Below are 57,671 nucleotides of genomic sequence, written 5' to 3' on the forward strand. Positions count from 1 at the left end.
ACAGATTGCTACGCTGGGCAAACAAGGTATTGAGGTTATTACCGGAATATTCCAACACCCCCTTATCGACACTCACTGAAAAGCTCATCTCAGTCTGTTGGGTGTTGACCTGTAAATGTTTGAACATAGCCGTGAGATTTGGATAGTTGGGGGTATTGAACACAATGAAACCGGTGTCTACCGGCTGTTTTTTACCGTTCAAACTCAAGGTGATGGTATTGGTATGGCCGCCCAACTTTTCATTTTTCTCAAAAAGTGTGACGTCATGCTTCTGACTTAAAAACCAAGCCGCACTGATACCGCTGATGCCACTGCCGACAACCGCGACTTTTTTGCGCTGGATCGTATTGTCTAATTTTGTAGAACGTTTCATGACTCTCACACATTTAATTGTTTCGTTGACTATAATTTATACAATACTTATACATATTGCAACTATAAAGTTATACAATAATTCCAGAAAGGGGGATGAAAATCATGCAAACTGTGACAGAATTTTCAAAAAGTGATACAAAACGCTACTGGTTGGTCGGCGGTTCAGAAGGAATTGGCCTGGAGCTTGTCAAGCTATTGCTTGCTGAGAACCATCAGGTAGTGGTATCGGCACGCAATGCGGAGAGCAACCACAACCTGTTAAGCCTGCAACGGCAATATCCAAAAACATTGATGTTACTGGATTGTGATGTCCGTCAAACGGACTGTTTGGCTGATAAAACCCACCAGGCCTGGTCGTTTTTTAATGGTTTAGACGGTTGGATATACAATGCGGGGGTTTATCATCCAATGACATTGGATGAATGGGATATCGCCGCTTTTGAAAGCATGAATCAGGTCAATTATTTAGGTGCGGTACATTTAATGAACCTTTTGCTACCTTATTTTAAAACCAAACTTAAATCCAAAGATTTGATCGAGTCGCAATCCCCCCCTTTATGGTTATGGAATATCAGCTTAGCCTCCGACTTTGGTTTGCCTTACGGCGGGGGTTACTCCGCACCTAAAGCGGCTTTACAAAACTTAGCCGAATCTCTCAAGCCGGAGTTGGAACAAAGCGGAATCGAGTTGAAAGTGGTCAACCACGGATTTGTAAAAACCCGTTTAACCGCTCAAAACGACTTTGCCATGCTTGGCCTAATGACACCCAAAGACGCCGCACAAAAATTGCTCAAAGCCTTATATAGCCCAAATTTTGAAAGCCGTTTTCCCTTCAATTTGGCTTTTGTTTTAGGCTTAATCAAACGCCTGCCAAAATCTTGGGCATTAGCCATTACCAAAAGGATGCTGAAAAATGGTTAAAAACGCCAACTTAACCGCCTACATTGAAGCCTTTGAACAGCTTTCTCCGGAAACTTTGCCACAATTGGCGGAACGGTTCAGTGAAAGCGTACTGTTTAAAGACCCGTTTAATTGTGTAACCGGCAAGTCGGCCACCTTAGCGATTTTTGAACATATGTTTGCCACCACCCAATCACCCCAGTTTATTGTGATTGATGCCGCCATGGACGGCGACATAGCCTTACTTTACTGGAAGTTTTACTTTGTATTGCCCTCCAGTCAGAAGCAACAATGCATTGAAGGCATGAGTCGTGTGCAATTCAACGAGGAAGGACTGGTCACCGAACACATAGACCACTGGGATGCCGGTGAACAGGTCTATGGCAAAATCCCCTTGCTTAACTGGCTCATCAAGCTAGTCCGTAAACGTTTATCGGCCAGGCACTAATGGCAGAACAGCGGCTTTCTACCCCTCTGTTATTGCGTTATGGCTGGTTGGGCTTTGCCTTAGCGATGTTGGGGATTCCATTGTATGTCTATTTGCCCACCTATTACGCACAGCAAAGTGCATTGAGTTTTAGTGCCGTGGGTGCGGCGCTGTTATTTGCACGCACTTCAGATGTGATTACCGACCCTTTAATCGGTTGGTGGAGCGACCGCATGCTACATAAAATATCACGCAGCGTGCAGATTGCTTTAGCCAGCCTGGTGCTAGCCGTAGGTGTCTATCAACTTTGGCTTCCTGATTTGAATGGTTTAACTAGCCTTTATCTGTTTTTTTGGAGCTTCATCACCTATTTGGCTTGGACATGGATGACGATTCCCTACCTTGCCCTTGCCGCAGAAATCAGCACCCAAACGCACGCTAAAACCCAGCTATCGGCATCCCGAGAAGGCTTTGCCATAATGGGGGTAATCAGCGTTCTACTGTTACCCATTGCCAGTGGCTTGAGTGCGCACAGTCCCGATTTTTATGGCCTGCTATTCATCCTGTTCTTGATTGCGTTATTTAGCGCGAGCCTATGGCTAATCAAACTCCCTACTTTATCCAGCCCATTCGCCAAACCAATTGCTCCATGGGTTTTACTCAAAACCCTTAAAGACCAGCATCCCAATAGCTTTAGCATTATGCCCAGCTATTTTTTAAACAACCTGGCCAATGCGTTACCTGCCACCCTGTTTTTGCTGTTTGTCGCTGACTATTTGCAACTTGAAAGCCAAACCGGGTTATTCTTGATGAGCTACTTTTTAGCCGGTCTGATGGCTTTGCCATTTTGGATGAAACTGTCCAAAAAAATCGGCAAACAAACCACCTGGCAAATCTCAATGCTGTTAGCCAGTGTGAGTTTTATCGGGGTGTTTTTCTTACAAGCGGGTGACAGTAGCGGGTTTTTATTGGTGAGTATATTGACGGGCTTGAGTTTAGGCGTTGATGTGGCCATGCCCGCTTCCATACAAAGTGATTTAACACAACAAGTCACACAGCAAAATAACCAAGCCACCGGGCTACTTTTCGGAATTTGGGGCATGCTCACTAAGTTAGCCTTAGCGTTAGCGGTGGGATTGGCCTTTCCAATACTCGACTGGAGCGCCAGCATAAATGGTCAAGGCCAAGCATTACTGTGGATGTATGCCGGCCTGCCAATTGTATTGAAACTCATCGCTTGGCGGTTACTCGTCCAATCAAAAGCCAAGCTGTTTTGAGCCTTTTCAAAAAGTTACCAGGCCTGGTAAGTTCGTTTTTGTCATTTCGGTAGTTTAATGAAATCCATGCCTTTATCCAACAAAAACGATAAAAATTCATTGGCAATCACAGAGAGTTGTTTGTTTTTTGGGTAGACGATATTCCACTGTTTTTCAATTGGAAACCCTTCAACATCCAAGATGGCGAATGGGCTGTCATTTGAGTGGAGTTGCAGGGCGTGTTTGGATACACAAGCCACACCTAGCTCGGCATTCACACATTGTTTAATGGCTTCATTGGAGTCTAAGACTAGACGCTGATTGACTTTCAAATCCTGATTGGCAAAACGTTTTTCAACCGCCAAACGGATTCCCGAACCCTCTTCACGCATTAAAAACGGTTCTTTGGCTAAACGCTTTAAGCTCACTTTTTGTCCAACCAAAGGGTGTTCTTTATGGGCGATGATCACCAATGGGTTGGGCGAAAAAGGGATCACATTTAATTCCATGTCACTGGGTGGAATTTGCCCCAAAATATAGAGGTCATCCATATTACGCATAATGCGTTTGAAGATGTTTTCGCGGTTGATGATTTCAAGTCCCAACTCGGTTTTAGGGTATTGTTTACAAAACTCGCCCAAGACCAAAGGGGCAAAATATTTGGCGGTTGAAATCACCGATATTCTCAAACGCCCACGTTTTAACCCTTTAAATTCGTCCAAGGTGGTTTCCAAGTTGGACAGCTGACGCATAACATCTCGGCAACTGCACGCCACTTGTTCGCCCACTTCGGTTAAGTGGATTTGGCGACCTAACTGCTCATACAAAGGCATTTCAATGGCCTCGACCAAACTTTTAACCTGAGCAGAAACCGTAGGCTGGGTAAGAAACAATTCTTCTGCCGCACGGGTAAAGCTCAAATTACGTGCCACCGATTCAAAAATTTGAATTTGACGTAACGAGGCATGTCGAATCAGAAAGTTGGTGCTATTTGCGTTTTCAAAAGTTTCTTCTGTCATAAAATCACCTTAAGTTAGGGTGGTTCTATCTTAACTAAAAATACAATTATTGCCGTTTATAAATTGAAGAAATTTGGCCTAACAGTATTGAGATATCTCAAGATTGTTGCATGTAAACATGACCTAAGGTCTTTACCAGGCCTGGTAAAACGGATTCAGTGTTTTTCTAAACTAATATAGTCGTTGCCTTTTTCCATTAAAAACTTAAGGAACTCGGCCGCAATGACCGAAAGATGTTTGTTTTTGGGGTAGACAATATTCCATTGCTTTTCAATCGGAAACCCTTCTACATCCAAAATAGCCACCGGTCCATCGTAGCTGTGTAGCTGTAAGGCGTGTTTAGAAACACAAGCCACGCCCAGTTCGGCCACCACACATTGTTTAACCGCTTCATTGCTGTCTAAAGTAAGACGTTCATTGACCTTTAGGCCTTTATCCTCAAACGCTTTTTCAACGGTGAGACGAATCCCTGAACCCTTTTCTCGCATTAAAAAAGGTTCTTTGGCCAAACGTTTCAAACTGACTTTTTGCCCCACTAAAGGGTGGTTTTTGGGAGCAATAACCACTAAAGGGTTGGGCGCAAACGCGAGCGTGTTCAAGCTCAACTCTTCTGGCGCAATGTGACCTAAAATATATAGGTCATCCATATTTTGCTCAATACGTTTAAAGACGTTTTCGCGGTTGGTGATCTTTAAACCCAGCTCAATTTTGGGATAGGTTTTACAAAATTCACCCAAGACCAAAGGGGCAAAATATTTGGCGGTTGAAATTACCGATATCCTTAAGCGCCCACGTTTCATGCCTCTGAAATCATCCAACATGCTCTCTAGGTTTGACAATTCATTAATCACATCTCGGCAAGCGCAGGCCACCTGTTCGCCCACTTCGGTTAGATGCACTTGACGGCCAATTTGTTCATACAACGGCATATCAACGGCTTCAACCAAACTCTTTACTTGCGACGATACGGTGGGTTGGGTTAAATGCAACTCTTCGGCGGCACGGGTAAAACTTAAGTTACGCGCGACCGATTCAAAGATTTGTATTTGCCTCAATGAAGCGTGACGAATTAAAAAATTCGAGGTGTGGGTTAAATGAGAATCTGTCATTGGCTTGTTCCACCTAAACGCTATGAACCGTTACAACGCAAACGGCTTAATGCATCGTTGGCCGCTCTGGCTGCTTCGTTTACATTGGCTTCGGTACCGCACATGATCAAACGACCGTAAGCCCCCACGGCACGCGCTTCCACCAATGTCACATTGGCGGCTTTTTCGGCTTCATTAGCGGCGTACACCACATATCCGGCTGGCTGGGTTTCAATAATCAGCATGCTTTGCCCCGGCAAGATCATTGAGCCACGGCGGTTGTCTCGGTTAATCAATACCGCATGATCTGGGGTGACTCCACGAATGATTTCGCTCCACATCACCATACATTGCTGGCGTGAGTATTCATCGGTTTCAAGGTGTCTCAATACGTGTTCGCCAGAGGTCAATACATCACTTTGGTCGCGGTGGTGAATAACCATTGAGCCATAAGCTCGCTCGACCACCTGCTGACCCAAATGCACATTGGAGGCTTTAAGGGCCACATCGGACAAGCGGTGGACCGCCATCCCCGGAGCCACTTCTATCCATAAGCAGGAGTCACCTGGCACAGGTAAAAAGCCCATGGCGGCGGTTCCCATATAAGAGGCCAGTTGCGGTTGTAACGAGTCCAAAAAGACATAGGTTCTCAGTTCAATCATAAAGCGGCCTTTTCTAGTTGCGTAATCACTTGTTTTAAAGCTTGAGCACGGTGACTCAATTGGTTTTTTACCGCCATTGGCACCTCAGAGGCACTCTTAACCAGCTGCGGTAACCACATAATCGGGTCATAACCCACACCGTAAGCGGTTCGGGGTTGCATTAAAATTTCGCCGTGCCATTGCCCCATACCAATAATCGGCTTGGGGTCATTGGCACTGTGTACCAATACCATCACGCAAACATAGCTGGCTTTACGCTGTGAATAAGGCAAACCCTGCAAGGCATTCAACAGTTTTTGATTGTTCAGTTCATCAGAGGCCTTTTGCCCTTGATAACCTTGCGAGTAACGCGCCGAATAAATTCCCGGGCTATCGCCCAGTGCCGCTACCTCAAGACCTGAATCGTCAGCCAAGGCTGGCAAGCCACTTTTTTGGCTTGCATAGCGTGCTTTTTTTAGGGCGTTCTCTAAATAACTTAAACCGTCCTCTTCAACCTCTTCGGTAAAGAAATCGGTTTGTAAGGCAAATTCGATATCATAGCCCTGCAACATCGCACCGATTTCAACGACTTTATGAGGGTTGCCAGTAGCCAGTACAAGCGATTTCATAAACCATCCTCTATCTGTTTGTTTTGGACTTTGGTGTTTTTTTATTTCTACTGAAGTTATGGTATTGAATTCAAACTCAGAAGAAAAATTGATAATTTCAGTAGTATCCATAGAGCGCAGTGAATAGGTTAAGGTTCAGTATTCAAACTTTTCTTGGATACTTTTTATGGCAAAGATAAATTTAGGGTTAAACATAAAAAAAGAGGGTACTTAAAGCACCCTCAATGGCTAAGTTGGTGGTGCGTTTTGTATCAGTCCGGCCAAACTCTTCGGCGTGCAAATGCATTGATTTTATCTGCAATATGCTGCGATTCGTTGCTTGCTTCAGGCTGGCTTGCCGATGCGGTTTTTTTAGCGGCATTGGCTGGCGCATTTTTGGTTTGAGCCGCCCGATTTGCAGTGGCTTTAGCCGGAGCTTTTGTCTCTGCTTTGGTTTCCGCTTTTTTAGCGGCCGCCACTTTGCGAGCCGGTGTTTTTTTAACCGGTGCCGTTTTGGTAACAGGGGGTTTTGCGGTTGTTGTGGCCGATTTACCCTCTGTTTGCAATTCGGCCTTAACGTTAGGGTTGGCCGAATTGCTTGAGGCTTGTTCTTTGACGGTGTTATCGTCTGCCGCAATCACCCACGTTTCATGGACTTCTTCTTTTTCAATCATGCCCAGGCTCCTTGCTTCATATTGGTTACTCGGTGATAGCCTTCGTCAATGCCTTTTGCCAAGGTAAAGTCTATGGTTTCAATCTCTTGTGATTTGGGGTAAATCACCACCGAAACATGCCCTCTACCAAAACTGATATTGGGGTGGTGGTCTAATAAATCCGCCTGCTCGGCTAACTGATCCAAAAAGGCACGTAGTACGCCGAAATCGTCAAATTCAAAACGGGCATCTAGCGAGGCCGGTGTCTTTTTTATTTTCCAACGTTCGTTCATACAAAGCCTCCTTTTGGATAATGATGGGCATTCATAGACTGATAATATTCGGCTAACCAACCATTCACACGCATGAGTTGGGTTTGCTCTTCTTCAAAGAGTCGGCTAAACAGTGCCTGATCTTCTAGCGCCCCCACATTGGCACAAAATTGTGCCGCCTCGTCATACAGTTGAATTAGCGCAAGCTCTCTCGCTTCACAGCTTCTTAGAGCCTCAACAATTGAATTGGCTGGCGTTGCTGGGTTTAAAACACTGCCTGCCGGTAACGCCCCTTGAGCCACCATACGGTCGGTTAGTAGGTTGGCATGTTGAAACTCCTCATTAGCCAAAGTCACAAAACCTTGTGCAAAGCTGATTTCGTTTCTGAATTTAGCCAATGAGGCTTGTGCCAAATAGTGCTGACCGGCAGAGAATTCCAAACTTAAGGCACGACCAAGGTAGCCCAAAATGATGGCATTACTCTGTGAAGGTTCAGGCGTTTCAAAACGAGGATAACTACCCGCACCCGGCATAACACTGCCTTGCATACGTGGTTGATAACGCATAATCTACTCCTCTTTATATGGGGGTCGAAACCCCCACTCCTTTAACGAATCTTCGCCGGTGTCGCGCCTGCCATTTCCAGAACAGGCTCAACTTCTTTGTGAGGACGTGCGATGATGTGTGCCGCAACTAAACCGTCGCCAACTCGTTCGCAAGCATCGGCTCCGGCACGTACCGCCGCGTTTACCGCCCCGGTTTCACCACGGACCATTACCGTTACGTAACCACCGCCGACAAATTCACGACTCACTAATCGTACTTCTGCCGCTTTGGTCATGGCATCGGCCGCTTCAATCGCAGGCACTAATCCGCGGGTTTCGATCATTCCTAAAGCTATTCCATATTCTGTACTCATGGCTCTTCTCCTAAGGTTCTAAAGATGTGCTAATTACGCTTTTTCAATGGTTAATACAGGTTCCACTTCTTTGTGTGGACGTGCAATAATGTGTGCTGCAACTAAACCGTCGCCAACTCGTTCGCAAGCATCGGCTCCGGCACGTACCGCCGCGTTTACCGCCCCGGTTTCACCACGGACCATTACCGTTACGTAACCGCCGCCGACAAATTCACGACTCACTAATCGTACTTCTGCCGCTTTGGTCATGGCATCGGCCGCTTCAATCGCAGGCACTAATCCGCGGGTTTCAATCATTCCTAAAGCTATTCCATATTCTGTACTCATGGCTCTTCTCCTAAGGTTCTAAAGATGTGCTAATTACGCTTTTTCAATGGTTAATACAGGTTCCACTTCTTTGTGTGGACGTGCAATGATGTGCGCTGCAACTAAACCGTCGCCAACTCGTTCGCAAGCATCGGCTCCGGCACGCACTGCCGCGTTTACCGCCCCTGTTTCACCACGGACCATTACCGTTACGTAACCGCCGCCGACAAATTCACGACTCACTAATCGTACTTCTGCCGCTTTGGTCATGGCATCGGCCGCTTCAATCGCAGGCACTAATCCACGGGTTTCGATCATTCCTAAAGCTATTCCATATTCACTCATGATAGTTCTCCTAAGTTCTAAAAAAATTTCTCAGCTCACTGCGTAATTCATTAAGCTTTTTCAATGGTTAATACAGGTTCCACTTCTTTGTGTGGACGTGCAATGATGTGTGCTGCAACTAAACCGTCGCCAACTCGTTCGCAAGCATCGGCTCCGGCACGTACCGCCGCGTTTACCGCTCCGGTTTCACCACGGACCATTACCGTTACGTAACCGCCGCCGACAAATTCACGACTCACTAATCGTACTTCTGCCGCTTTGGTCATGGCATCGGCCGCTTCAATCGCAGGCACCAATCCGCGGGTTTCAATCATTCCTAAAGCTATTCCATATTCACTCATGATAGTTCTCCTATTACCTTAATTTTCAGTTTGTTATTGACTGTTAGTTTGCTATTAATTTGTTGTTATTCGGTTTGTGTTGGCCAGTTATCAATGATTCCAGCAACCGTTAAATCCGTTAATATCTCATCGTCACCGGCAGCGGTTCTTGCTGCTGAGTTGGCTATGGTAAAAACCCAGTCGCCGTTTTTAACACCAATCGGATCAAGCGCCACTAAAGTTGAACCTGATACGCTTTGCAGTACTTTGATGGGTAGGTGGCCTAAGCCATCAAGTCGACTGGTCATAATTAATCTTTGTTTAACTTGATGTATCTCCATTGGCATTTACCTCCCATTTATCAATGATTCCCACTATGGTCAAATCACTTGGGTAGCCCTTAATTCCGCTGGCATCTCGTGCCGCCGAACTCCCTACACATAACACCCAGTCTCCAGGCTTGCAGCCCACCGGATCTACCGCAACTTGGGGAGTTCCCCCTGGTTTTTCGGCTACCACCAGTAGGGGCTTATGCTCCATAGAGGCGATACGATTGGTGGAGACCAGTGTTTTTTCTACGGTATAAATTTTCATCCGATCCCTCCTCTTTGTTACGGCGCTACCAGGCCTGGTAATCTTTCTGCAGCTTGGTTGCCGGTGTTATCTCTTAAAGTACATAGCGTTTGTAATTGACCTTTGGCGGATAATTCGCTGTATCGGTCATGCAATGCTTGCTCTATACGGTTGGCTTTCTCTTGCGCTCGGTCTTTTGAACCGGGGACTCTTCCGTCATAATCACAGCGGATAATGATGGGAATTGGCCAACCTTTTTTTAGATTAAGACCGGTGAAGATCTTAATCCCAACATTGACATCATTCAGCCCCTCTTCAACCGTATCTAAATAGCTGTAATAGGTTAGGTTACGCAGTTGAACTTCTTCAAAACCGTTACCAATGCCAATAAATCTTTCTGCATGTCCAATGTCTGAATAACAACCGTTTTCATACGTTTTGACATACGCTATTTGAGAAAAATTGTTCTCAATAAACCAAGCAATCAGTTTGTTCATTGATTCAGCCGGTGCGGTGGAACCCACTTGTTGGTTACAACCGACTACCGCTTGCTGAATGAAGTCTCTGGCTTGCTCAGCGTTCATATTGTTTGTTTGGTGGTAAAGTGTGTCGGTTTCTACAAAACGTTTTAGACACACTTTGCCTTGTTGGTTTGGAACATGTACTTTCAGACTGTCGTCGTCGGTATTGATTCCAATCAGTAGCGTTTGTACGGTTGAACCGCACCCAAAACGGTTTTCAATGGCCTGTCTAAAATCTTTCAATCTTGATAGGGCCGCTTCTGCCGCTTTGTCATCATCACTGCCATGTGCCGCACATCCTTGATGATGTGGATCGGACTTGGAGTAGTGATAAACCGCCATTTTTAAATAACGTGTTGGCTCTTCAATTGAATTGGGTACCGCGTCACGAAAACGGCTGTGCTCAATGAAGACCCAATTACGTACACTTTCACTCACATCAAATAGAGCACCGGCGTGCGCCTTTCTTCTGGTTACCAAATAAGGTAGTCGCAAAACATAACTAATAAAGTGTGCTAAACGCCCGTCGGCACACGGTGCGACACCCACCGCATGAAACCCCGCTTCTCTGAAGATACGCTCAGCGTGTTGTTTGCTTTGACCACGCAATGGATCTTGTTCAAAAAACTCCTTAGACATCGCCATAAACTGTGCAAATACACACTGCCCGTATAAAACCTGGCTGTCGAACCCATGGCTAATAAATTCTTCAACCTGTTTTTGGCTGAATGTAATGCCTAGTTTTTGGCTGATTGTCTGTTGAGACCAGTAAACAAAATCACTACGTTTTTGTTGTACAGTTAATAACTCTACAACCGACTTGATCTCATCAAACCCCGCTTTAATACGCATTTCATAGTCGCGTAACTGAACATTTTGTTGCGTATTAACCAGCGCATGTTGGCCAGTTGCTGCGTTAGAAAATGTTCCGTTAAAATCAGGTGAAGCCACTTCTTTGGAGCGATTCACAATATGTGCTGGCGGAGGTATTTGACGCCAGAACATTGATTTTTCACGATAGTTTGCGTTTAACATCTTTATCACCTATTTCATTGACTACGCTCTGGCACCGCCAGATAAAGTCACTTTTGCACCTTGTCCGGTGTTACCAGATGACCCGGTAATTGGGCTTTGTGGTACTTCTTCCATTGCGGTTGGCCTAAAATTAGCCGCCCCCATTGGAGTCTGTCCCGCTACCCCTCTTACCGAAGGATTACGTTGTGTCGCAAAAGGCCCGTCAACGCCGGTCACTTTGCTGCCCCTATCCCAACCGTCGCCGGTGATTCTGCTGCTCTTAGGAGCAGGTTCAACACTGGCTAAAGGTTGTGACATATCCACCGCTGTGGCTTGCCCCATCATAATCGGAAAATCCGACTCTCCCGGAGTGGCCGCTTGAGCGGTTTGGCACAATGCACTCATCTGATCAGTACCCTGGTAATGGGTACCAGAAACCAGTTCACATGCCCCTTTTTGAGCGCCAGTCAACCCCATTGGTCCAGGCTGAATACCCGTTAATGGGTAGCCAAACTGTCGGTCACTAGGCTGAGTTTTTTTTTGAACCTGCGCTTGTTCTTCAACGGAACAACTGCTGGCAAAAGACTCTTTACCCATATAAGGTGTGCCGCTTACCGATTTACAACGTCCCGCTTCGCCGCCAGTAATATGACTACTGCCGCCACTGCGATCGCCGGTTACTCTTTGCCCGCCGAATGTGCCTGAAATATTGACCTTTTCCGGCACTTTGTTTGGCGCGCTTGTTTGGCAAAGGGTTTCAACTTCTTCCCTGCCCTGGTATCCGGTGCCGCTCACGTTTTTACACGAGCCTCTATCCGCACCCGTTACCGCTTTGGGTTGACCTACTTGGGTACCGGTAGTGGTGGTGCCTGCAAAAGTGGTCGACATCAACACTTTTTTAGGCGCTTCATTATTTGAACCACTTGGCTTGATTGAACCCGACATAGCCGGAAAATCATTGCCACCACTTACTTTACGCTGGCTGCCTTCAAGTGAGCCTTTGCTTGCTGTAGTCGTTTTTGGCGATGGCCCCGGTTGGATGGAAAACCCACCTTTTGAGGTTGCTGCTTTGTCTGACTGAGCGCCACAAATCAAATCACTTTGATCAGCCGGTAAGTAATCTGTACCGGTTACCGCTTTGCATTGACCGGCACGATCACCTGTCACGCTTTTGGCTTGACCCATTTTGTTTCCACTAATGGTTTGTCCTTTAGTGGTTTGCGTGGATGTTACTTTTGCTGGTGCGGCTTTAGGAGTGTTTGAGCAATGTGTTTTAAACTCTTCCATCCCTAAATATTCCGTACCACTCACTAATTTACAGGCGCCTTTTTCCGTTCCGGTTGTAGCACCTTGACCTACCGCTGTGCCAGAGACATCTTGCCCACTCAAGGTTTGTGATAACGCCACCTTTTCGGGTGCGTTATTAGCACGACTTTTTGAGTTTTGACGTTTTTTTGAAGTATCGGTGGCGACTGCGCAACCACTTTTACCTTTACTACAACGTTGTGCTCTTACTGAGCGAGCAATCTCTCGAACTGACGCATCTGGGTTTGTCATTTTGGCCATAGAACCGCTTTGTCCACTTTGCGATTTAAAAGCCATTTCACCTGACTTACCTTTAGCCAGTGCTTTACGCCATGCTTTAGACAACTTTCGTCCACTGTTGTCGGCAACTTGAGTTGCCACAACCGTGTTTCTACGACCAGAAGCATCGGCACGTTGTGTTTTTGCTTTGGTCTCTGTCTTAGCACGAGGTTCAACAATCGGCTCGGGCTTTTTCTTTTCCCTCGCCTTGGCTGCCGGTTGAGGCTGGTTACTCGCAGCTTGCCCACGTGTCATTTGCTTTCTTCTTTGTTTAGCGGCCTCTCGTCCTTCTGCAACCTTGATAGGTTGAGCGGGACGAACCGGTCTGCTAACAGAAGTCTCTACCACCTCTTGTCTTGGCGAGCTCGGCGTGCTGATAGCACTTGGAGAGGCTTCAACTTGAGCGGGAATGCTTGAAACAGCACTCTGCGCTCGAGTCGGTATCGCTGGTGCATTATTCTTACCAGAAGCTCTTGATTTGCGGTGTGCCATAGCTTGTGTGCGCCCACTCGGGGTATTTGTCATTTCACTCATGCTAAAGGCCTCCCTTTATTCATTGCTTACGTTCATTACAACCTTGGCTTACATGCCTCTTGGGCGGTAAACCACAAAGTTGTGACCCTGACACTGCGTGTAGTTGTCATAACCAATTACACGAATAAGATGATCAGGATAAGCCTGACGACAGGCGTCAATTTCGGCTAATACTTGGTTTGGATCACGCATTCCAAAGAACGGCAATTTCCACATCCCCCAGTAATGGCGAGAGGCTTTTTCTGGCACTTCGTGCTCTAGCGCAGGTGTCCAACCTTGGTTAATGATGTATACAATTTGGTCATAAATTTCGTCTGCATTCATATCAGGCAAAAATGAAAATGTCTCAAGCGTATACTTAGTACGATAGTCATCAGTCATTAAGTTACTCATTTGTAATCTCCTACAATTTCAATAATCTGCTTTGCGTTAACCCATCATTAACCGGCATCTAACTTATCAACCGTGTCATATTCAAACTTGATCTCTTTCCAAGTCTCTAAAGCCACAGCCAACTCTTTACTGCTACGGGCTGCGTCACGTAAGATGTCACCACCTTCTCGTTCAAGATCACGCCCTTCGTTTCGTGCTTTAACACACGCTTCTAAAGCCACACGGTTAGCGGCAGCACCGGCTGCGTTACCACCTGGGTGACCTTGCGTACCCCCACCAAACTGCAGTACAGAGTCATCACCGAAGATGTTTACCAGAGCTGGCATGTGCCAAACGTGGATACCACCTGAAGCGACCGCAAATACACCTGGCATTGACGCCCAATCTTGGTCAAAGAAGATACCGCGTGAACGGTCTTCTGGAACAAAGTCTTCGCGTAGTAAATCAACAAAACCTAGGGTAGAAGCTCTATCCCCTTCTAACTTACCGACTACCGTACCGGTATGTAGGTGGTCACCCCCTGACAAACGTAAACACTTAGCCAATACACGGAAGTGAATACCGTGTTTTGGGTTACGGTCAATTACGGCGTGCATCGCACGGTGAATGTGTAATAACATGCCGTTTTCACGACACCAGTTAGCCAAAGTGGTATTGGCGGTAAAACCAGCGGTTAAGAAGTCGTGCATGATGATCGGCTGGCCAAGTTCTTTGGCAAATTCAGCACGTTTCATCATCTCTTCAACCGAACCGGCAGTAACGTTCAAGTAGTGACCTTTACGCTCACCTGTCTCTTCAGTCGCTTTGTTAACCGCTTCAGCAACAAACTCAAAACGGTTGCGCCAGCGCTGGAAAGGCTGCGAGTTGATGTTTTCATCATCTTTGGTTAAATCTAGACCACCGCGTAAACATTCATAAACCGCTCGACCGTAGTTTTTAGCGGAAAGACCTAATTTAGGTTTGATGGTACAACCCAACATTGGACGACCATATTTGTTTAGCTTGTCACGCTCAACCTGAATACCCGCTGGCGGTCCACCACACGTTTTAACAAACGCAACCGGAAAACGGATATCTTCTAAACGTAAAGCACGTACCGCTTTAAATCCGAATACGTTACCTACCAATGAGGTTAAAACGTTGACCACTGAACCTTCTTCAAAAAGGTCTAGCGGATAGGCAATAAATGCGTAAAATGATTCTTTATCACCTGGAACATCTTCAATTCGGTAACAACGACCTTTGTAGTACTCCATATCAGACAGTAGATCTGTCCATACGGTGGTCCAAGTTCCGGTTGAACTTTCCGCGGCTACCGCAGCAGCCGCTTCTTCACGTGGAACACCCGCTTGTGGTGTTACCTTGAAGCACGCTAATAAATCTGTATCTAGTGGTGTATAGTCAGGTGTCCAATAGGTCAACTGATAATCCTGTACACCGGCATCAAAAGTTTGTGTAGACATAGAATTTCTCCTCTTAGGGTTTGGAGTTGCATTAAATTCGAGCTCAATGTTATAGAGCCACCAAACCATTGACTAATTGAAAGAAACGATAGGAAATATTGAGCAAACTCTATATATTTGAGAAAAACAACAAAATAAACCAATGCAACACGTTGTTTTTAAATGCTTTTTATTTTTTTAGAAATTAAGCGATTTTTTTAACAATTTTTTCAAAAAATGTTTTTTTAGCTACAAAAATTATTTTTCATTGAGCATTTTTAGTGTTTTTGAACACCTAAAAAATAAAAAACAGACAAATATTCCTTAATTCTTAATCCTTATTTTTTGATAAACCAAAAAGTCATAAGTCATAAGCCATAATTCAAAATCCACAACCAATCACTATCGACTAACGTCTATTTTCTTAACTGTCCACTGCAAACTAAAAACCAATCCAATCCCCCTTATAAACAGAGAGAGTTTGTTTGCCCATTTTTGTATAAATAGGTATCTCTCTATGATAGTTATTGGATTTATCAATTATTCATCCGCATCAGAGTTGTCTAAGATTTGTCTCAAAGATGCACTACTGCATTGGTTTTTAATTTAAGGATAGGAGCGGTTTTATGAATACTCCGATGATTTGGTCACTCTCTCTATATGCCATACCGCTGCTCTTTTTAATGGGCGCAGCGGCAAATTTAAGCCACGTAAATTGGCGTGCGACTTTATGGGCGTCGCAAGGAGCATTATGGATAGCGGCGGCTTCAGCACTTTTGACTTTATTTGGCAATGTGCCGCTAGCGGATCTCCAAGGTGCTGGCTGGATTAATCCCTCTGCCAGCAGTTTGGTGATGTTACTGTTAATTAGCTTTATCGCTTTTGTGAATGTGCGTTTTTCTCATAACTATATGGCGGGGAACCGCGAAGAAGAGACACGCTATCTTCGCTGGTTAATGCTGACTTTAGGTTCGGTTACCTTAGTGGTAATCAGTAATCATCTATTGGTGTTTATGGCGGCGTGGATTTCTATCAGCATGAGCCTGCACCAATTGCTGGTTTTCTACCCACAACGTCAAAGAGCGGTGTTAGCGGCCTATAAAAAATTCATTTTTGCCCGCTTAGCAGAGGTCACATTATTTACCGCCATTATGTTGCTTTACTACGATACCGGCTCTTGGTTGATTAGTGATGTTTATGTCGCCATGGCTAAAGCCAGCCAGCTTAATGGCGTGCAAGAAACCGCGGCAGTACTGTTGGCGCTAACCGCCTTAATTAAATGTGCGCAACTACCATTGCATGGTTGGCTAATTCAAGTGGTAGAGGCTCCGACACCGGTATCGGCACTGTTACATGCCGGCATTATTAACCTGGGTGGTTTTTTGATGATTTTATTTGCGCCACTGATTATCCAATCAGCCATCGCACAGTGGTTATTACTGATTGTGGGTGGATTGACTACAGTGGTGGCGGCGTTGATTATGATGACTAAAATCAGTGTCAAAGTGCGTTTGGCTTGGTCAACCATGTCGCAAATGGGCTTAATGCTGGTTGAATGCGGTTTAGGCTTGTATGAGTTGGCGCTATTACACCTGGTGGCGCACTCTTGTTACAAAGCTTATGCGTTCTTAAACAGTGGTTCAGAGGTGGAGTCCGACCTAAAACGTCGACTCGCCTTACCGAAAATGCCCCGTGCTCCGCAGTGGTTAAGCAGTTTTTTGATTGCCGCGGCATTTGTGGCAGGCATGATCTGGATTTTTGATATTTCTGGGCCATACAGTCCGTGGCTATTATTGGGTATTGCCATGATGATTTTAGTGGCCGAACGCGACAGCCGTTTACAACGCGGTGGTTTGTTTGGGGTACTGAGCATGGCCTTGATTTTAGTGGCGGCATACTCTTTACAAAAATATGGAGCAGGCCTGGTGGTTCAATCGTTACCTGATGCCGTTGGTGTTTGGGGCGACCTATGGATGAGCGTTCTATTCATTGGCTTTATTGCACTCTACTGGGTATTAAAGTACTGGCCCGAGCACCCAAAAGTGATGCACTTTAGAGTGGCGTTATATGCTGGATTTTATTTGGATGAGTGGGTCACTCGCCTGAGTTTAAACTTGTTTCCTAAACAGTTACCCGTGCGTTTTAACCCTAAACAATTGCAAATTGCACCGAGGGAGATGATTCAATGAAAACAACTCAACTCAAAACTCAAAACACCGCTGCTTTAAGCGAAACTCAAAAGACGGCGCTACAAACCGCCTGCGGTTTTATTGCCCCAACTTGGCCATTAGACCAATGGATTGCGGTTAACCCATGGTGGGAATTACGTGATCGCCCCATTAAAGAAGTGGCTGCCGATTTAGCCGCCTTGGCGCAAGTACAAGCTACGCCAAGTAAAAGCTATTTTGAGCCTTTATGGATGAGTCGCATTCAACCGATTCACATTGAAAAAGCGCTTAAGGAAGCCAATGTAACGGCCGATATCAGCGACTGCGAATCGCACCTATTGTCTAACGATGAAACCGCACACTGGCACAATGTGAGCGACTTAATGGACAGTGGTCGTGACCGCTTACATACCATGGCGTGGCGTGATGAAATCACCCATCAAGTGAGCCAGTTTTGCGCTTTTTACTTTCATGATTCTGAGGTCTGCAGTCAGTTCAGCAACGGTATTGAAGGTTTTTACCCAAGCTGGTTGCAAGCGACTCAAGCTGACCAGGGCATTGAAATCATTATGGGTGAACCCGGTCTAACGGAGCTGTTTTTTCGACTTCCCAAAGAACCCGAAACCCTCATTGCACAAGCCTTGGCAGAGCTTCAAGTGCCTGACCAATATGTGCAAGACTATGCTCACGCCCTATTATTAGATATGAATGGCTGGGCATCTTGGGTGGCGTATGAACGCTGGCAAGATCGATTAAATGGTCAAGAAAACCACTTGATGCTTGAACTTTTGGCCATACGTATGGCTTGGGATTTAGTGCTTTGGCAATACCAACAGCTCAAAAGTAAAAGTGTGTTTGGTGAACTCAAATTCCTGTGGCGTCATCAGTTATCCAGATTGCCTGACCTAAAAAACTCGCATGCCAAGGCACAAGAGTTGACCTGGGTATGGCAACGTGCGGCTGAAATCGCCTATCAAGAGTCGATTCAACAGCAACTCAACCAACCCGCGTCCACAAAGCAAACAAAACCCATTGTTCAAGCGGCATTTTGTATTGATGTACGCTCGGAGGTTATTCGTCGTGCTTTAGAGTCACAAGACAGTCGTATTCAAACCATCGGTTTTGCCGGTTTCTTTGGCTTACCCATTGAATATCAAGCACCTGGGAGCTCTTTGGTTCGTCCACAGTTACCAGGCCTGCTAAAACCGAGTGTGCGCTTAATGCCGATTTTAGCGCCCGAACAAGAACAAAAACAGAAAGCCATTTTTAACCGTAAAGCACGTTGGTTAGATTGGGGAAGTGCCGCACCCGCGACCTTTAGTATGGTTGAGGCTAGCGGTTTGTTGTATGCATTTAAGCTTTTAAGCAATACGCTGTTTCCAGATCCACACCAACATCCGGTTAACGACTTAGAAGTTGGCAAAACCTGGGAACTCACCCAAGACCAACAACCGTTAACTGTGCCACAGTTGGTCGATTTGGCCTCAGGTATCTTAAAAGCGATGGGGCTAAGCAAAAATTTGGCGCAATTTGTTCTGCTGGTCGGTCATGGTAGCCAAACCTGCAACAACCCACATGCAGCGGGCTTGGATTGCGGGGCTTGTGGCGGACAAACCGGTGAATTAAATGTGCGGGCTTTAGCTTATCTACTTAATCGACCGGATATTCGTAAAGGCCTAGTGGAGCACGGCATTGAAATACCCGAAACCACCGAGTTTATTGCCGCTTTGCACAATACAACTACGGATGACATCTTCTGCTACGACATTGAAATCATGGATGAGCAGTTGGAGTTTTGGTTGGATAATGCGGCGGATTTATGCCGTCAAGAGCGAGCCTTACGTTTGGGAATACCCGATGCCAGCACAGCTCATTTAAATCAAGCCATCAGAGCACGTTCAAAAGATTGGTCGCAAGTTCGTCCAGAATGGGGCTTGGCCAATAACGCGGCGTTTATTGTTGCACCGCGCCAGCGAACGCAACATCTAAACCTGCAAGGGCGAAGTTTCTTGCACGACTATCAAGCAAAAGAAGATACCGACTTTAGCTTGTTAGAACTGATTATGACCGCACCGATGGTGGTAACGAACTGGATTAACCTACAATATTATGCGTCGGTTTGCGACAACTACAAATACGGTAGTGGCAATAAGGTACTGCATAATGTGGTGGGCGGGAATATCGGTGTGTTTGAGGGTAACGGCGGCGACCTACGCATTGGTTTAGCCATGCAATCACTTCACAACGGTGAAGAGTGGATGCATGAACCTCTACGCTTAAGTGTTTATATTGACGCGCCGCAAACGGCTATTGAAGAGATTGCCCAACGCCATGAAACCGTGGGCAACCTGATTAAAAATGAATGGTTATTTCTATTCCATTGGGGTCAAGATGGTCAAATTCAACGCTTTACTGGGTCTGAATGGATTAAGACTGACTAAGCGCCCCTTAATAAAAGTAAATCAACTTTAAAACCCGCTCACTTAGGCTAGCGATGATAACCGCTAGCCTAAGTGAGGCTTAACATTAGTAAACTTAAACAATTGGTCTGGTGGTGTTTCAATATTGAGTTATCTGTCAACTAAGCAAATCATCTCAAAAAACAAACACCCACCAGAGCAATTACAGCGGGCCATATTTATTGGCCTTTTTATATATAAACAGTGGCGATAACACCGCCAATATTCTGTATAAATCGAGATAAGACAATCCGTCAAATTTAAGCCAAAAAAAACCCCGTAAAACGGGGTTTTGGAGTAAAAAATCGGAGTTATTCAACCAGGTAGTCCATAAGATTCATGTACAAACTTTCCAAGCGTTTAATGTTTTCTGCCGTCACGTGGTGATCGCAATCGGGGTGTTTCAATGCATCTTGGTTCAGTTGCCATAAACGCTTACAGGTTGCAATAGTCATACGCAATTCATAAGGAGAAGGGTTACCCGTTTCTTGCCAATCGCCCGGCATCATATCAATCTCTTTTTGAGCAAACTCAATTACCCTAGATGCACTTGTCGCGTCGGTTTTTTGGACGGGCCCATTTACAGTGTGAGCCGTTCTTTTAGTTTGTTGAACTAAAGGCGAAGATTGAATGGCCATAATGCGTTTCCTCTACTTAAAATCTAGTAACGATTTTGATTATAGAGAGCCATACCCATTGATAATAATTGGAGTTTTCTATAAGTAACTGCGAAGGTTCTCTATGGATTAAAAAAACGCCTCAACAACCAATTCAAATGAAATATCATCTATCTATGACGATAGCGTTCAAAAAGGCTAGTCTTACACTCCTATTTACAGACCGGTCTGACAAATATCTCTTAATTTTTCAAAATAACATTTGACAGTCGCAAAACCCATCTATACAATACGCCCATTCTATTTTGGCCACATAGCTCAGTCGGTAGAGCAAGGGATTGAAAATCCCTGTGTCCCTGGTTCGATTCCAGGTGTGGCCACCATATTTTATAGGTTGTTTCGGCAACTTATTCGCGGGAGTGGTGGAATTGGTAGACACGCCAGATTTAGGTTCTGGTGCCTTTGGTGTGAGAGTTCGAGTCTCTCCTTCCGCACCAATTCAAAAACCTCGATTGATTCGTCAATCGGGGTTTTTTTATGCCTAAAATTTATTAAACCGAACATCATTCTCTGTGCACAAACACACTCTTTACAGGTATTTGCTTTTTTCACCTGCCATTTCTAAAACCATACCCCCATCACTTTCTACTTGACCTCACGCTTACTATGCAATTAAGCTTGAAGGTACGATTTTCCAGGATTTTTGTCTCAATTTTATTGGGCTTGCCATTTTTACGGTTCTAAAAGCCATAGACTAACTGGAGAAATAGGTTGCGTGGAGATAAAAACACACCGTTATCTAGTCAATAACCCGTGGCAATATTTTGGTAACTATCAAGCTATACACTCGAGAGCAAAAACCGTGAATAACACTGACCTTAAAACAAATTCGGTAAGAATAAAACGAATCGAAATACACCATGCATAGATTGTTAAAAAGACAACTTACTCGTATATTCGGCAGAGATTTTGATATCAATACATTCTCTGATGAGCAAAAACAATTCATAGAAAAGGTCGATGAAACCTATGCTGAAAACGACTCCGAAAGGAAGTTTTTAGAAAACACCTTGGAAATCAACTCTACCGAACTAAATAGCGCCAATGCCGAAATTAAAAAACAAAATGACTCTTTGAACGAGTTGGTGGAGGAGCGCACCCAATCTTTAAGAGAAGCGCTCATAAAAGCTGAACAAGCGACCCTCGCCAAAAGCGATTTTTTAGCCAATATGAGCCATGAAATCCGTACCCCTCTAAACGGGATAACCGGAATGATTCATTTAACTTTGCAAACCCAGCTCAATGAGGTTCAAAAAGAGTATTTAGACAAGATTAATAGCTCTGCGGAACTCTTATTGGGCATTATTAACGACATCCTCGATTTTTCGAAAATTGAAGCGAATAAAGTCGAGCTTGAAGAGATCACTTTTGAAATCAAACAAGTGGTAGACAATGTCATTAACCTCACTCAATTGAAGGCTGAAGAAAAGGCCATTCTGTTCAAGATTGAAGTGGAGGATGCTGTTCCGGCACTGTTGAAAGGCGATCCTCTACGTATTGGACAGGTGCTGATCAATTTAACCAATAACGCAGTTAAATTCAGTCAATCGGGAGATAGTGTTGAGGTCAACATCTCCCTAAAAGAGCAAGAAGACAAGCAAATCACTTTACTTTGCTCAGTGAGAGATACCGGCATAGGAATGTCATCCGAGCAACAAGAAAAACTCTTCAAACCTTTCAGCCAAACCGATAGTTCAACCACACGCAAGTATGGCGGTACCGGACTTGGCCTGGCAATATCAAAACGTCTTATTGAGATGATGGAAGGTCAGATTTGGGTTGAGAGCCAAGAAGGCGTAGGAAGCACTTTTTACTTCAGCATTCCACTGCAAAAAGGCAAAAACGAGACACTTACACAACATCACGATTACAATGAATCTCAACTCGAAGAGGCGATTGCTCGCTTGAAAAACAAGAAAATACTGTTAGCGGAAGACAATCAAGTTAATCAACTGGTTGCGAAAAAACTACTCGCTCACTATGACATACAGGTAGTGATTGCCGAAAATGGTCAACAAGCACTTTTAGCTCTCGAAAAAGAAACGTTTGATGGCGTCCTTATGGACTGTATGATGCCCATTTTGGATGGCTATGAGACCACTCGACAAATACGTTTGCAAAAACAATATGCCTCCCTGCCGGTTATCGCCATGACGGCCAATGCCATGAAACATGATATAGAGAACGTCTTAGCATGCGGAATGAACGACCATATCGCTAAACCTGTCAATCCAAAAACCATGTTGATGACCATGGCAAAGTGGATCGGTTAACCTGTTGATAACGCCTTTTTGATAGACAGGGCTAACCCGCCGTTTTTGAAGCCAAAAACATCCTACTAACACGCCCCCTTTACATCCAGGTTTAGTCTCGAAATTTTTGCTGAAAATTGCATATTTTTTATTTGCTTTTTCGCAAAATCTCTATAAAGTTCGCTTTGCGGACCAGACAAAATGTAGCGTCCTTTTTTGTATCGATTTTGAGCAAATTCAAGATCTTTTTGTTCTTATCTGGAGAATAAAACCGATGAAAACCTGGCTTTCACCTATTAAAACATTAGTGGCTGTAGCCGCTCTTGGATGCGCATTAACGGCACAAGCGCAAGAAGAGCTACATATCTATAACTGGTCTGACTATATTGCAGAAGACACCATCAAAAACTTTGAGGCTAAAACCGGCATTAAAGTGGTTTACGATGTCTATGATTCCAACGAAGTGCTTGAGGCGAAATTACTTGCCGGTAAAAGTGGCTATGATTTGGTGTTCCCAACGGCACGCCCGTTTGTTGACCGCCATATCAAAGCCAATATCTATCAAAAACTGGATAAGACTAAGTTGACCAACTATGGCAATTTAGATGCGGAAATCCTCAGCTCACTTGCTGATATCGATAAAGGAAATGCCTATGCGGTGCCTTATATGTGGGGAACAACCGGGATTGGAATCAACGTTAAAAAAGTCAAAAAAATTCTAGGTGATGACTATCCGTTAGATACTTGGGCACTGCTTTTTGACCCTAAAGTTGTGGCTAAATTATCTAGTTGCGGAGTGTCGTTGATGGATGACGTTACCGAAGTGTTTGCCGCGGCACACGCTTATAAAGCGGAATCGACCAATGACTTCAGTAAAGCGTCCATTCAAAAAGCGGTGGATACGGTAATTGCCGTGCGTCCAAATATTCGTTACTTTCACTCATCGCAATACATTAACGATTTAGCCAATGGCGATACTTGTGTAGCACAAGGTTATTCAGGGGATATCTTGCAAGCTCGTGACCGTGCCGATGAAGCTAAAAATGGTGTAGAAATCGCCTATTTAGTACCCAAAGAAGGCGCGGTAGTATGGACCGATGTTATGGTGATTCCGGCTGACGCACCAAACCCTTCGGCTGCGCATAAATTCATCAACTACATTTTGGAGCCAGAAGTGATTGCGCCAATTTCCAACTATGTGGCTTATGCAAATGCGAACAGCAAGTCAACGGCGTTATTGGATGAAGAAATCCGTAATGATGCCGGTATCTATCCGCCAGCTGAAACCCGTGAAAAATTCATGGTATTGAAGAGCCCAACGGAAAAACAGTCACGTAATATGAACCGCGCTTGGACTCGTATCAAAACCGGTCAATAAGCCTTTTTATACAAACGGTAAGTGAGTTAAGTATTCACTTGCCGTTAATGAAAATGCACATCGCAATAACCTATTCATGGTGTTGTTCAATGAATAGGTTATTGCGATTTATTGTTTTAACACCCTGTGCTGCAAGGTAACCTTATGCTCGATTCGAATAAACCGTTTGCCCAAGTCAATAGTTCCGAAAGCGAACCGATTGTGCAAATTGAAAACCTGACGAAAACATATGGCGATGTCTACGCGGTGGACGATGTCAGTTTGAAGATTTATCAGGGTGAATTCTTCTCTTTATTAGGTTCTTCGGGCTGCGGAAAATCCACACTTTTAAGAATGTTGGCGGGGTTTGAGCAACCTACTGGCGGGCGAATCTTTCTGGATGGTCAAGATGTGACCGATCTGCCTCCCTACGAACGTCCGTTAAATATCATGTTGCAATCTTATGCGCTGTTTCCACACATGAGTGTAGAAGACAACATTGCTTTTGGCTTAAAGCAAGAAGGCATGCCTAAAGCGCAACGTGCTGAACGTGTCGCCGAGATGATGCATTTGGTGCAGATTGAAAAACTAGCCAAACGTAAACCGCATCAACTTTCTGGTGGGCAAAAACAGCGTGTGGCGCTCGCACGCTCCTTAGCCAAACACCCTAAAATCTTGTTACTGGATGAGCCGCTTGGTGCTTTGGATAAAAAACTGCGTGAACAAACCCAGTTTGAATTGGTCAATATTCAAGAGCGTTTAGGCATTACTTTCATCGTGGTCACCCATGACCAAGAAGAAGCCATGACCATGTCATCGCGTATTGCCTTGATGAATGAAGGCCGCGTCATGCAGGTGGACACCCCACGCCGCATGTACGAATATCCGTCTAGCCGTTATGCCGCCAGTTTTATTGGTCTTATCAATTTATTCACTGGCACTGTCATTTCGCAAGACGGCGACGATGTATTGATTGATTCCGAAGAAGCCGGTGGCCAGCTGCTGGTGCGCCATCCACAGCCTTTGGTGGCCGGCATGGATATCACCGTAGCCGTGCGGCCGGAAAAGGTCAGGATTGCACCTAAAATTGCATCGCAACCTAATCAACTGCAAGGCATCATCAAAGAGATCGCTTATTTGGGTGATGTGTCTATCTACCATGTGGACTTACCCAGCGGTAAACGAGTGCAATTCACCCAATCCAACATTCAAGCGTTGGCGGAACAACCGATTACCTGGGATGAGCAGGTTAACCTCACCTGGCAAGCCAACTCTTGCAGCATTTTAGTTGAATAGCGGTCTAAGCAAATGATTACCTGGATCAAACAAATCAACTGGGGAAAAACCGCCATTATCGGCACACCTTGGCTGTGGTTATCACTGTTTTTCTTGCTACCGTTTTTATTTATTCTAAAAATCAGCCTGTCCGAAGCGGCCTTGATGCAACCGCCTTACTTACCTTTTATTCGCGGTGTCGAAGACGGCTTGGTGACTATCGCCATCAATCTCAGCAACTACTCTCTGGTTTTTGAAGACCCTCTGTATGTTAATGCGCTCATCAACTCAATTGAGATTGCCGGAGTGTCGACCGTGCTTGCCTTGATTATCGGCTACCCCATGGCGTATGCCATCGCCAAAGCACCGCAACACTGGCGTTTACCGCTGTTGATGCTGATTATTTTGCCGTTTTGGACTTCGTTCCTGATTCGTGTCTATGCCTGGATTGGCATTCTCAAAAACAACGGCTTGATCAATAACTCCCTGATGTCTTTGGGTGTTATCGACCAACCTTTAGAGATTCTCTACACCCCAACCGCGGTTTATATCGGCATAGTTTATTCGTACTTACCGTTTGTGATATTACCGCTCTACGCCACCTTAATCCGCATGGATGACTCGCTTTTGGAAGCCGCTTCTGATTTAGGCTGTAAACCCTGGAAACAGTTTCTGACCATCACCCTACCGCTTTCCATGCCGGGAATTGTGGCTGGAGGTATGTTGGTGTTTATTCCGGTCATGGGCGAATTTGTCATACCCGACCTACTCGGAGGGCCTAACTCACTGATGCTCGGTAAACTGATGTGGACCGAATTCTTTAGCAACAAGGATTGGCCGGTGGCATCGGCTTTGGCCGCGGTATTATTATTGGTATTGATTGTACCGTTTGTACTTTGGCAACATTATGAACGCCGCCAGGAGGAAAACGCAGAATGAGAAAGAATCGCTTCCCTCTGCTGATGACCATACTGGTGTTTGGTTACGCGTTTTTATACGGGCCGATATTAAGCCTGATTATCTACTCATTCAACGAGAGTCGTTTAGTCACGGTTTGGGGTGGTTGGAGCACCAAATGGTATGGCGAACTGCTACAAAACCAAGCCATTTTAGACGCCGCCGCTTTAAGTTTGAAAATCGCCGCCATCAGCGCGACTTTTGCGGTCATCTTGGGCACTTTGGCGGCCTTGGCTTTGGTACGTTTCAAACGCTTTAAAGGTCGCTATCTGCTCGATATCATGGTCGCCGCCCCGCTAGTGATGCCGGAGGTCATTTTAGGACTCTCCCTGCTGCTGCTGTTTGTCGCCATGGAAGATGTATTGGGTTGGCCGGATGGTCGTGGACAAACCACAATTGTGATTGCCCACATGACCTTTGCCATGGCGTATGTCACGGTGGTGGTGCGCTCACGCATCGCCCATTTAGACCAAAGCTTGGAAGAGGCCGCCATGGATTTAGGCGCCAAACCCCTTAAAGTCTTTTTCAGCATCACCCTACCGATTATCGCCCCGGCCTTAATGGCAGGTTGGCTATTGGCCTTCACCTTATCTTTGGATGATTTAGTGGTCGCCAGTTTTGTCTCAGGCCCTGGCGCCACCACGCTGCCAATGGTGGTTTATTCAAGTGTACGTTTAGGCGTTAGCCCGCAAATCAATGCCTTAGCAACCTTAATCGTGGTATTGGTGACGATTGCAGTCGCCATTGCGGGTTATGTGATGTACCGACAAGAAAAGCTACGGCAATTAGAGATGAACAGCAAATAACTCAATGTTATTTGCTGTTTGAAAATTTTACCCTATTTATACAAAACATAGATGGCATAGGTTTTACCAGGCCTGGTAAAACCTATGGCAGAGCCTATATTTGTAAGCAAGGATAATTTGATTTTTGAGGGAAAATAGACAGCATCTTCTTTTAGACTTAAGCGTTTATATCTCACTCAGCCAGTAGAAACCAAAACCTGGAATAACTAATGAATTATTAAAAATTTCTGGTTTCTTGCGGCTTTGCAAGTCAAACAATTCGCCTTGATTGTAACTACCCCAGCTATTGACATCTTCTAAGTCTAACTTTTGTGGTTGATTGTTAAAGTTCGCAACCACCAACACCCGATCATTTGATTTTAGTGGGTTAAATCGACTAAAAACAAATAAATTTGGATTGCCAACATCCACCAATTCACGGTTATTGAAATCGGCAAATACATTGACCTCTTTACGAACCGAAATCATCTTCTTAATACCGTTAAATATTTCGTATTCGATAGTCCCTGTCGTATGACGTTGCTCTGTTTTTTCCCAATCGATACAAGGGCGATGCACCCAGCGGTTATCATCAACCTTATTGGGGTCATCCAGATAGGAGTCATCGTTCAAGGTACCGATTTCATCACCGTAATAGAGTAATGGAATACCACCAAAAGAGAGAATCATGCTGTTTAAAAGAAGTATTTGTTTAACCGCATTTTCTTGGGCTTCAATATCCCCTGAATCAACCGCATACTGTAAGCCAATCAATGAAGCGAGTGAGCCAGAAATGCGCGAATCGCCCGTTTTATTGTTCTCCGCAAATGGTAAGCCACGAGCGTGAGAACCTTGGTAACGCCCAGTTAAATAATCAATTAAAAAGCGGCGGTGTGAGAGTGGTTCATATCCGGCTTGAAGAATATCTTTATCATCAAACCCTAAACCAATATCATCATGACAGCGAATGTAGTTTAACCAGGTTGCACGCTCTAACTTACTTGGTAAGCTTTTAATACCTTGGGTTAATAGTTTGGCATTTTTAGTGGCCACGGCATCCCACAGTAAGGCCATATAAGTGGCGTTATAGGCAATCTCACACTCTTTGGCAATAACGGCGTCTTCACCAAAATATTTGGTTACTTCTGAGGGTGCCACTATGGCCTCGGCAATAAACAGAACCCCTGGAGCCACCACCTGGCAACAGTCTTTAAGCAATTGTAGGATTAAGTGAGCTTCATGTTCATTTTGACAAGTACTGCCAAGTTTTTTCCAAAGAAAGGCAACCGCATCTAAACGTAAGATATCGGCACCTTGGTTAGCCCAGTAAAGAATCACATCAAGCATTTCAATAAAAACAGATGGATTGCTGTAATTTAAATCCCACTGGTAGTTATTAAATACCGTCATAACCCAACGCTGCATTTTTTCATCCCAGGTAAAGTTACCTGGTGCGGTTACTGGAAACACCTCCAACATACTTTGCTCAAACATGTCTGGAATATTACGACTCTCAAAAGTGTAATAGTAATCGCGATAAACCGGATCACCGGCACGGGCTTTTTCTGCCCATTCGTGTTCATCTGATGTGTGGTTTAAAACCACATCTAACGCCAGTAACATATCGCGTTCACGCATATCTCCAGAGAGATTTTTTAAATCTTCTAAAGAACCAACGCGATCATCAATTTCCCTAAAATCACTTACCGCATAACCACCATCACTCTGACCTTCTGGGCATTTCATAATCGGCATAATATGCACAAGATTAACACCTAGCTCTTGCAGGTAACTTAAATGCCCTTGCATGTCATTTAAGTCTTTAGCAAAGCCATTAGCATACAGAGCCATGCCTACCCATTTTTGGTTTAAAAACCAGTTGTAATCTCTTTCTCGCTCAATGTCTTGCTGTTTTAACTCATCGGAACGTTTGATGTATTTGCGAGCCATGGTTTCAACTAGCTTTAAAGCCTGTTGGTCAAAGTCTGGACGATTACCGTACAACTTAGAAAATAAACCGTGAATCGCATAAAAATTTGCACCTAAGCGAGTATAAAAATGGCGTAAATCTTTTTGATAGATATCAGGTTTGATTTGATTAAGGATATCGTTCAACAATGAATGGGAGATTTCTTCGTACATAGGCTCTTAACTAGTTTGTATTGAATCAGCGAGTAGCGACTGATAAAAGGATTTATTATTGGGTGTGGCACCACGAATGCCAATGATTTTGCTAGCGAGCGACTGTGCTGTAGCGAGTGTTTGTTGAGTTGACCAGTTTTTTATTAAACCATGCATATACACTGCGGTAAAGGCATCACCCGCACCCACCGTATCAATAAATTGATTAATTTTGTCTGGAGTTTCTTTAAAAAAACCGTCTGCTGTCAAAACGGTAACGCCTTGAGCACCTTGAGTAACAATCACCTGCTCATTACCAAATTCCATTTGAAATGCTTTGATTGCGGTTTCAAGGTTGGATTGCACAAATCCTAATTCACGCAATTCATCAATATTCAGTTTGACCCATTTTGCCTGTTTGATCCATTGAATTAGGCTGTGTTTATCCCACCAAGGTGCTCTTAAATTCACATCCAGAAAAATATCCCAATCGCCAGAATCAACCAATTTTTGAAACTGTTTTTTTGCTGCATCCGTTCGTAACGCAAGCGACCCATGATAGAGAATACCTTTTGGATTTGGTAACGACGTTTCAGCTTGATTGATGAAATCGTAAGCACTGTTAATTTTAATATCGTAGTGCGGCTCATCCTCAATAAATGTCACTTGCACCTGGCCTGTTGGATGCTGTTCATCAACTTGTATATTGTCTGTAGAAATCCCCCAATCTATGGCTTGTTGAATAATCTTTTTACCAAGAACATCATCACCCACTCGTGAAATAAAAATAGGGTTATCACCCAAAGCCTGCAGATGCCAACAGATATTAAAAGGGGCTCCGCCCAGAACTTGCATCTCTTGACCTTGCTGACTAAAGCAGTCAAAGAGAACTTCACCAAATAAGGTAATTTGTGTTTCAGCCGATTGGCTAACATTATGAATTAGTTGGGTAAATTCTGGCAGGTAATGCATAACGCCTTGCAACACACCTGAGCTGTAGTTTCCGTTATTATGGCTAGTATTAATGGCTTGATAAAACTGTTGTTCAGTGCCACGTTGTTTTACCAATTCTAACGCTTGTTGTTTTAGCTCAGCCGTGGCATTGGCGACCAAAACCGATTGAATTGGGCTGATTAATACTTCAAGGTCATTGCCACTATCACCTGCAAACACCACTTTTTGGGCGGCATAGCCTAAATAATGCTGTAAAAATTCTATAGCGTGAAGTTTATTGGCTTTGGGTGGCAAAATATCAAGTAAACCGGTATGACTGGTTTCATCAATACTCCAAATTAAATTGGTTTGGATATTTAACGGGGCAAGTTGTTTTTTAACTTGAGTTAAACAGGCTTGTTCATCGAGTTTTTTAAGGTCAATATAAAAACTGATTTTATGTGAGTTCTGCTTTTCAAACTCTTGTAGTGACAGGCCTGGTATTGAACTAAGCAAATCATAAATTTGTTTTGGTTCAACCTTTAAGTCGCTGTTTTGCCAATCTTGATCAATCTCTTTTTCCCACGCAGTTATGGGGTGCCATTGATGGTTTTGGTAATGGTAAATTCGAGTACCGACATCGGTAATGGCATAGTCTGCTTGCGGCAATTGATATTCCCTAACCGCTTGTTGCATTAATGCCAAATGACGGCCTGTCACATAAACTAAATTTACCGTTGGCAAATCACAAAAGTGGGTAAACGTCTTACGGGCATCAACGGCTTCTGTTTGCATGCCATTGGGAATAACCGTACGGTCCATATCCGTACAAAGTAGCAATTTCACCACTAAACCTCCTCGTTTTCTGGGGAGTCATTTTCTAGAGAGTGATTTTTTTCGGTTTCAGCATTTGATTTGGCTGCTGTTTGTAAATCTGGAGGGCAACATTTACCAAAAAAATCAAAGTGTTCAATAGCTTCTAAAATACCCTCTTCATAACTTTTCTTGGCGTAGTAAATTTTCTCGAGTTCTGGAAGATGCGAAAGCTCTTCTTTGTGACGGTTGGCGACCACCACAGCAAGAGTGTTACCGCGCATCATATTCTCATCTGCACCAGAACCTCCTATCACCAAGATATTTTCTAATGGTATTTGCCAACGGTCTGCCACATAGCGTAAGGCCATGCCTTTAGAGGCTCGCATAGGCAATATATCTAGGTATTTATCAAATGAGAGCTGAGTATTTGCGGACTCATCTTCTTGGTGAAGAATACCGTTAATATGATCAAGATCGGTTACATCCTCATTAAGGTAATAACTGATTTTAAACGGCGATTGTTCTGATTTTGGCTGCAAAGATAAACCCGGGTGGCCGTCTAAAAGGTCTTTAATTTTATGCCTCACCCAATGAAAATCGATGTGTTTTGTCCAATACTTATCTTTATTGAGTTTAGGGGCATAGTAAATTTCGGTTCCCGAGCTGGTAATTAAGGTATCGGGTTCTGGAAGCTTGTAATGTTTGAGTAAACGCAGAGCCGAATCCATTCTTCTGTTGGTTGCTACAATAAATAAGGTGGATTTACGATGCTCTTTCAACAACGCAATGAGCTTACTTAAGGCCTCTGGATTACCTATCAAGTTATGGTCAAGACTGGTTACTAAAGCACGGTCTCGATACATGGCCGAACGTCTTGAAATTGGCGTTCTAGGTAATCGCTCTGATTTTTCAACAATTGGGGTGATTAACTTTAAATAGGTTTCTGCATGGGCTTTCCATGCGTAGTGTTGTTTTACCCCTCTCAAGCCGTGTTCAATCATTTTATTTTTCATTTCAGGCTGATTAAACATATCAAGTAATGCCTGGGTAATCGTTTGCGGCTCTAATGGATCGATGAGAATGCCGTTTTGACAGTTTTCAATAATATCTCTTGGTCCACCATCTTCAGTTGCCACAATGGGTAATCCTGATGCTGATGCCTCAATTAAGGTTAATCCAAACGGTTCAGTTAAAGCCGGGTTAACAAAAACGCCGCCTGATGCGGCCGCAATGCGATAAATAAATGCCACGTCATTACGACAATGATGTTTGGGCAAAGAGACCTTGCCATACAAATCATAACGGTCAATCATTGCCCAGATTTCATGAAACACTTCTTGTGCTCCAGATTCTAAATCATCCACATCATCTCGATTACCCGCAATAATCAATAAATTGGCTTTTTCTTGAAGCTCGGGTGATTGACCGTAAGCCTCGATTAACGCAGAAATATTTTTACGCGGGTCAGGTCTAGAAAGGGCAAGAATAATTGGTTTATTTGTATCTGTTAGAGAATAAGTTAACTGTTGATAAAGCTCTGAACTAAGCTCGTCGCCACGTGGTGGCTGAAATTGATTTAGATTGGTTCCTGGAGGAATAACTCGCATTTGCTCAGGCTGATAAAAATCATATATTTCATACTGCTCTTCAATTTCTTGATGGGTACTGGTAATGACTCTTTCTGCTGTCGCCAAAACATGCTCTTCGGCGTTAATACGCCTAGACATGTTGTACTGACTTTCAATCTCTTCGCTAGACACACCGTTGGCAAACAGCCTTGCTCGTTTTACACGACCTAACGAATGACCAGTATGAATAAGGGGAATGGATAATTGATTGGCTAACTGACTACCCACATAACCGGCATCGGCATAATGGCTGTGGATAATGTCTGGGTAATGTTCCTGATTGCGAAAATATTCCATCATATCATCGGCAAAGATATCAAGATAATCCCACAACTGCTCTTTAAAAACATACCCTTCTGGGCCCGCTTCCATTCTAACAATAGACAGTTTATCGTTTATCTTTTCTATTGGTTGCGCATATTCAGGGTCAATCGAGTCATCTTTAACTAATCGGGTAAAAAGCTCGACTTTAGCAACTTCTGGTCTTTCTGATAAGGCCTGTGCGAGTTCAAGAACATAGAGGGTTTGGCCACCTGTATCCGCATCCCTTCCTAACTCCAGGTTATTTCCACGGATAAGACCGTGAACACTAATCAGGACGATATACACATCAGTTTGTTCTTCGTTCATACTCTTTCACTTTATTGACTATTCTTGTTGGCTTAGAAATCAATTTTGTTAAAAGGCTAATTGAGTTTTTCACTCTCTCATTTATAACATACTCTAAAAGAGGAATCTTAGATTTAATAAATACTTAAGTTGTGGTTAAGGTACCAAATTGAAAATTTAAAACCAAAATTAAATCGCTGAATTTCTATTATCTAGAACTTAGATTGGCAAAGCCTCTTGGCTAATATATACCTTGGTTTGTTTACCTTTAACTTTTTGAATTGGGAGTTCAGCCCCTTCTGTTAACCATAGCTGTACGGCTTCACGTTTACCATCCCCTGTAATTAACTTAATGACTAAATCACATTTATTAAAAGCAAAGTAACTTAAACTCACTCTTTGAGAAGGCGGCTTAGGGGAGTTATTTTCGATAATAATGAGAGATGGTTGATTATGAACCTGTTCCGTAAACACCTCTTGAACACTTTCACAGTCCTTGTGCCCTGGAAACAAACTTGCGGTATGCCCATCTTCACCCATGCCCAATAAACAGACATCAAAATGATCAACAGATGCAATTAATTTTGCATAGGCTTTAGCAGATTTTTGAGCGCCTGCCTCGGTATTAATAAAGTGAATATTTTTGACGGGTATAAGATTGTTCTTCAACCAGTGGTTGAGTAGCGCTTGAGAGTTACGTTCGGGATGATTAAATGGCAATACCCGTTCATCTCCCATATAGATATGCCAATATTGCCAGTCGGCTTGCGCCTGACTGAGCAGTTGATAACACCGATTTGGGGTTGAGCCGCCAGCGGTCACAAAATGAAACGCTCCTTTTTGTTGAATCGCTTGCTGGGCGATTTGCAAAATTTCCGACGTTAGCTTTTGAGCGAGTTGCTCGGCCTCATCAAACACAAGCCAATTCTCAGGTAAAGTATTCGCCATCGGCCTCACCTCAACTTACTCTTTACAGTGCTGGTTGATATAGGTTCGCCAGTATTGATCACTATGATCAAACAGTTTTTGCGAACCTTCCGGCCCCCAACTGCCTGATGGATAGGTATCAATAAAGTCGGTTTGACTGGCCCATTCGGTCAATACAGGATCCACCACATCCCAGGCCGCTTTGACTTCGTCAAAACGCAAGAACAGTGAACGGTCGCCTTTGATGACATCCAGTAACAGTTCTTCATAGGCATCGATTTTAGAGTTTTCATCGTATTTCATCGCCGCATCCAAACTGATTTGCTCGGTGTTAATCTCCAGGCCTGGTTGTTTGGCAATCATCTCGATTTTAATCGACTCATTTGGCTGAATCCCAAAGATAATCCAATTAGGTTCCATCTTTTTAACCTGGGAATCTCTAAAGAACTGCTTGGGAGGGTGTTTAAAACAGATGGACACCAAGGTCTTGGACTGCTTCATATTCTTACCAGTTTGAATATAAAACGGCACACCTTCCCAACGCCAGTTGTCGATATACAACTTTAAAGCCGCATAGGTTTCGGTTACCGAGTCTTTGGCCACCCCCGGTTCATCCAAATAACTATGCATGGCATTACCATGAATAAAGCCATCGGTATATTGCGCTCGATATGCTTGACCCTTGACCTGTTTCTTTTGAATAGGACGTATCGACTTAAGTAGCTTGACCTTTTCATCACGCAGCGATTCGGCATCCATTGAAGCCGGAGGTTCCATGGCCACCAGAGCCAATAACTGCAATAGGTGGCTTTGAATCATATCGCGCAAGGCACCGCTGTGGTCATAATAACCCGCTCGCGTACCGACACACTTATCTTCGGCATGGGTGATTTGAATATGGTCGATGGTATTGCGGTTCCACAACGGCTCCATCAAGGCATTGGCAAAACGGAACACCATTACGTTCTGCACCATGCCTTTTCCAAGGTAGTGGTCAATACGGTAAGTTTGCTCTTCCGATAACGCCTTACTGATTTTATTTTGCAACGCCTTGGCACTTTCCACATCGTAACCGAATGGTTTCTCTAAAACGACTCTACGCCAGCCTTTGATCTCATCCAGTAAACCATGCTCTTTTAATTGGCTGGTGACCCCCCCGAACAGGTCGGGGCCTAATGACAGATAAAAGGCGATATTTGGCGAGTATTTTGGGTTGGTCAAGGTTTCGGCCAGCATGGTGTAGGCTTCCGGCTCGGAAATATCCATTTGCACATAGTCCATGCGTTCCGCAAAGGCGTCAAACACCTTATGGTCAATCCCGCCACGCGCGATGGGCTCAATATATTTTTGCACCTCTTTTTGCCAATCGGCCTGTTGCCATTCGCGGCGACCGATTGCGACTATTCGCATGCCTTTCGGTAAACGACCTACCGCTTCCAAATGGTAAAACGCGGGCATTAATTTGGTCAGAGATAAGTTCCCCGTCGCCCCAAAAACCACGTATGTATTGGCTTCAACCATCATTAAACCTCGTAAGTCGTTGAGCTGACATTCCCACCCGACTGAATCCAATCGGTGTGGAAAAACTCTCCACGTGGAGCATCAACACGTTCATAGGTGTGCGCGCCAAAGTAATCACGCTGCGCTTGCAATAAGTTTGCCGGCACTACCGCACTGCGATAGCCGTCAAAGAACGCCAATGCCGAACTTAAGGTAGGCGTAGGAATCTGCTGTTCAATACCAAACACCACCGCTTTACGCCAATGGTGCTCAGCACCTTTAATGGCTTTTTCAAAGAATGGAGCTTGTAATAAATTCGCCAGGTTGGGTTCCGTTTGATAGGCCTGTTTAATCTCTTCTAGGAAACGGCTGCGGATAATACAACCGCCGCGCCACATCAATGCGATTCCGCCATAATTCAAGTCCCAGCTGTAGGCTTTGGCCGCTTCGGCCATCAACATATAACCTTGCGCGTAAGAGATGATTTTTGAGGCATAAAGAGCATCGTGAATCGAAGCGATAATCGCTTGTTTCTCGTCATCCGAATAGGTCTTTGCTTGCGCAGTACGAGGATAGATTTTTGAAGCCTGCACACGCTCAGATTTTAACGCCGACAAACAACGGGCATACACCGATTCGGTAATCAAGGTCACAGGAATCCCCAGCTCTAATGAACTGATTCCAGTCCACTTGCCAGTGCCTTTCTGGCCAGCCGCATCTAAAATCTTATCGACCAGCGGTTCACCGTCACTGTCTTTGAAGGTTAGGATTTCTGCAGTGATTTCAATCAAATAAGAGTCCAACACACCTTTATTCCATTCGGCAAACACCGCTTGGCATTCATCGGCACTCATGCCCAAGCCTTCACGCATCAGCTGATAGGCTTCTGAAATCAACTGCATATCGCCGTATTCGATACCGTTGTGTACCATTTTCACATAGTGGCCCGCACCGTCATCACCTACCCAGTCACAACACGCCTCTTCACCGGATTTAGCGGCAATCGATTGAAAAATCGGTTTGACACTTTCCCAGGCCTGCTTGTTGCCGCCCGGCATAATCGAAGGACCAAAACGCGCCCCCTCTTCTCCCCCGGAAACCCCGGTACCAATAAAGAGGATGCCTTTCTCGGCAAGCGCCTTGGTTCTACGGTTTGAATCGGTGTATAAAGAATTACCGCCATCAATAATAATATCGCCCTCATCCAGCAATGGTACAAGCTGCTCAATAAAGCTGTCGACCACCTCACCCGCTTTGACCATCAACATGACTTTACGCGGCGCGGCTAAGGAATCGACCAACTCTTGTAATGAATAAGCGGCACTGATTGGAAAACCAGCTGCTCGATTTTCGATGAATTCATTGGTTTTTTGTTCTGAGCGGTTATACACACATACATGAAAACCATGCTCCGCCATATTCAAAACCAAGTTTTGACCCATAACAGCAAGTCCGATTAAACCAATATCTGCAGCTGACATATGCGATTCCTTATTTCATTCTTTATCAATGAAGTTGATTGTTATTTAAAATTCTTAAAAAGAGGTGGATGGTTTTTGCTTTACCAGCGGTTAGTAATCCATACCGTTTGATATGGCGCCAACTCAATCTCTCCATAGAGATCGGTAATCATTTCATCGGTAATAATCTCTTTCCACTCGTCCATATCAATCAAGTTTAGCTGAGCCAAATTTAATATTTGTGATTGATTCGTGACATTATTCACCACAAAGATACTCTGATGACGCATCAAACTCTGACGCCAAAACCCGAACAAAGCATCATCCAAATGCAAGGTAAATTGTGTGGCATTAGGGTGAAATGCGGCATGTTGTTTACGCAACGCGATTAAGCGGTTTAAACCGTTTAACACAGCGTAATGCTTGGAACGGCTATCTTCTAATAAGGCAGTTAATTCACTCTCTTGCCATTGGTGACGGTTGATATCACGATTATGCTCTGTTTTTGCCAAACTGTCATAATCATTTTCAGTTGCAAAGAAAGAATGTATATAAATCGCCGGCACGCCCTCTAATGCAATGGCAATCGCATGGGCGCATAACATGCGGGCCACCTGATACTCATCCTCACCCTCACACGTTCCTTTAAAAGCATCAATCAAGGCGATATTAATCTCATAAGGATGCTTTTCACCGTTTAAACCGGTTCGCCAAGAGACTTTTGCTCCAAAGGATTGTAAGGCATAAATCATGTTTTGAAGTTCTTCTGGATCAAGAATCCCCTCTGCCGGACGCACACCAATGCCATCATGGCTGGCAATGAAGTTCAAAAAGGTGGTTCCCATCTGCGCCGGCGGCATCGACATCAACCAGGTCTTTAAGTGTTTGGCTGATCCGGTCAACAGCGAATTAATCAACAACGGCGGTAAAGAGAAGTTGTAAACCATATGCGCTTCGTTAGCGTTACCAAAATAGGTGAGGTTCTCACGTTTGGGTACATTGGTTTCGGTGATGATAATGGCATCGGCCAAACGATATTCAATCAAGGCTCGCATCAACTGAATCGCTTGATGGGTTTCTGGCAAATGCATACAACTGGTGCCGATAATTTTCCACAAGAAGCCAATCGCATCCAATCGGAAAATACTCGCGCCTTTATCGATATACATCGAAATCAGACGCATCACTTCTAGAAACACCTCTGGATTGGAAAAATTTAAATCGATTTGATCGTGGCTGAAGGTACACCAAACGTATTTCTCGCCCCCTGGAGTCATGGTCGGTCTTAACAATGGCGTAGTTCTTGGCCGAACGACTTGCGATAAATCGTCTTCTAAACTGGCCTGCACAAAATAGTTTTGGTATTTAGGGTCACCCGCCATAAAGCCCTTAAACCAGGCATGCTCACTTGAACAGTGGTTAATCACCAAATCCGCCATAATTCGATATGAGTGGCTGATTTCAGTAACTTCATCCCAGGTGCCTAAACTTGGATTGATGATTTCATAATCGGAAACCGCAAAACCACCATCCGAGGTGTAAGGGTAATAAGGCAGAATATGCACCATCGAGAGACTCTCTTTTAAAAACCGATCCAACGTTTTCTTGAGTGTTGTTAACGGCTTTTCGCCGTCAGTGACGATGGAATCACCATAAGTAATGACCATCACATCCTGCTCATTCCAATGCGATTGATGGGATAACGGCATCTCACAATGACTTTTATCAATGCCGGTCTTTTCTATGAATTGCTGTGCCAGTTCAAGCGTGTCCTCATCAGGATACAGAGATTGAATTAACGGCGATATGCGCTCAATTAACGCATCGTAAGCTTGCTGGCTGGCTTGCACTGTTTTCATAATGAAGACCTCTGATATCTATTTTTTCTATTTGGCTTTGTACTCTTCCATATCGGCAGCGACGGCATCGGTAATTTCTTGCATGATTTCTGGAAATGCCGAAGACACTCGGTTCCAAGAAGGAATGAAAGGCGTTTCCATCGGCGCGTCTAAAAAGTGATTACCCGCTTTAATGATGTTTTCAGCAAACATTTCTACCGCAATTTCCTCTTTATGCACATCCAGTTTTAAGCCATTCATAATGGCATCATTACGGTAAGACTCGATCAAGTCTAAGGCAATACGGTAATAAGTTGCCTTCAGGGTTCTAAAGCCCTCTTGAGTGAAGGTTACTCCCTCGGCGGCCAACTTACGGAAAAACGCCTTGCTGATATCAATCGACATTTTAGAAAGCCCTTTTTGTGCATCATCGGCCGATAAATCCTGGTGTTTATGGTCGTAAATATCGGCAATATCCACCTGACAAATTCGATTAGAACTGATGTTTCTTTTCATCTCCGACAACACACCAATCTCCAATCCCCAGTCAGAAGGAATTCGTAAATCGGAAATCACCCCGGTTCTAAACGCAAACTCGCCTGCCAACGGATAACGATAAGAGTCGATATGACTGAGATACTCATCGGCACGTTCATTTTGTTCACCTGCGGTTTTCTGCAATGCTCTGATCAATGGCGTGACCAATAAACGGGTCACACGGCCGTTCATGGTCTGGTTGGCAATTCGGGTATAAAACCCTTTGGCAAACGCATAGTTAAACTGCGGATTGGCCACAGGATAAATCAACCTCGCCAATAACGAGCGGTCATAGGTGACGATATCGCAATCGTGTAATGCAACCGACTCGACCTTATCCGAACCCAATACATAACCGATCATATACCAGACATTCCGTCCCTTACCCGGCGCTTCTGGAGCGATCCCTTCTTCTACCAGTTTTTTGTGAATCGCTTTCATTCTAGGGCCATCATTCCAGATGACTTTAACGTTTTGCGGCAATACAGAAAAGAACTCTAAAGCATGTCGATATTCCGCCTCATTGGCTCTATCCAACCCAACAACGATCTCCTCCAAATAAGGAACCGATTTTAACTCTTCAACGATTCTGCTTAATGCGGGGGTTTGCAGTTCGGAGTATAAACTTGGCAATATCAAACCTAATGGCCTGGTTTTACTGTATTTAAGTAAATCAGATTCCATATCCTCGATGGATCTGTCTACAAGATTATGTAAAGTTGTGATAATGCCGTTTTGATAAAAGTCCATAGTTACTCCTTCCCTGCTTTGGGAAATTTAAATTCTTGATTCCTTAATCTAACTCAAGCCAATCTAACACTGCTTGATTCCACCCTTTTGGGCCGTTCTCTTGCGTGACAAAAACCTTGTTATGTTTTACCAGTGGCGCAGGATTAACAGGAGAGGAAATGATGACCGGGTTATCACTCGCTTCCAGTAAGCTGATATCGTTATCACCATCTCCTAAAGCCATGGTTTCAATCTTGGATTGCCAGGCCTGCTGGTAATAGTCCTCCAAGACCTTGAGAGCTAAACCTTTATTGCTTAACCCCATCAAATGCACAAACCGTCCACCTTTAAGCACCTGTAAACCTTGCCGACTCATGGCACGTTTAAATTCGATTGACGCCTGTTCACTGTCTTTCCAAAGTAGCGGTTCTGAAAAGTTACGCTGTTTGGCTTTAAGTGCATTTTCAAAAGACAATCCGGTACACCCCATCACTTGTTGAGCGTCCATTTCAGAAAAACCAAGATAATCGATTCCATGCTGAGTTTTATAATCTCTAGCCAGTTGTAAAATTTGTGGCAATGAAACCAGGTTTAAACTCAAATACTGAAAACCATCCCCCCAATTTTCAATGTTTGCATGAGCCGACATTGAAGCGTTGTTTGATACCAGGCTTTTCAGCAACAAATCACAATCTAGCGACTCTTTTGACCAAAAAATACCCGCACCATTCTCAACAATAAAAGGATAGGGATTATTCAGCTCCGCTTTTAGCTCAACTACCTCTGCCGCCGTTTTACTGGTGGTTAAAATCCACGGTATTTGCTCAGAGTTCAACCTCTGCATCGCAGGCATGGCGGATGAATAATCGTAATCATGATGATTCAACAATGAGCCGTCTAGATCGGTAAACAGCAATTTCTTTAAACTCAACATTGACTCCTTGAAACCTGCATAGCGGCCATTAAAAAACATTGCACCGAAAACAAGCAAAAATCGGCTATTCCCATTAAGCGATGCAACTAATGTGCCAAGAAAAACAACAAGGCTATAAAACCTTTCGTAATATAAAGCATATTTTCATTTAATATCAATTAGTTAACAATATGTTAAAGAGGAGAAACCCACTGTTTGTGGCAGAATTATTTTGCGACCACAATACTCCAAAAACAACATAAAAGCCTTGTATTGGTGCAAAAACTAGGAAAGCAATACAAACAACCATCAACACCTCAAAACCATTACCTTTTCCTGATCAGGCCAACTTATTGGCCTCCCTGAAACGATAGAATCCAAAACACCAGGCCAGGCGGTTTGTGGTATGCTTTATCTTTTAAAAATGAGTCGGTAATCACTCAATTCATTGTCAGGACTTATCGTTAGGAAACCTTATGTTAAAAGCCAAATCCCTGTTCTCTCAATCGCGTTTTATCGCTCTCATTTTTGCATTAACTCTATCTTTAAGCGGCTGCCTGGGCATCACTCAACCTTCCGAGAGTGACATAAAGTCTATGGCCGCTGAACGCTTCGATTCCGAACTTAAAGGCCTTTTTGTCGCCAGCAATGTAGTGAAGAAAAACGGTTATAAACAGAACGACACTCACTATGTCGCCGAACTCACCATAACCGGAACCGCTCAACAAAGCCTAGAAGAGTATGCTAAAAGCATGATGAATGATTCCTCATTATCGAGCCTCGAAAAAATCACCAATAGCATGGCAATCGGCCTGCTGAAAATGACCCTTCCTGAATTTCAGGCAGGCGACCAACTTGAATTTGAAAAGAACTATCTATTTATTAAAACCGACAATGGCTGGCAGCTTAAAGATGAGCTCAAGCCTGATGACCAATTATAAAAAGGACGTAAACCATGCCATTACTAGACAGCTTTACCGTTGATCACACGATCATGAACGCCCCTGCGGTACGTGTTGCCAAAACGATGACATCACCTTCTGGCGACACCATCACTGTGTTTGACTTGCGCTTCAATAAGCCAAACGAATCGATGATGGGTGAAAAAGGTATCCATACCTTAGAACATCTTTTTGCCGGCTTCATGCGTAACCATCTAAATGGTAACGGAGTTGAAATCATCGATATCTCACCTATGGGTTGCCGTACAGGATTCTACATGAGCTTACTGGGTTCACCAGCTGAAGATAGAGTCGCGGAAGCCTGGCTGGCCTCGATGAAAGACGTGCTGAACGTGCAACGTATGGAAGATATTCCAGAGCTTAACGAATATCAGTGCGGCACTTACGTGATGCACTCTTTAGAAGAAGCCAAAGAGATTGCTCAAGACATTATCGACCACGGAATTGGTGTCAACAAGAATGCCGATATCGCCTTAAGCGAAGACACTCTTAAGTCACTGGGTAACGAAGTTTAAGGTTGGAATTTTCATGAAAATAGCCATTATTGGAGCGATGGAAGAAGAAGTCTCTCTTCTTCGTAGCAAACTCGATAACCAAACCACGGAAACACACGCTGGGTTTGAATACTATCTAGGACAAATCGACGGTACCGAAATTGTTTTGTTGCGTTCGGGGATTGGTAAGGTCAATGCCGCCATCAGTACCACGATTCTGCTCAACCTTTATAATCCGGACTACGTTATCAATACTGGTTCAGCCGGTGGATTTCATACCGATTTGAATGTCGGCGATATTGTGATCAGCAGTTCGGTATGTCATCATGATGTGGACGTGACTCCATTTGGCTACGACCTGGGACAAGTACCAGGCTTGCCGGCATGTTTTCTGCCAGATGAAAATTTGGTAAAAGCCGCACAACAGAGCATTGAAGCCCTGCAAGAAGTGGTGCATATGCATGGCCTGATCGCCACCGGTGATCGTTTTATGCATCAACCGGCCGATGTGACCAATACCCGTAAGAACTTCCCGGAAATGATTGCCTGTGAAATGGAAGCCGCGGCGGTAGCGCAAGCGTGCCATACCTTTGAAAAACCGTTTGTGATTATCCGATCATTATCGGATATTGCCGGAAAAGAGAACGCAGTGACCTTTGAAAAATACCTGGAACAAGCCGCGACCCATTCGGCTAAAGTGATTTTAGGCATGCTGGATCGTATTTGATTACAGCAAATCAGTTCTATTAACCACCAATCCACAACCCAAAACGCCCGCTAATCAACAGAATCAGCGGGCGTTTTTTATTCCACTCAAGAAAACGGGTTTACATTGGGCGAATTGGTAAATCTGAAAACTTCATTCAGTAATGGACTTCATTAAGTAATAAATCTTATTAAGCAATAAAATTTATTAGCTAAGTAAACCTCACACATATAATGAAAAGCTGATACACTTCGATTCAAAGCTTATTACTCTGATCAATTCAATAAGCTTGGATCTTTCCTCCATGGCGCTTTTAATCGAGTGCCTATCTTGCCTAGGAATCACTCATTCCTTTCCTAGGTTTTTTTACCTCCCCTCAACAAAACACTTATTTAGAAAACCTTGCCAGCTGCCTATTATGCATTTTTGTCAAAAGGACAATGGCTGAAATCGCGCCAAACAAAGCATATCCCATATCTGATTGGGTATCCCAAACATAACCTTGAGTGCCTAAAAAAGCTTCGGCCGCCTCTTCTGATGTTAAAGCCACCCACCACTCAATCAGTTCATAAAAGGCACTGAAAGCTAAGGCAATAGAAACACTGAGGAAATTTGTCCAGGCCTGGCCGTTGACCACCTGCTTACGAATAAGCACTTCTCTGGCAATTAAAACAGGGATAAAACCTTGGGCTAAGTGGCCAACCTTATCGTAGTTGTTTCGTGACCAATCAAAGGTGTGTTTCAAAGTGTCAAAAAATGGCACTTCGGCATAGGTGTAATGCCCGCCAATCATAAGAATAATACAGTGAATCAAAATGAGAACATATAACAGTGGCGTTAAAGGAAATGTTCGAAACGTATATGCCAATACCGCAAAACCGATTAAAGCCGGCAACACTTCCAAAAACCAGGTCAAGTTGTCTTTAGGGTGAATCGCCGACCAAATAAGCGCAATAAAAAAAATGGCAATCCATAAAAAATGGTTCAGCTTGAGCTCTTTTAACATGCTATCTATTCTCCATTGACCCGGCATACTTCAATCGTAACCATTGAACCAGACGGGGTCAATCAAAACCCCAAGAAAGCAAACAGCCAGGCTATAAACAAAAAAAGCCCCGTTTATGGAGCTTAATGTAACAATGTTCGGTAATTTAGTTGGCTTACGGCCTGTTTATGCAATCACAGGCAGTTGCTGCTGGATTTGCTGCTGAAACGTTTCAGCCGCAATCGGTGCCGACCAATTGTCACCTTGAGCCATTGAGCAGCCCATTGCTTTATACTCTGTCGCCTGCTCATTCGATTCAACACCGGTCACAATCACACACACATCCAAAGTTTTGGCCATTTGCACTAAAGCCTGCACCCATTTTTGACCTTTTTGGTTACTCATATTGTCTTGCAACCAATCGCGATTCAATTTCAGTTCCTGGAGGTTTAATTGTGTTAATAACGCCAAATCCAAAGGCGATTTACCAATTTCGCTTAAAGTGATTTGATAACCAGCGGCGGTCAACGCATTTAAAATCGCATGTAATTGGGTATTTTCGTTTAATGAGGTGAGGGAGAACTCTAACTGAACTTGAGAAGCCGACACACCATAATGCGCAAAACGTTCATTTAACACGCTGACCAAATCCTGCTGTTGCCATAGAGCGTCAACCACGGGGATAGAAACCATCATCTCATCATTAAATTGCTGCCACTGCTGTAGGTAATATAAACCTGAATCCATCAACCAAGCACCTACGCTATAAGCTGATTTACTGTCGTTTAACAGCTCAATCCAGTTGGTTAGATATGGGTTTTCAATTTCTGTTTCAGCCCACTTTGCGGTAATGCTTGCGCCAACGATACAACCTGACTTTAAATCGATTTGTGGTTCAAACACACTTTCAATTTCGCCATTATCTACCGCTGCTTCTAAACGATTCACCAATTGGTGTTTTTGCGAGATAACCCGCTCACCAATATCAGAGAAAAAACGGTAAGTGCTACGTCCAGCGTGTTTTGATGCATATAGCGCTTGGTCGGCACGCTCTACCAATTCGGTAGAGGTTTTTCCATCTTCTGGAAAACAGGCGATACCAATGCTGGTCGAAATATCCACTTCATTGCCGTTGATCCAGTAGGCACGACTGACTTCTGTGATAATGCGCTGGCTAATGCCTTCAATCAACTCTTTGTCGTTAACATCGGCAATCAACACCACAAATTCGTCACCCCCTAAACGGCTTACGATATCACCTTCACGAACAGCAGACATTAAACGGGCGCTGACATTTCGCAATAATTCATCGCCGGCTTGATGTCCTAAATTATCATTGACCGCTTTGAAACCATCCAAATCTAAAAACAACAGTCCAAATTGAGTATTCGCATCTTCAGCCTTAATAACCAAGGTCTCTAAAGTGCTATTGAAATATGAACGATTTGGTAGATGCGTTAAGTCGTCATAGTTTGCTTGACGAAACAGTTCACGAGTACGCTGCTGAACCTGTGCCTCGACCATTTTTGCAATTTCGCTAGAGATATCACCCGTATGAGAAAAACGAGTTTGCAACGCACGCATCATTTTTTTAACACTAAAGCCGTCATCTTTTTCCTGACGATCAGCAGATAGTTGCGAGCGGTTACGTTCAGACTGTAAAAAACGAGCCACTTCATCAGAAGTTTTGGTGTCTTTTTCTACTTGGCTGCTTAACTCTAACATGGTGTAAACCTCGTATTCCGTTTGGCGATTTTGCAATTCAAATGCCGTATAATATGGGCTGTTATTTAATTGCCGGTCGTTTAGCGGTTTTATAAAAACTTTTCTAAAGTTTTGTCTAAAGTTGCCGATAAATTGGCTCTTTGTTTTTCTTAACTACCTCTTAGCAAAGGAGATGCCATGTCTAGCATTGGTACACCATTTTCACCCACTGCAGTTAAAGTACTATTATGTGGCGCAGGCGAATTAGGCAAAGAAGTTGCCATTGAATTACAACGTTTTGGGGTAGAAGTGATTGCCGCTGATCGTTACCCAAATGCCCCAGCCATGCAGGTTGCAGACCGTAGTCATGTCATTGACATGCTAGATGGAGAGGCTCTGAGAAAAATCATTGAACTGGAAAAACCGCACATGGTCGTGCCGGAAATTGAAGCCATTGCCACTGACACCTTAGCGGCCATGGAAAAAGAGGGTGTCAAAATAATACCAACCGCACGTGCCACCCAATTGACAATGAACCGTGAAGGAATTCGTCGCTTAGCCGCTGAAGAATTGAATATCCCGACATCACCTTATGAGTTTGCCGACACCTTGGAAGACTTTACCGCTGCCGTTGAGCGTATTGGTATGCCGTGTGTAGTAAAACCCATTATGAGTTCATCAGGTAAAGGCCAAAGCGTCATTAAAACCGCTGCTGATATCCAGTCTGCTTGGGATTATGCTCAGGAAGGTGGTCGTGCCGGCAAAGGCCGCGTGATTGTTGAAGGGTTTGTGGATTTTGATTATGAAATCACCTTATTAACCGTGCGCCATGAAAATGGCATCAGCTTCTGTGAACCAATCGGCCACCACCAGGAAGATGGCGATTACCGCCAATCTTGGCAACCTGCCGCCATGAGCCAACAAGCGATTGCCACCTCAAAAGAGATTGCCGAAAAAGTCGCCGACAACCTTTGCGGTGAAACCGGACGCGGTTTATTTGGGGTTGAATTATTCATCAAAGGTGACCAGGTTTACTTCAGTGAAGTGTCCCCTCGCCCGCACGATACAGGCCTGGTTACTTTAATGTCACAAGACTTATCCGAATTTGCCCTACATGCACGCGCAATCCTTGGCTTGCCGATTCCCAACATCACCCAACATGGCTATTGTGCTTCCAGCGTGATATTACCAACCGGGAAATCCACCCAAACCAATTTTTCCAACTTAGAAGAAGCCTTAGCGGATACAGATACCCAAATTCGCCTATTTGGAAAACCCGATATTGATGGACGTCGCCGAATGGGAGTCGCCATTGCCAGAGCGGAAAGCATTGAAAAAGCGATTGCTAAAGCCAATAAAGCGGCCGCGAGTGTAAAGGTCAGCTTTTAGTCCATCCCTCTTACACCTCTTGCCATAAAACAACTCGCCCCGTTTATCCCTTTATCTTTAAGAGCTGTGATAGACGGGGCTTTTATTTATCTAAAACGCCTGGAATGACAAATTATTAACCCGCTGGCAACACGCCAGGAATCCATCAAATTATTAACCGCTATTTTTTGACACTTCAATAAGTTACCAGGCCTGGTGATTTATTCGGTCCATTTCTAAAAATCAGTTTAAATCCATTTAACACCTTATATATCAATAAGTTAACAAATAAAAACCCCACCCAAAACGCTTTATTTACCACCCTCCACCGTTCGCTGTTTTATTTTTTGGCACAGCTTATGCTGAACGACAGGCAAAGCAAAAACTTGAGTCTGAATTTAAGTTTTGCAAAAAAACAAAAAGCCATTGCCAGCTAAACACACATTACTTAAAGGGGAAACCTGATGACTTTGAATAACACGACAGCACATGACGTTAAAGCACCAATCTTAGAAGAGTACCGCCGCAATCAAGAAGCGGAGCAACAATTAGCAGAGAACCCACGAAAAACCGTTTTATTACTGCTACAAGGCGCAGTTGATAAAGGCAACTTAGCGAAAGTTTGCCACCAGAGCCAAGCATTAGTGGAAAAAGGCTTTCACCTAGGGCGCATGACCACCATCTTGGATGCTTTACGCGACCGCTTGAATCTAACGCAAGACACTCCGCTTGCTTATGATTTGGAGGAGTTATATCGTTACGCGGATCAAAGCATCCAAGAAGCCGTTTTTGAAAAAGATACCTTCTACCTTGATAGCTCGATTGAAATCTTGACCGAACTACGCGATGCGTGGATGGAGATGATGCAACAAACAGGGCAACTACCACAAAATTAATTGCCTATGAATACAAAAAAACCGAGTTTATCTCGGTTTTTTTGTTTGCACGTTTTTTGAGGCGAACCCTCTCTATCCATCAACTTTCAAACTTATCTTCCACTGCCTTATAATTATTATTATCAATATTCTCTATTGGTTCAGCAGTTCAAAACCTCAATCAGATTGACAAATAAATAAGTCAGCCACAGCGGTCATTTACTCCCTAAAACACGCAAGAAAACAGGCTCTTTGTGGCGACACAAGCTAGCCCAATCAACTCGCCAAGTCATAGCCTTAAGTTAAGCCATAGAATAAAGTTCAGGCACAAAAAAACCATCATCATGATGGTTAGATGGATACGCTCGTAAATTTATCGATACTTTATCTATATTGAACATACCCCATAAAAAACGCCGCAACTAGGTACGGCGCATTAAATTAATGGATAACCTTAAAACTCTGACCACTCTTGGCTATCATCACCTGAGGTGATTTTAGGTTTGGCAGGCTTGACAGGTTCAACAGCTTTTATAACCGGTTTTTTAGGTGAAGCTACCGGTGTTTGCTTTGCAGCTTCCGGCTTAACCGTTTTAACAGGGCTAGCCACTTGAGCTGGCTTATTGACCCCTAGGTTCTTCTTAGCTTGGTCGATAAATTGACGTGAAATATTAAATTGCTGCATTCTTTCGACAAGCTGCTGAGCTTCGCGAGCAATCGCTAAAGTACTGTTGGCGGAAAGCTCGACCAAGCTCGCGTTTTCTTGGGTATTCTTATCCATGGAAACGATTGCCTGATTCAACTGCTCGATACCTTGAGATTGTTCAAGAGAAGAGGATGCGATTTCACCCACCATTTCGGTAACATGGGTGATTGCCTGGTTTATCTGATTTAAGGAGTCACCAGACTGCTCCGCTAATTGTGTACCGTGTTCAACTTGTGAAACCGAACGATCAATCAATACTTTGATCTCTTTAGCCGCATCTGCCGACTTACCGGCTAAGTTACGAACCTCTGAAGCCACCACGGCAAATCCACGACCATGCTCACCCGCACGCGCCGCTTCAACCGCAGCGTTCAGCGCCAATAGATTCGTTTGGAAAGCAATGGAATCAATCAAGCCGATAATCTGCTCAATCTGATTGCTCGACTCTCTAATCTGTTGCATGGCCTCGATGGTTTGTGTCATTACCTCCGCACCCTCGGTGGTCTTCTCACTGGCTTGCAGAGTCAACTCATTGGCTTGTTGCGCATTGGCCGCGTTATTACGCACAGCCGCCGTCATCTCTTCCATGGTGGATGCCGTGTCTTCAATCGATGCCGCTTGCTGATGAATACGCTGCGATACATTTGAATTACGTTCGGAAGTTGCTTGAATATCACCTGCTATATGCTCGATTGAGACAATTACCTGGGCATTGATTTGTGACAAATTATCCAATGAATGATTTATGGCATTTTTAATATCACCCAGCATCCCCTCATATTCACCATCCACACGCTGTGTCAAATCACCATTGGCAAGACCTTGAATGACGTTTGAAATCTTAGTATTAGCTTCATAAATAGCAAGGGACATGGTGTTGATCTGCTCTCCCAAATCGTGCACGAAACCTTCCAGGGTAGAAACATCGATTTGCTCACCAATATGGCCACGAGAGGCCTTCTCCACCATCACTTTTAGGTTTTGCTCAACGGCCGTTTGCATTTTTTCTAAACGGGCCGTTTGCGTCACATCACGCCATTCGGTAACAAACCCGACACGCTCACCTTCTCTACCCCAAATCGGATTGACGATGATTTCTAGATGCAGCTCACCCAATGTCAATTTGGCGGTATAGGTTGATTTCAAACTACCCAACAGATGACGCTGATGCGCTGGGTTAACATGGAAAATATCGATGTTCTGACCAACTAATTTAGCCGTTGAGAAGTGAGGTAGTAATTTTTGAATATCTTTTTCCACCGTTTTCAAAGTCTTGACAATCGCGTCATTCATATAGGTGATATTCAAATCATTATCAGCCAACATCACATTTGACGAACTCTGATCAACAACCGTTTTAATATTGTTAATCTCATCCAGGTGATCACCGACCGAATCCAATAACCAATGTAAATCCTTGCCTAATAGCTGCACTTCACGCGCACCTTTTACCGGGTTTTCGCTGGTCCTTTTTATATCACCCGTCGATTCATCAATCGAGTTTTTGATGACCCGATGCAATTTCGTCATGGGTTTTATCAATGCACGGCGAATGAAAACCTCAAAGGCGATAAGATTTAAAAGGATCAATAACAGTAATACCGTACCCAAATTAATCGTTTGAGCCCTTTGATCCTGTTTTTGCAGTGCCAGCAATTGCCTTCTAGAGTCAGCCTCTAGATATTGATACCCTGCTTCCATCGCATCCATAGCGGGTCTGTCGTCAACGATAACTTGCTTATCAATCTCTTCGACACTCATGCCTTGCTGATGCATTTGTTGGATTTTTTTCGCTTGGATTAGGTAATTCCCAATGACTTTTCCCACCTCATCTAACGCTTTAACCTCTAGAGGATGCAAATCACCTAAGCCACGATAGGTTTCAATATCTTGCTGGATGGAGTCATGATTTTCCTGAATCTTCTGTAGATAACTTTGAGTACGGTAATCGGACTCTCCGCGGATAACAAAGTTTTTAAAATCATGAATAAAATGCCCATACCCCATCTTTCTTTGTAAATCATGAGTAATGCCACTTTTTTGATCTATCTTTAACTTTAATACTTGAAGTTGTGTGACACTACGCTCTTGTAGAGTTAAAAAGGAAGCAAAGCCAACAGCGTTGATAACTAAAAACAACACAAAATAAATCGCAACACTTTGTGAAGTACTTAGCCCTTTGACGGCTATTTGTTTAGTAGGATGATGACTCATTGGCAATGACCTCTCAAATTAATAATCCCAGTCCCTAAAAGAAACGATTTATAGCTATGATTTATAGCTATGATTTATAGCTATATTATATTCAAATAAGTAATCAATATAGCCACACTTGCTTAATTACTTAGTATATGCTGTTAAAATAAGCAACATTAAGGCCATAAAGCCGAGCTGCATATCAAGATAGTCAAGACAAAATCACGACCGATTTACAACGGCTCGCTTATACGAGCCAACTATTGATTTGTCACTCTTTAATCACTTTACCCTTTACAATAATTTACTGATTTTGCTGTTTTTTCTTAAAGCCCAAGAGTATTGATTAATCATGAACATATCTAGCACTCTCTTGCAAAGAGTGCTAAAAATAATGTATATTAAATTACATAAAGAACAAGTTAATGGAGTGTGTTTATGTCTATTACAACTTACCCACAAGGAACACAGGCTCAAGGCCTACCTTCAGTGCATGCGTTGTCTAGTCAGCTAGTTCCAGGCCAAAACCTGGAGTCTTACTTGCACACAATTCAAAGTGTGCAAAAACTGACCGCAGAAGAAGAGTTTGCTCTGGCTGAAAAACTATATTATCAAGACGATGTTGAAGCAGCACGTCAGTTGATTTTATCTTCGCTACGTTATGTTGTGCCAGTTGCCCGTTCATATAGCGGCTATGGTTTGCCACTAGGTGACATTATCCAAGAAGGTAATATCGGTTTGATGAAAGCGGTAAAACGTTTTGATCCTAAAGAAAACGTACGTTTAATGACGTTTGCGGTTCATTGGATTCGTGCTGAAATCAACGAGTATGTCATCAAAAACTGGCGTATCGTGAAAACGGCCACAACCAAAGCGCAACGTAAATTATTCTTCAAACTTCGCAGTACCAAGCAGTCTTTAGAGTGGTTTAGTGATAAAGATGCCGATAGCGTTGCCGCAGAGTTAGGTGTCACTCGTAAAGATGTTTTGGAGATGGAAACTCGTCTATACGGTAAAGATTTACCCGTGGATATGTCTGCCGATGACGATGAAAACGTGACATTTCCGGTTTTAATCAGCCAGGAAGCCGATCCGGAAACCGCGCTGGTACAGCAAAACCAAGCCGATTATGAAATGGCACGTATGCAACAAGCATTAGCGACCCTTGATGACCGTAGCCGTGATATCTTGCAACAACGCTGGTTATCAGAAGATAAAGCTGGCTTAAAAGCCTTATCAGAACAATATGGCGTGTCGATGGAGCGTATCCGTCAGATTGAAACCCAGGCTTTAAACAAGCTTAAAAATCAGCTGGTCGCTTAAAATCAATCAAAATATTATTTAATTGTTGAAGAACATTTAAATATCCATCAAATAACTCAAAAGGCCTGTTTACTCACAGGCCTTTTTGTTTTTTAATGATGGTATGCCATATCCCATCAAAGAAACGGAATTCCGTAAACTGCCTGTATTCATTATCGCCGCATTGATGGCGAGCATTGCCGGCTATGTTAACAGCGCCATGCTCATCGAATTTGCCATGCCGGTTAGCCAAATGACCGGGATTGCTTCTCGCCTCAGTGATGCCATGTTTCACTCCAATCTAGATTACCTATTGAACGCCTGCCTTGTGCTCTTCGGCTTTTTATTCGGAGCGATTATTTCCGGCTTAATGATTGGCCAACGCCAATATCGCCAAGATAATGCTTATGGATATGCACTGCTTTGCATCGGTACATTGTTGTCGGCTTCCGCTTTATTCTCTTACATTGAGTCCACCACTTCGGTACTTCTGGCCGCGATCGCTTGTGGTTTACAAAACGCACTGATTGCCAGTTACCGAGGTCTGCAAATTCGCACTACTCACATGACCGGAATCGTGACCGATATAGGGGTTTATATCGCCGGCTTCATCAAAAAACGTACTCCATGGAACTGGCAAGCATACTTATTGGTTGTGCTATTTCTGAGTTTTATTATTGGCGGCATTATCGGTATTTTGGCCTATCAACACTTTCCAAATCGAGCGATGATCCTCCCTGCGGTCATTATGTTCATTCTCGGTTTTGCTTACTTGAAAACCAACGAACATAAACCAGACATACCTATCTCACCGTAGCGCACAACAGAGATCACTCATGAAACCATTTTCAGCAAACACTGCCGCTCTTGTTAAATTGGAAGATACTCTAAAACCTGAGTCTTATAGTGAACTTGCTAAAGATTGGTACATTATCGTGACCGATGTTCAAAACTCAACCCAGGCGATTGAAGCGGGTCTATATCGGGAAATCAATGCCATTGGCGGCAGTACCATCGCTGCGGTGTTGAATGCGCTAAAACCGAATCAAGTGCCCTATGTTTTTGGTGGCGATGGCGCATCATTTTGTGTACCGGCTAACTCCCTTGAGAAGGTCAAACAGGCTTTAAAAGGCTGTCAGGAAATCGCTCAACAGATCCACAACTTGAACTTGCGTGTGGGTTTGATCGCTTATCAAGAACTGACATCCCCCATTCATTTATGCAAATATCAAGCCTCAGAAAACCTCCATCAATACTTTTTCATGGGTGGCGGGATGGAAGAAGCGGATTCTAAAATCAAAGCTTCAAGCCATTACCATCTTGATCCAAGCACGCTTGCCAATGCGGATTTTTCCGGCTTTGAGTGCCGCTGGAATAGTGTTCCAAGTGCTAAAGAAATCACCTTTAGCTTATTGGTCAAAGCCCGCACTTCATCAGAAATGGAAGCGCTTAAAACCTATGACGCTCTAATTGAAAAGATTCACCTGTTGTTTGGCGATGTCCAGGATTACCATCCTTTAAACACCAAAGGTTTAAGCCTCTCCTTATCTGCTGATAAGCTCAATGTTGAGCTTTTAACCAAAACCCAACACCAAAACCTTTGGCAACGATGGTTTACTTTACAAAAACTACGGATGCAAAACTTGATTGCCACCTACTTGATGAAATTTGGCAAAATCGCAATGGGTAGCAATTGGGGGGAATATAAACAAGATTTGGTGATCAATTCAGACTTTATCAAAATTGATGATACCTATCGCACGGTGATGTCCGCAGAGCAAAAAACCTTAAATGAGCTCATTGAATGGCTAGAAGGACAATACCAAGCAGGTCGGCTATTTTACGGCTACCATACCAGTCATTCGGCGATTATCACCTGTCTCATCAATAAAACGGGGATTGACCACATTCACTTTGTCGACTGCGCCGAGGGCGGCTACACCATGGCTGCCAAGCAACTTAAAACTCAAATTAAATCGACAGTTTAATTCGATTATTTAGTTGGACGCCATTCAATAGTGAACGGAAAAAAGTGTTCATAAAACCGTTAAAAACAGGCTCGTTTATTTAATATTCATACAATAATCTTTTGCACTCGAACTTGGAGTTTTCATGTTACATAAAGAGGATTTTATCGCCCAGCCTTTAATTATCAATCGCGGAGATATTGAGGAAAAACGCCGTGAGATAAAGGCTTACTTCAATCAAACCTACGATAGCTATGAGACCCTGTTTGAAACCTTAAAATCCGATTCCGCGTTTTATGAGCGGCCTTGCTCCCTACGACATCCATTAATCTTTTATTTTGGCCACACCGCGACCTTCTTCACCAATAAACTCGTCCTGGCAAAATTACTGCCCGCTCGCATCGACCCGAAAATTGAATCGATGTGTGCCATTGGTGTGGATGAGATGTCTTGGGACGATTTGGATGAAACCCATTATGACTGGCCCAGTGCGGATGCGGTTAGACACTACCGACACCAAGTTAGAGAAGCGGTCAATCAACTCATTGACCAGATTGAGTTTAGCTTACCCATTACCTGGCAAAGCCCGATGTGGCCAATTTTGATGGGTATTGAACATGAACGCATTCACTTAGAAACCTCTTCGGTGTTGATTCGCCAATTACCGATTAGTTCCGTAAAGCCTCATCCTTTGTTTCCGGTTTGCCCTAAGCACGGTTTAGCGCCAGAGAATCGTTTAGTGGAGGTGCCTGCGGGGGAAATCAATATCAACCATCAAGACCCAGCCGAATTTTATGGCTGGGACAACGAATACGGCCAACACCACGCCACCGTTTCGGCATTCAAAGCGGCGACCTTTTTGGTTTCCAACCAGGAGTATCTGGTTTTTGTGGAGGATGGCGGATATGACAAACCTGAATACTGGAATAACGAAGGCAATCAATGGCGTAAATACACGCCATTAAAACACCCAAGCTTTTGGGTAAAAAAGCAACAGGCCTGGTATCTTCGTTGCATGACCGATGAAATCCCTATGCCTTGGAATTGGCCTGTGGAAGTCAACCAGCTTGAAGCCCACGCCTTTTGCCAATGGAAAGCACAGCAAACCGGTAAACCAATTCGACTGCCAAGTGAAGATGAATATCTCCGCTTACGTGAGCATAGCCATGTTTTAGACTTTAAAGAACAAGCCAACTTAAACTTACAGCAATACGCCTCATCCACCCCGGTAGACGCCAACCAAATGGGGGATTTTTTTGATGTAATCGGTAATGTTTGGCAATGGACAGAAACCCCCATTTACCCTTATGAAGGCTTTAAAGTCCATCCGCTATATGATGACTTCACCATGCCGACCTTTGACAATAAACATAACATCTTCACCGGCGGAAGCTGGATATCCACCGGTAATGAAATCAATGGCCATTCCCGTTACGCGTTTCGCCGCCACTTCTTTCAACACGCGGGCTTTCGTTATATAGAATCCGCAGCGTCGGTACAAACCGAATACTTGACCTATGAAACCGACCGCTCTATTGCTGAATACTGCGAGTTTCATTACGGCGCTGAATATTTTGGGGTAACGAATTTTGCCCAACGTTACGCCGAAATTGCGATCAATGCCATTCGGCAAGATACCGATTTTAAAAATAGAGAGGATTTGTCGGTGCTTGAACTCGGTTGCTCGGTGGGACGAGGTTGTTTTGAATTAGCCAAGCATTTTAGCCAAGTGACCGGACTTGATTTCTCGGCACGCTTTATTCAAATTGCCAATCAGCTTCAGGAACAAGGATCCATTCGCTATAGCATTCCCATCGAAGGCGAAATCATGGACTTCAAATCGCAATCATTAAAACAGTTAGGCTTAATTGATTTTGCTGCACGCTGTCAGTTTTTGCAGCAAGATGCCGCCAACTTAAAACCGCATTTTAGCGGCTACGATATGGTGGTGGCGATCAACCTGATTGATCGCCTTTACGAACCCGCCAAATTCTTGGAAATGATTCATGAACGCATTAATGACAATGGCTTGTTGCTTATCGGCTCACCTTATACCTGGCTCGAAGAGTTTACCGATAAGTCACGTTGGATAGGGGGTTACAAAGATAGCTCCAGTGGGGAAAACATCACTACTTTAGAAGGCCTACACGCTATCTTGGATGAAAATTTTAGCCGGGTTGCAGCCCCATTTGATGTGCCTTTTGTCATCAGAGAAACGCAACGCAAATATCAACACACACTATCGCAATTCACAATATGGAAAAAAGTTACATAAATTCTGTTACAATTTCGCCCAACGAAAATACATCACCTAATTTGGTGACCCAAACTGAAGAAGCGAGCATGTTTAACTTTAACCAACCCATCTCTCGTATTGGCACACATGCCGAAAAGTATGAATTGCGTAAAACTGTTTTTGGAACGGAAGACGTCTTACCTATGTGGGTGGCCGATATGGACTTACCCACACCCCCGTTTGTGCTCAATGCAATCAAGTCACGTTTAAACCACTCTTTACTTGGCTACACCCATACACCTGACTCTTTGTATGAAGCGATCATCAATTGGCAAAAACAGCATGACTACCAGGTAGACCAATCACACATCGTCTTTACCCATAATGTTGCCAACGGCTTTTTTATGGCGGTTTCAGCTTTGACCAGGCCTGGTGCATCCATTGTCGTTCAACTGCCAATCTACCCTCCATTTCTAGCAGCGCCTAAATTACATGACCGAAAACTGATAGAAACCCCGCTGCAATTGATCGATAACCGCTATGAAATCGACTTTGAGGCATTTGAAAAAGCCATTGTGGATAACTCTGTAAAACTTTTTTTATTCTGCAATCCGCAAAACCCTTCAGGCCGCGTTTGGCGCTTGGAAGAGCTGCAAAAGCTGGCCAATATTTGCTTGAAACACAAGGTCATAATTGTGTCTGACGAAATCCATTCGGACATGGTATATGCACCGAACAAACACATTCCCATCGCCTCACTTTCTGAAGAGATTGCCAATATCACCGTAACCTTGAATTCACCGGGCAAGACCTTTAATTTGGGAGGTTTACAAATTGGCTATGCGATTATCGCCAACCCAAAACTAAAAGAACAATACCTAAAGGTTTGCCAACAGAACGCCATTGACAGCCTGAACCTTTTTGCACAAACCGCCCTAAGCGCCGCCTACACAACCCAAGGCCAACAATGGCGTGATGAGCTTTTGAATCATTTCACCCAAAACATCGACCTGTTGGAAACTTTTTTTGCCAAAGAGTT

General features: G+C 43.9%; 51 protein-coding genes and 2 tRNA genes (2 of these 53 only partly in view). 22 read left to right on the forward strand and 31 right to left on the reverse strand.

The features are described from left to right. Nucleotides 1-373 carry the start of an NAD(P)/FAD-dependent oxidoreductase gene (locus L6421_RS10905; RefSeq protein ID WP_237261825.1) on the reverse strand. It extends 1,034 nt beyond the left edge of the window, so the window shows 373 of its 1,407 coding nt (coding positions 1-373); the start codon lies at nucleotides 371-373; the stop codon falls past the left edge of the window. Between the two features lie 104 nt (nucleotides 374-477). On the opposite strand from L6421_RS10905, the gene L6421_RS10910 reads away from it, so the two are divergent. Genes L6421_RS10910 through L6421_RS10920 form a run of 3 tightly spaced genes read left to right on the forward strand, consistent with a single transcriptional unit; the run spans nucleotide 478 to nucleotide 2,979 of the window. Then, nucleotides 478-1,296: an SDR family NAD(P)-dependent oxidoreductase gene (locus L6421_RS10910; RefSeq protein ID WP_237261826.1), complete on the forward strand. Its 819-nt coding sequence runs from the start codon at nucleotides 478-480 to the stop codon at nucleotides 1,294-1,296. Then, complete coding sequence (locus tag L6421_RS10915; protein WP_237261827.1) at nucleotides 1,289-1,723, forward strand: nuclear transport factor 2 family protein; 435 nt, start codon at nucleotides 1,289-1,291, stop codon at nucleotides 1,721-1,723. Before L6421_RS10910 ends, L6421_RS10915 begins: the two co-directional genes overlap by 8 nt. Further along, nucleotides 1,723-2,979 (forward strand): MFS transporter, encoded by a 1,257-nt coding sequence (locus tag L6421_RS10920; RefSeq protein ID WP_237261828.1) that lies wholly within the window; start codon nucleotides 1,723-1,725, stop codon nucleotides 2,977-2,979. The genes L6421_RS10915 and L6421_RS10920 overlap by 1 nt, the downstream gene beginning before the upstream one ends. Before the next feature lie 41 nt (nucleotides 2,980-3,020). Here the strand turns inward: L6421_RS10920 and L6421_RS10925 are convergent, their stop codons facing one another. From L6421_RS10925 to L6421_RS11005, 17 genes are all read right to left on the reverse strand, one after another. After that, nucleotides 3,021-3,977 (reverse strand): LysR family transcriptional regulator, encoded by a 957-nt coding sequence (locus tag L6421_RS10925; protein ID WP_237261829.1) that lies wholly within the window; start codon nucleotides 3,975-3,977, stop codon nucleotides 3,021-3,023. 155 nt (nucleotides 3,978-4,132) lie between these two features. After that, nucleotides 4,133-5,086 (reverse strand): LysR family transcriptional regulator, encoded by a 954-nt coding sequence (locus tag L6421_RS10930; RefSeq protein WP_237261830.1) that lies wholly within the window; start codon nucleotides 5,084-5,086, stop codon nucleotides 4,133-4,135. Nucleotides 5,087-5,106: 20 nt separating this feature from the next. Next, nucleotides 5,107-5,727 (reverse strand): BMC domain-containing protein, encoded by a 621-nt coding sequence (locus L6421_RS10935; RefSeq protein ID WP_237261831.1) that lies wholly within the window; start codon nucleotides 5,725-5,727, stop codon nucleotides 5,107-5,109. Further along, nucleotides 5,724-6,335: an RdgB/HAM1 family non-canonical purine NTP pyrophosphatase gene (rdgB, locus tag L6421_RS10940; protein WP_237261832.1), complete on the reverse strand. Its 612-nt coding sequence runs from the start codon at nucleotides 6,333-6,335 to the stop codon at nucleotides 5,724-5,726. Before rdgB ends, L6421_RS10935 begins: the two co-directional genes overlap by 4 nt. Before the next feature lie 251 nt (nucleotides 6,336-6,586). After that, the gene (locus L6421_RS10945; protein WP_237261833.1) at nucleotides 6,587-6,988 is read right to left on the reverse strand and encodes a hypothetical protein; all 402 of its coding nucleotides are present in this window, start codon (nucleotides 6,986-6,988) and stop codon (nucleotides 6,587-6,589) included. Next, nucleotides 6,985-7,260 carry a 4a-hydroxytetrahydrobiopterin dehydratase gene (locus tag L6421_RS10950; protein WP_237261834.1) on the reverse strand — a complete coding sequence of 92 codons (276 nt, stop codon included), beginning with the start codon at nucleotides 7,258-7,260 and terminating at the stop codon, nucleotides 6,985-6,987. Before L6421_RS10950 ends, L6421_RS10945 begins: the two co-directional genes overlap by 4 nt. Next, nucleotides 7,257-7,805, reverse strand: coding sequence for a ferritin-like domain-containing protein (locus L6421_RS10955; protein ID WP_237261835.1), 549 nt, complete (start codon nucleotides 7,803-7,805; stop codon nucleotides 7,257-7,259). The genes L6421_RS10950 and L6421_RS10955 overlap by 4 nt, the downstream gene beginning before the upstream one ends. A gap of 41 nt (nucleotides 7,806-7,846) precedes the next feature. Further along, the gene (gene csoS1 / locus L6421_RS10960; protein ID WP_237261836.1) at nucleotides 7,847-8,158 is read right to left on the reverse strand and encodes an alpha-carboxysome major shell protein CsoS1; all 312 of its coding nucleotides are present in this window, start codon (nucleotides 8,156-8,158) and stop codon (nucleotides 7,847-7,849) included. Between the two features lie 33 nt (nucleotides 8,159-8,191). Beyond that, the gene (gene csoS1 / locus L6421_RS10965; protein ID WP_237261837.1) at nucleotides 8,192-8,485 is read right to left on the reverse strand and encodes an alpha-carboxysome major shell protein CsoS1; all 294 of its coding nucleotides are present in this window, start codon (nucleotides 8,483-8,485) and stop codon (nucleotides 8,192-8,194) included. Between the two features lie 33 nt (nucleotides 8,486-8,518). Beyond that, nucleotides 8,519-8,812, reverse strand: a complete 294-nt coding sequence (gene csoS1, locus L6421_RS10970; protein ID WP_040727283.1) for an alpha-carboxysome major shell protein CsoS1 — start codon at nucleotides 8,810-8,812, stop codon at nucleotides 8,519-8,521. Nucleotides 8,813-8,859: 47 nt separating this feature from the next. Beyond that, nucleotides 8,860-9,153 carry an alpha-carboxysome major shell protein CsoS1 gene (csoS1, locus tag L6421_RS10975; RefSeq protein WP_040727283.1) on the reverse strand — a complete coding sequence of 98 codons (294 nt, stop codon included), beginning with the start codon at nucleotides 9,151-9,153 and terminating at the stop codon, nucleotides 8,860-8,862. Nucleotides 9,154-9,215: 62 nt separating this feature from the next. Then, on the reverse strand, nucleotides 9,216-9,437 hold the full coding sequence (locus L6421_RS10980) for a carboxysome peptide B (RefSeq protein WP_237261838.1): 222 nt from the start codon (nucleotides 9,435-9,437) through the stop codon (nucleotides 9,216-9,218). A gap of 13 nt (nucleotides 9,438-9,450) precedes the next feature. Then, a complete protein-coding gene (gene csoS4 / locus L6421_RS10985; protein ID WP_237261839.1) occupies nucleotides 9,451-9,723 on the reverse strand; it encodes an alpha-carboxysome shell vertex protein CsoS4 in 273 nt (90 codons plus the stop codon). A gap of 17 nt (nucleotides 9,724-9,740) precedes the next feature. Continuing rightward, nucleotides 9,741-11,258 (reverse strand): carboxysome shell carbonic anhydrase, encoded by a 1,518-nt coding sequence (locus tag L6421_RS10990; RefSeq protein ID WP_237261840.1) that lies wholly within the window; start codon nucleotides 11,256-11,258, stop codon nucleotides 9,741-9,743. 21 nt (nucleotides 11,259-11,279) lie between these two features. Further along, complete coding sequence (gene csoS2 / locus L6421_RS10995) at nucleotides 11,280-13,355, reverse strand: alpha-carboxysome scaffolding protein CsoS2 (protein ID WP_237261841.1); 2,076 nt, start codon at nucleotides 13,353-13,355, stop codon at nucleotides 11,280-11,282. Between the two features lie 48 nt (nucleotides 13,356-13,403). Then, entirely contained in the window at nucleotides 13,404-13,748 is a 345-nt protein-coding gene (locus tag L6421_RS11000; protein ID WP_237261842.1) for a ribulose bisphosphate carboxylase small subunit, read from the reverse strand. A 47-nt stretch (nucleotides 13,749-13,795) separates the two neighbouring features. Then, on the reverse strand, nucleotides 13,796-15,211 hold the full coding sequence (locus L6421_RS11005; protein WP_237261843.1) for a form I ribulose bisphosphate carboxylase large subunit: 1,416 nt from the start codon (nucleotides 15,209-15,211) through the stop codon (nucleotides 13,796-13,798). A 605-nt stretch (nucleotides 15,212-15,816) separates the two neighbouring features. Here L6421_RS11005 and L6421_RS11010 point away from each other — a divergent pair. Together L6421_RS11010 and L6421_RS11015 are read left to right on the forward strand one after the other, a co-directional pair. Then, on the forward strand, nucleotides 15,817-17,379 hold the full coding sequence (locus L6421_RS11010) for an NADH-quinone oxidoreductase subunit L (protein WP_237261844.1): 1,563 nt from the start codon (nucleotides 15,817-15,819) through the stop codon (nucleotides 17,377-17,379). Continuing rightward, the gene (locus tag L6421_RS11015; protein ID WP_237261845.1) at nucleotides 17,376-19,799 is read left to right on the forward strand and encodes a YbcC family protein; all 2,424 of its coding nucleotides are present in this window, start codon (nucleotides 17,376-17,378) and stop codon (nucleotides 19,797-19,799) included. Before L6421_RS11010 ends, L6421_RS11015 begins: the two co-directional genes overlap by 4 nt. A 329-nt stretch (nucleotides 19,800-20,128) precedes the next feature. Here the strand turns inward: L6421_RS11015 and L6421_RS11020 are convergent, their stop codons facing one another. Continuing rightward, a complete protein-coding gene (locus tag L6421_RS11020) occupies nucleotides 20,129-20,455 on the reverse strand; it encodes a hypothetical protein (RefSeq protein ID WP_237261846.1) in 327 nt (108 codons plus the stop codon). A gap of 286 nt (nucleotides 20,456-20,741) precedes the next feature. On the opposite strand from L6421_RS11020, the gene L6421_RS11025 reads away from it, so the two are divergent. The 7 genes from L6421_RS11025 to L6421_RS11055 all read left to right on the forward strand — a co-directional run bounded on the left by L6421_RS11025 (nucleotide 20,742) and on the right by L6421_RS11055 (nucleotide 27,141). Then, nucleotides 20,742-20,817 (forward strand) — tRNA-Phe (locus L6421_RS11025). A 30-nt stretch (nucleotides 20,818-20,847) separates the two neighbouring features. After that, a tRNA-Leu gene (locus tag L6421_RS11030) sits at nucleotides 20,848-20,931 on the forward strand. Between the two features lie 423 nt (nucleotides 20,932-21,354). After that, on the forward strand, nucleotides 21,355-22,767 hold the full coding sequence (locus L6421_RS11035) for an ATP-binding protein (RefSeq protein ID WP_237261847.1): 1,413 nt from the start codon (nucleotides 21,355-21,357) through the stop codon (nucleotides 22,765-22,767). 253 nt (nucleotides 22,768-23,020) lie between these two features. Next, a complete protein-coding gene (locus tag L6421_RS11040; protein WP_237261848.1) occupies nucleotides 23,021-24,124 on the forward strand; it encodes a polyamine ABC transporter substrate-binding protein in 1,104 nt (367 codons plus the stop codon). Between the two features lie 144 nt (nucleotides 24,125-24,268). Beyond that, nucleotides 24,269-25,399 (forward strand): ABC transporter ATP-binding protein, encoded by a 1,131-nt coding sequence (locus L6421_RS11045; RefSeq protein ID WP_237261849.1) that lies wholly within the window; start codon nucleotides 24,269-24,271, stop codon nucleotides 25,397-25,399. 12 nt (nucleotides 25,400-25,411) lie between these two features. Continuing rightward, entirely contained in the window at nucleotides 25,412-26,317 is a 906-nt protein-coding gene (locus tag L6421_RS11050) for an ABC transporter permease (protein ID WP_237261850.1), read from the forward strand. Further along, on the forward strand, nucleotides 26,314-27,141 hold the full coding sequence (locus tag L6421_RS11055) for an ABC transporter permease subunit (RefSeq protein ID WP_237261851.1): 828 nt from the start codon (nucleotides 26,314-26,316) through the stop codon (nucleotides 27,139-27,141). Before L6421_RS11050 ends, L6421_RS11055 begins: the two co-directional genes overlap by 4 nt. A gap of 165 nt (nucleotides 27,142-27,306) precedes the next feature. Here the strand turns inward: L6421_RS11055 and L6421_RS11060 are convergent, their stop codons facing one another. The 9 genes from L6421_RS11060 to L6421_RS11105 form a co-directional block, all read right to left on the reverse strand. Then, entirely contained in the window at nucleotides 27,307-29,262 is a 1,956-nt protein-coding gene (locus L6421_RS11060) for an alpha-amylase family glycosyl hydrolase (RefSeq protein ID WP_237261852.1), read from the reverse strand. Between the two features lie 6 nt (nucleotides 29,263-29,268). Then, nucleotides 29,269-31,020, reverse strand: coding sequence for a PfkB family carbohydrate kinase (locus tag L6421_RS11540; protein WP_311195283.1), 1,752 nt, complete (start codon nucleotides 31,018-31,020; stop codon nucleotides 29,269-29,271). 2 nt (nucleotides 31,021-31,022) lie between these two features. After that, nucleotides 31,023-33,248 (reverse strand): HAD family hydrolase, encoded by a 2,226-nt coding sequence (locus L6421_RS11075; protein ID WP_237261853.1) that lies wholly within the window; start codon nucleotides 33,246-33,248, stop codon nucleotides 31,023-31,025. 198 nt (nucleotides 33,249-33,446) lie between these two features. Then, nucleotides 33,447-34,175 (reverse strand): 6-phosphogluconolactonase, encoded by a 729-nt coding sequence (gene pgl / locus L6421_RS11080; RefSeq protein ID WP_237261854.1) that lies wholly within the window; start codon nucleotides 34,173-34,175, stop codon nucleotides 33,447-33,449. Between the two features lie 15 nt (nucleotides 34,176-34,190). Then, nucleotides 34,191-35,675, reverse strand: a complete 1,485-nt coding sequence (gene zwf / locus L6421_RS11085) for a glucose-6-phosphate dehydrogenase (protein ID WP_237264496.1) — start codon at nucleotides 35,673-35,675, stop codon at nucleotides 34,191-34,193. Between the two features lie 2 nt (nucleotides 35,676-35,677). Beyond that, entirely contained in the window at nucleotides 35,678-37,135 is a 1,458-nt protein-coding gene (gene gnd, locus L6421_RS11090; protein ID WP_237261855.1) for a decarboxylating NADP(+)-dependent phosphogluconate dehydrogenase, read from the reverse strand. A gap of 80 nt (nucleotides 37,136-37,215) precedes the next feature. Next, complete coding sequence (locus L6421_RS11095; protein ID WP_237261856.1) at nucleotides 37,216-38,973, reverse strand: sugar phosphorylase; 1,758 nt, start codon at nucleotides 38,971-38,973, stop codon at nucleotides 37,216-37,218. A gap of 27 nt (nucleotides 38,974-39,000) precedes the next feature. After that, nucleotides 39,001-40,239: a glycosyltransferase family protein gene (locus L6421_RS11100; RefSeq protein WP_237261857.1), complete on the reverse strand. Its 1,239-nt coding sequence runs from the start codon at nucleotides 40,237-40,239 to the stop codon at nucleotides 39,001-39,003. Nucleotides 40,240-40,282: 43 nt separating this feature from the next. After that, nucleotides 40,283-41,149 carry an HAD-IIB family hydrolase gene (locus tag L6421_RS11105; RefSeq protein ID WP_237261858.1) on the reverse strand — a complete coding sequence of 289 codons (867 nt, stop codon included), beginning with the start codon at nucleotides 41,147-41,149 and terminating at the stop codon, nucleotides 40,283-40,285. 458 nt (nucleotides 41,150-41,607) lie between these two features. On the opposite strand from L6421_RS11105, the gene L6421_RS11110 reads away from it, so the two are divergent. From L6421_RS11110 to mtnN, 3 genes are read left to right on the forward strand one after another with little or no spacing between them, the layout of a single operon-like run. Next, a complete protein-coding gene (locus tag L6421_RS11110) occupies nucleotides 41,608-42,072 on the forward strand; it encodes a hypothetical protein (RefSeq protein WP_237261859.1) in 465 nt (154 codons plus the stop codon). Between the two features lie 14 nt (nucleotides 42,073-42,086). Further along, nucleotides 42,087-42,608: an S-ribosylhomocysteine lyase gene (luxS, locus tag L6421_RS11115; protein WP_237261860.1), complete on the forward strand. Its 522-nt coding sequence runs from the start codon at nucleotides 42,087-42,089 to the stop codon at nucleotides 42,606-42,608. Nucleotides 42,609-42,621: 13 nt separating this feature from the next. Next, entirely contained in the window at nucleotides 42,622-43,314 is a 693-nt protein-coding gene (gene mtnN, locus L6421_RS11120) for a 5'-methylthioadenosine/S-adenosylhomocysteine nucleosidase (protein WP_237261861.1), read from the forward strand. A gap of 367 nt (nucleotides 43,315-43,681) precedes the next feature. On the opposite strand, the gene L6421_RS11125 is transcribed toward mtnN, so the two are convergent. Continuing rightward, on the reverse strand, nucleotides 43,682-44,299 hold the full coding sequence (locus tag L6421_RS11125; protein WP_237261862.1) for a DUF2238 domain-containing protein: 618 nt from the start codon (nucleotides 44,297-44,299) through the stop codon (nucleotides 43,682-43,684). 165 nt (nucleotides 44,300-44,464) lie between these two features. Beyond that, entirely contained in the window at nucleotides 44,465-46,003 is a 1,539-nt protein-coding gene (locus tag L6421_RS11130) for a putative bifunctional diguanylate cyclase/phosphodiesterase (RefSeq protein ID WP_237261863.1), read from the reverse strand. Between the two features lie 177 nt (nucleotides 46,004-46,180). On the opposite strand from L6421_RS11130, the gene purT reads away from it, so the two are divergent. Next, the gene (purT, locus tag L6421_RS11135; protein ID WP_237261864.1) at nucleotides 46,181-47,371 is read left to right on the forward strand and encodes a formate-dependent phosphoribosylglycinamide formyltransferase; all 1,191 of its coding nucleotides are present in this window, start codon (nucleotides 46,181-46,183) and stop codon (nucleotides 47,369-47,371) included. A gap of 443 nt (nucleotides 47,372-47,814) precedes the next feature. Further along, on the forward strand, nucleotides 47,815-48,246 hold the full coding sequence (locus L6421_RS11140; RefSeq protein WP_237261865.1) for a flagellar export chaperone FliS: 432 nt from the start codon (nucleotides 47,815-47,817) through the stop codon (nucleotides 48,244-48,246). 433 nt (nucleotides 48,247-48,679) lie between these two features. On the opposite strand, the gene L6421_RS11145 is transcribed toward L6421_RS11140, so the two are convergent. After that, nucleotides 48,680-51,145 (reverse strand): methyl-accepting chemotaxis protein, encoded by a 2,466-nt coding sequence (locus L6421_RS11145; protein WP_237261866.1) that lies wholly within the window; start codon nucleotides 51,143-51,145, stop codon nucleotides 48,680-48,682. A 420-nt stretch (nucleotides 51,146-51,565) separates the two neighbouring features. On the opposite strand from L6421_RS11145, the gene rpoH reads away from it, so the two are divergent. The 5 genes from rpoH to L6421_RS11170 all read left to right on the forward strand — a co-directional run. Beyond that, nucleotides 51,566-52,450, forward strand: a complete 885-nt coding sequence (gene rpoH / locus L6421_RS11150; RefSeq protein ID WP_237261867.1) for an RNA polymerase sigma factor RpoH — start codon at nucleotides 51,566-51,568, stop codon at nucleotides 52,448-52,450. 103 nt (nucleotides 52,451-52,553) lie between these two features. Further along, nucleotides 52,554-53,246, forward strand: a complete 693-nt coding sequence (locus L6421_RS11155; protein ID WP_237261868.1) for a YoaK family protein — start codon at nucleotides 52,554-52,556, stop codon at nucleotides 53,244-53,246. A gap of 19 nt (nucleotides 53,247-53,265) precedes the next feature. Beyond that, nucleotides 53,266-54,417, forward strand: a complete 1,152-nt coding sequence (locus L6421_RS11160; protein WP_237261869.1) for a DUF3095 family protein — start codon at nucleotides 53,266-53,268, stop codon at nucleotides 54,415-54,417. 124 nt (nucleotides 54,418-54,541) lie between these two features. Further along, a complete protein-coding gene (ovoA, locus tag L6421_RS11165; protein ID WP_237261870.1) occupies nucleotides 54,542-56,671 on the forward strand; it encodes a 5-histidylcysteine sulfoxide synthase in 2,130 nt (709 codons plus the stop codon). A gap of 68 nt (nucleotides 56,672-56,739) precedes the next feature. Then, nucleotides 56,740-57,671 carry the 5' portion of a MalY/PatB family protein gene (locus tag L6421_RS11170; RefSeq protein ID WP_237261871.1) on the forward strand. It continues 256 nt past the right edge of the window, so only the first 932 of its 1,188 coding nucleotides appear in the window; its start codon is at nucleotides 56,740-56,742; the stop codon falls past the right edge of the window.

Source organism: Thiomicrorhabdus immobilis (assembly GCF_021654855.1).
Lineage (GTDB): Bacteria > Pseudomonadota > Gammaproteobacteria > Thiomicrospirales > Thiomicrospiraceae > Thiomicrorhabdus > Thiomicrorhabdus immobilis.

Coding starts and splice junctions, on each gene's coding strand:
- L6421_RS10910 (WP_237261826.1), top strand. CDS start 478: ATGCAAACTGTGACAGAATTTTCAAAAAGTGATACAAAACGCTACTGG.
- L6421_RS10915 (WP_237261827.1), top strand. CDS start 1,289: ATGGTTAAAAACGCCAACTTAACCGCCTACATTGAAGCCTTTGAACAG.
- L6421_RS10920 (WP_237261828.1), top strand. CDS start 1,723: ATGGCAGAACAGCGGCTTTCTACCCCTCTGTTATTGCGTTATGGCTGG.
- L6421_RS10925 (WP_237261829.1), bottom strand. CDS start 3,977: ATGACAGAAGAAACTTTTGAAAACGCAAATAGCACCAACTTTCTGATT.
- L6421_RS10930 (WP_237261830.1), bottom strand. CDS start 5,086: ATGACAGATTCTCATTTAACCCACACCTCGAATTTTTTAATTCGTCAC.
- L6421_RS10935 (WP_237261831.1), bottom strand. CDS start 5,727: ATGATTGAACTGAGAACCTATGTCTTTTTGGACTCGTTACAACCGCAA.
- rdgB (WP_237261832.1), bottom strand. CDS start 6,335: ATGAAATCGCTTGTACTGGCTACTGGCAACCCTCATAAAGTCGTTGAA.
- L6421_RS10945 (WP_237261833.1), bottom strand. CDS start 6,988: ATGATTGAAAAAGAAGAAGTCCATGAAACGTGGGTGATTGCGGCAGAC.
- L6421_RS10950 (WP_237261834.1), bottom strand. CDS start 7,260: ATGAACGAACGTTGGAAAATAAAAAAGACACCGGCCTCGCTAGATGCC.
- L6421_RS10955 (WP_237261835.1), bottom strand. CDS start 7,805: ATGCGTTATCAACCACGTATGCAAGGCAGTGTTATGCCGGGTGCGGGT.
- csoS1 (WP_237261836.1), bottom strand. CDS start 8,158: ATGAGTACAGAATATGGAATAGCTTTAGGAATGATCGAAACCCGCGGA.
- csoS1 (WP_237261837.1), bottom strand. CDS start 8,485: ATGAGTACAGAATATGGAATAGCTTTAGGAATGATTGAAACCCGCGGA.
- L6421_RS10980 (WP_237261838.1), bottom strand. CDS start 9,437: ATGACCAGTCGACTTGATGGCTTAGGCCACCTACCCATCAAAGTACTG.
- csoS4 (WP_237261839.1), bottom strand. CDS start 9,723: ATGAAAATTTATACCGTAGAAAAAACACTGGTCTCCACCAATCGTATC.
- L6421_RS10990 (WP_237261840.1), bottom strand. CDS start 11,258: ATGTTAAACGCAAACTATCGTGAAAAATCAATGTTCTGGCGTCAAATA.
- csoS2 (WP_237261841.1), bottom strand. CDS start 13,355: ATGAGTGAAATGACAAATACCCCGAGTGGGCGCACACAAGCTATGGCA.
- L6421_RS11000 (WP_237261842.1), bottom strand. CDS start 13,748: ATGAGTAACTTAATGACTGATGACTATCGTACTAAGTATACGCTTGAG.
- L6421_RS11005 (WP_237261843.1), bottom strand. CDS start 15,211: ATGTCTACACAAACTTTTGATGCCGGTGTACAGGATTATCAGTTGACC.
- L6421_RS11010 (WP_237261844.1), top strand. CDS start 15,817: ATGAATACTCCGATGATTTGGTCACTCTCTCTATATGCCATACCGCTG.
- L6421_RS11015 (WP_237261845.1), top strand. CDS start 17,376: ATGAAAACAACTCAACTCAAAACTCAAAACACCGCTGCTTTAAGCGAA.
- L6421_RS11020 (WP_237261846.1), bottom strand. CDS start 20,455: ATGGCCATTCAATCTTCGCCTTTAGTTCAACAAACTAAAAGAACGGCT.
- L6421_RS11035 (WP_237261847.1), top strand. CDS start 21,355: ATGCATAGATTGTTAAAAAGACAACTTACTCGTATATTCGGCAGAGAT.
- L6421_RS11040 (WP_237261848.1), top strand. CDS start 23,021: ATGAAAACCTGGCTTTCACCTATTAAAACATTAGTGGCTGTAGCCGCT.
- L6421_RS11045 (WP_237261849.1), top strand. CDS start 24,269: ATGCTCGATTCGAATAAACCGTTTGCCCAAGTCAATAGTTCCGAAAGC.
- L6421_RS11050 (WP_237261850.1), top strand. CDS start 25,412: ATGATTACCTGGATCAAACAAATCAACTGGGGAAAAACCGCCATTATC.
- L6421_RS11055 (WP_237261851.1), top strand. CDS start 26,314: ATGAGAAAGAATCGCTTCCCTCTGCTGATGACCATACTGGTGTTTGGT.
- L6421_RS11060 (WP_237261852.1), bottom strand. CDS start 29,262: ATGTACGAAGAAATCTCCCATTCATTGTTGAACGATATCCTTAATCAA.
- L6421_RS11075 (WP_237261853.1), bottom strand. CDS start 33,248: ATGAACGAAGAACAAACTGATGTGTATATCGTCCTGATTAGTGTTCAC.
- pgl (WP_237261854.1), bottom strand. CDS start 34,175: ATGGCGAATACTTTACCTGAGAATTGGCTTGTGTTTGATGAGGCCGAG.
- zwf (WP_237264496.1), bottom strand. CDS start 35,675: ATGGTTGAAGCCAATACATACGTGGTTTTTGGGGCGACGGGGAACTTA.
- gnd (WP_237261855.1), bottom strand. CDS start 37,135: ATGTCAGCTGCAGATATTGGTTTAATCGGACTTGCTGTTATGGGTCAA.
- L6421_RS11095 (WP_237261856.1), bottom strand. CDS start 38,973: ATGAAAACAGTGCAAGCCAGCCAGCAAGCTTACGATGCGTTAATTGAG.
- L6421_RS11100 (WP_237261857.1), bottom strand. CDS start 40,239: ATGGACTTTTATCAAAACGGCATTATCACAACTTTACATAATCTTGTA.
- L6421_RS11110 (WP_237261859.1), top strand. CDS start 41,608: ATGTTAAAAGCCAAATCCCTGTTCTCTCAATCGCGTTTTATCGCTCTC.
- luxS (WP_237261860.1), top strand. CDS start 42,087: ATGCCATTACTAGACAGCTTTACCGTTGATCACACGATCATGAACGCC.
- mtnN (WP_237261861.1), top strand. CDS start 42,622: ATGAAAATAGCCATTATTGGAGCGATGGAAGAAGAAGTCTCTCTTCTT.
- L6421_RS11125 (WP_237261862.1), bottom strand. CDS start 44,299: ATGTTAAAAGAGCTCAAGCTGAACCATTTTTTATGGATTGCCATTTTT.
- L6421_RS11130 (WP_237261863.1), bottom strand. CDS start 46,003: ATGTTAGAGTTAAGCAGCCAAGTAGAAAAAGACACCAAAACTTCTGAT.
- purT (WP_237261864.1), top strand. CDS start 46,181: ATGTCTAGCATTGGTACACCATTTTCACCCACTGCAGTTAAAGTACTA.
- L6421_RS11140 (WP_237261865.1), top strand. CDS start 47,815: ATGACTTTGAATAACACGACAGCACATGACGTTAAAGCACCAATCTTA.
- L6421_RS11145 (WP_237261866.1), bottom strand. CDS start 51,145: ATGAGTCATCATCCTACTAAACAAATAGCCGTCAAAGGGCTAAGTACT.
- rpoH (WP_237261867.1), top strand. CDS start 51,566: ATGTCTATTACAACTTACCCACAAGGAACACAGGCTCAAGGCCTACCT.
- L6421_RS11155 (WP_237261868.1), top strand. CDS start 52,554: ATGCCATATCCCATCAAAGAAACGGAATTCCGTAAACTGCCTGTATTC.
- L6421_RS11160 (WP_237261869.1), top strand. CDS start 53,266: ATGAAACCATTTTCAGCAAACACTGCCGCTCTTGTTAAATTGGAAGAT.
- ovoA (WP_237261870.1), top strand. CDS start 54,542: ATGTTACATAAAGAGGATTTTATCGCCCAGCCTTTAATTATCAATCGC.